The following is a 44,655-nucleotide window of genomic DNA, read 5'->3' on the forward strand; positions in this document are numbered from 1 at the left end:
AGCGCCGGTGCGCTCGCCGGCGCGACGGGTGCGCTAGCGACGGCCGGCAGCGGGCGGGCCGGCGGCGACCACAGCGGCGCCAGCGACTGCGCGCCCAGCCACAGCAGACCGGCCAGGCTGACGGTGGTCAGGCGCAGCCAGGGCGCCAGCAACCCGTAGGCCAGCAGGGCCAGCAGGACGCCGGCCAGCGACCGCCAGTCGAGGAAGCGCCCGCCCAGCTCGAGCAGGTAGGCCGGCGAGAAGTCCAGCAGCGCCTGCAGGCTCTCCAGCACCCGGCCGACCGGCGGCAGCCAGGAGTCGTGGTAGAGCAGCGCCAGCCCTGCCGGCAGCGCCAGCAAGGTGCGCAGCAGCGCCGCCCCGCGCGGCAGCGGCAGCAGCAGCACGGCGGCCAGCAACAGGTTGGGCAGCACCTGGAAGTTGAGCATGCCCTGCCAGAGCAGGACGAACTTGCCGAGGAAATACAGGTTCCATGCCCCCAGCCCCGGCCAGCGCAGCGCCGCCGTGGTCGCGCCGCCGCCGCTCACCGGCGCCCCTCCCCTGCCGGCCGCCGCCGACGCGGCGGATAGGCACGCAGATGGCGCGACGGCAGGAAGCGCAACAGCCGGCCGGCGAGACGGCGCAGCAGGACGAACGCCAGCAACGCCAGCGGCACGCTCAGCAGGGCGGTGACGCCCAGCAGCTGCCAGAGCTGCTCCGTCCTCATGCCACCGACTCCAGGGCCGGCCGGCCGATGCGCACCGGCGTCAGCCGTGCGGCCGGCGCCGGCGCGCGCTCCGCCGCGAGCAGCGCCGGCAGGAGCTCGGCGTCGTCTGCGCCCGGTGCCATCTCGTCGACACCGGCGAGCAGGCGCCGGGCGGCGAACAGCTCGCGCCACGGCAGGCGGAACAGGTTGCCAAGGGCACGCTCGAGGGCGTCCAGCCGGCAGCCGAAGAGGAACAGCCACAGGTCCCCGCCGCTGGCACAGGCCAGGTCGCCGGCACGGCGCAGACGGCACTGGCCGAGCACCTGGGTCAGGTTCAGGCCTTCGGCCACCCGCAGGTGCAGCAGCAGGTGGCTGACCTCGCCGTGCCGCTCGGCGGCGAGGATGCCGCCGACCAGGGCCTCGAACTCGCGGCGCGGCAGCAGGCCGCGCTGCGCCGGCGGGCGCAGGCGCGCCAGGATCGCCGGCAGATCCTCCGGCAGGGTGCGCGTCCAGCGGTGGCCGTGCAGGCTGTCCAGCAGGGTGAGGAAGCGCGACAGGCTGGTGCCGCACGGCACGATCAGGCTGGCACCGCAGGCCAGCAGCAGTTGCTCGTCCAGATAGCGCAGGCAGGGCGCCATCTCGCGCACCACCAGGCGCAGTTCCCGGCCGCGGCGCCGCCGCAGGTGGTGGAGGTGCTCGGCCAGCGCCCCGACGCGGGCATTGTCGTCGAGGCTGAAGATCACGCAGGCGGCCGTAGCGCCCTCGGCGGCTGCCAGCAGCGCCGCATCGTCGTCGAACAGCCGCCAGTGCGCGGACAGCGGCGGCGCGCCTTCGAGCACCGCCCGGCGGGCCAGGTGACGGTACTGGTCGCTGGCCGCCGCCGGCACACCGGCAGCATCCGCCGCCGGCCGGGCGACGAAGCCGTCCGGCCGGCGCGCGAGCGGCATCTCGCCGGCGCCCTGGACGCCGAGCGCGTTGCGCCAGTAGTGCAGCTGGTAATGCGGGGCGCCGCGACTGTGCAGCAGCTGCGCCAGCCCGGCCAGCGGCTCGCTGCAGCCCTGCAGCCGCTCGCACAGCATCGGCGCGCCGGCGTGGCTGAGCACCAGCAGGGTGCAGCCGTGCTCGGCCAGCCAGGCATGCTGGGCGGCGCACCAGGCCTCCAGGCGGCCGGCGTCGAAGGAATCCCAGATGCTCGCCGGCGCCAGCAGCAGGATCGCCATGCCGCGCGGCGCCCGCAGGCGGCGCAGCTCGCGGCCGAGCACGCGCAGGACGCCGGCGGCGTCCTCCTCGGCGAAGGCATAGGGCCACAGCGTGCCGGGGCCGCGGTCGGCGGCCAGCCCGTCGAGCACGCCGTCCGGCGAGTCGCCGCAGACCACCAGGATCGCCTGTGCCTCGTCGGCCATCCCGGCCAGAACCTGGCGGGCGAGCAGCACGGAATCCTCCGCCCGCTCCCCCGCCAGCCAGTAAAGCGCTCCCTGCCGCATCTGCATCCATTCGTCCCGCAGACCCGGAACAGCCAGGGACATCATGCCCACTGCCGCAACCCCCTCACGAAACTCCCTGCACCGACTCCGGCGGTGCGCCCTCGCCTGCTCGCGACGGGCACCGCCAAGTCCGCCAAACCAGCGCAACTCGATGAAAATGTGAAACGGCGCATCTCGCGCACGAACGACCGTCGTGCGCTGCGCATGACTGCAAGGCCTGCGCCGCCTGCCTAACGCCCGGCAGACGCCACTTTATTGACGATTTTTATGCGAAAAGCATCACGCTAACACCGGCATTAAATCGCAATTTGTTTGCTCGATCCAGACGATGTCGAAAAAATGACGACCAGTCCCTTGCAATGCCGCAAACACCCTCACCAGCGCAGGGGCCGCCATCGGCGGCGCCCCCTGCGCGGCCGCGCGCCATGGTTATAATCCATCCCTTTGCGGCCGCCCGTCGGCCACCTTCTCCCGCAGTCGCAGGAAGTCATATGGACAGCATCAACGCCCGCATCGCCGAGGAACTCGGCGTCCGCCCGCAGCAGGTCGCCGCCGCCGTGGCGCTGCTCGACGAAGGCTCGACCGTGCCCTTCATCGCCCGCTACCGCAAGGAGGTGACCGGCAGCCTCGACGACACCCAGCTGCGCACCCTGGAAGAGCGTCTGCGCTACCTGCGCGAGCTGGAGGAGCGGCGCACGGCGATCCTCGCCAGCATCGAGGAACAGGGCAAGCTGACGCCCGAACTGGCCCGCGAGATCAGGCTGGCCGACACCAAGACCCGCCTGGAAGACCTCTACCTGCCCTACAAGCAGAAGCGCCGCACCAAGGGCCAGATCGCCCTGGAGGCCGGCCTCGGCGAGCTGGCCGACGCGCTGTTCGGCAATCCGGAACTGAATCCCGAGGCGGAAGCCGCGCGCTTCGTCGACGCAGAGAAAGGCTTCGCCGACGTCAAGGCGGTGCTCGACGGCGCCAAGTACATCCTCATGGAGCGCTTCGCCGAGGACGCCAGCCTGCTCGACAAGCTGCGCTCCTTCCTCAAGGACAACGCCACCCTGAGCGCGCGCCTGGTCGCCGGCAAGGAGCAGGAAGGCGCCAAGTTCAGCGACTACTTCGAGCACGACGAGCCGCTCAAGGGCGTGCCGTCGCACCGCGCGCTGGCGATCTTCCGCGGCCGCAACGAGGGCGTGCTGAGCGCCAGCCTCAAGGTCGGCGAAGAGCTGTCGGGCGTCGCTACGTCGGGCACCATCCATCCCTGCGAGCTGATGATCGCCGAGCGCTTCGGACTCGAGCAGCGTGGCCGCACCGCCGACCGCTGGCTGGCCGAGGTGGTGCGCTGGACCTGGAAGGTCAAGCTGTACACCCACCTGGAGACCGACCTGCTCGGCGAGCTGCGCGAGGCCGCGGAGAGCGAGGCGATCAACGTGTTCGCCCGCAACCTGCACGACCTGCTGCTGGCCGCCCCGGCCGGTCCGCGCAGCGTGCTGGCGCTGGACCCCGGCCTGCGCACCGGCTGCAAGGTGGCGGTGGTCGACGCCACCGGCAAGCTGCTGGACACCGCCACCGTCTACCCGCACGCGCCGAAGAACGACTGGAACGGCACCCTCGCCGTGCTCGCCCGCCTGTGCGCCAAGCACCAGGTCGAGCTGATCGCCATCGGCAACGGCACCGCCAGCCGCGAGACCGACAAGCTGGCCGCCGACCTGATCAGGCAACTGCCCGCACTCAGGCTGACCAAGATCATGGTTTCCGAGGCCGGCGCCTCGGTGTACTCGGCCTCCGAACTGGCCGCCCGCGAATTCCCGGAACTCGACGTGTCGCTGCGCGGCGCGGTGTCCATCGCCCGCCGCCTGCAGGATCCGCTGGCCGAGCTGGTGAAGATCGAGCCCAAGGCCATCGGCGTCGGCCAGTACCAGCACGACGTCTCCCAGCTCAAGCTGGCCCGCTCGCTGGACGCGGTGGTCGAGGACTGCGTGAACGCCGTCGGCGTCGACGTCAACACCGCCTCCGCCGCCCTGCTGGCGCGCATCTCCGGCCTCAACGCCACCCTGGCCGGCAACATCGTGCAGTTCCGCGACGCCAACGGCGCGTTCAAGTCGCGCGCCGAGCTGAAGAAGGTGCCGCGCCTGGGCGACAAGACCTTCGAGCTGGCCGCCGGCTTCCTGCGCGTGATGAACGGCGACAACCCGCTGGACGCCTCGGCGGTGCACCCGGAGACCTACCCGCTGGTCAGGCGCATCGCCGAGGCCACCGGCCGCGACATCCGCTCGCTGATCGGCGACTCTGCGTTCCTCAAGCGCCTCGACCCGGCGAAATTCACCGACGAGAGCTTCGGCCTGCCGACGGTCACCGACATCCTCAAGGAGCTGGACAAGCCCGGCCGCGACCCGCGTCCGGAGTTCAGGACCGCCGAGTTCCAGGAAGGCGTCGAGAGCCTCAAGGACCTGGTGCCGGGCATGGTGCTGGAAGGCGTGGTGACCAACGTCACCAACTTCGGCGCCTTCGTCGACATCGGCGTGCACCAGGACGGCCTGGTGCACATCAGCGCGCTGTCGGAGAAGTTCGTCAAGGATCCCTACGAGGTGGTGAAGGCCGGCGACATCGTCAAGGTCAAGGTCATGGAGGTGGACATCCCGCGCAACCGCGTCGGCCTGTCCATGCGCATGTCCGACACCCCCGGCGAGAAGGTCGAGGGCGCACGCGGCGGCAACCGCGGCAACGCACCGCGCAGCGAGCGCCATTCCAGGCAGGACAAGCCGGCCCCGAGCAACCCCGGCATGGCCGCGCTGTTCGCCAACGCCAAGCAGATCAAGAAGCGCTGAGATGACCGACGTCCGCGAAGTGACCACCAGCGCCTTCAGCCACCTGCTCGGCTGCGAGCCCGTGCGCATCGACGGCGGCGAGGCCGAGGTGCGTCTGCCGCTGAAGTCCGAGCTGCGCAACCGCGCCGGCAAGCTGCACGGCGGGGCGATCTTCAGCCTGGTCGACATCGCCATGGGCCTGGCCTGCTCCAGCGCCCACGGCTTCGAGCGCAAGAGCGTCACGGTCGAGTGCAAGATCAACTACATGCGCGCCATCGACGACGGCGAGGTGCTGTGCAGCGCGAAGGTGATACACCATGGCAGCCGCACCCTGGTGGTGGACGCCGAGGTGCGCCAGGGCGAGGCGCTGGTCGCCCGCGCCCAGGGCACCTTCATGCTGGTCTAAGCTGCTCCCGCAGGGTGGGAAACGGCCGCGGGCCTTTCCCGCCGCCTGCACGGTAACGGTGGAAAAGCGCGGCGCGAGTTTCCACCCTGCGGGCTGCGCCGGCCGCACGACAGGCTCCTGCCCCCTTGAGACTGCCGTCCGTCGCCCCCATAGTGCGGCATATTTGCCAACAGGAATCCGACTTTTGAGCGACCTACTTTCCCGCCGCCTGGCCCTGCTCGCGAGCGCCGATAAGCTCGACCTGCTGCGCCACTGCCGGCACGGCCTGGAGAAGGAGAGCCTGCGCGTCGACCCCGCCGGCCACCTGGCACTGACCCCGCACCCCGCCGCGCTGGGCGCGGCGCTGACCCACGAGCAGATCACCACCGACTACTCCGAGGCGCTGCTGGAATTCATCACCGCCGCCTGGGAAGACCCGGCGCGCACCCTCGACGAGCTAGACGCCATCCACCGCTTCGCCTACGCGCGGATGGGCGCGGAGCAGCTGTGGACCCACTCGATGCCCTGCCACCTGCCGGACGAGGCGAGCATCCCCATCGCCGAATACGGCGCGAGCCACATCGGTCGCCTCAAGCACGTCTACCGCAAGGGCCTGGCGGTGCGCTACGGCAAGGCCATGCAGTGCATCGCCGGCATCCACTACAACTTCTCGCTGCCCGAGGCGCTGTGGCCGCTGCTGCAGGAGGCGGAGGGCGACACCAGCACGGCGCAGGACGGGCAGTCAGCACGCTACATCGCGCTGATCCGCAACTTCCGCCGCTACAGCTGGCTGCTGATGTACCTGTTCGGCGCCTCGCCGGCAGTCGACGCCGGCTTCCTCGCGGGCCGCGAGCACGGCCTGGAGACGCTCGGCGAGGGCACCCTGTACCTGCCTTGGGCCACCAGCCTGCGCATGAGCGACCTTGGCTACCAGAACAACGCCCAGGCCAGCCTGCGCCCCTGCTACAACGACCTCGACAGCTATCTGGCCAGCCTGCGCCAGGCGGTATCGACGCCATATCCGCCCTACGAGGCCATCGGCCTGCACGACCAGGACGGCGAATGGCTGCAGCTCAACACCAACGTGCTGCAGATCGAGAACGAGTACTACTCGAGCATCCGCCCCAAGCGCGTGGTCAACCGCGGCGAGCGGCCGATCCAGGCGCTTGCCGCGCGCGGCGTGCAGTACGTCGAGGTGCGCTGCCTGGACATCGACCCCTTCCTGCCGCTGGGCATCGACCTGCCCACCGCGCGCTTCCTCGACGCCTTCCTGCTGTTCTGCGCCCTGGAGGACAGCCCGCTGCTGTCCGGCGACGAGTGCCGCGCCTGCACCGGCAACTTCGCCCTGACCGTCAAGCAGGGTCGCAAGCCCGGCCTGCAGCTCAGCCGCCGCGGCCAGGAGATCGCCCTCAAGGACTGGGGCCTCGAACTGCTGGAGCGCATCGCCGCCTGCGCCGAGCTGCTCGACGCCGCCCATGGCGACGACCTGCACCGCCAGGCACTGGCCAGCCAGCGCGCCAAGCTGGAGGACGCCCGCCTGACCCCGTCGGCGCGGGTGCTGCAGAGCCTGCGCGAGGACCGGCTGAGCTTCCACGCCTTCGCCCTGCGCCAGTCCGAGCGCCACGCCGCCTGGTTCCGCGGCCGGCCGCTGGACGCCGCGCAACTGACCGTCTTCGAACAGTCCGCCAGCGCCTCGCTGGCCGCCCAGGCCGAACTGGAAGCCGGGCAGCAGGGCAGCTTCGAAGAGTTCGTCGAGCGTTACATGGCGGCGATCGAGCCGACCCGCTAGCCCCCGTCGCCCCGCCGTCCGGCGGGGCCACTCCCCTGCCCTCCCCCCCCCCCGCTCCGCCGGCAATCCGCCGCCGGAAGCACACGCCTGTCCGCCTGTCCGGCACGCCCGTCGAGCGCGTGGCGGCGGCAATCTGCCGCCGCCACCACAAGAACGCCTGTTTTTCGTCGCAACTCATGCGCAAAAAAGAAATATCCAGCATATCGCCAAAATAATGGCGATATGCTATCATTTACATATAACTAAAAACATGCGTGTCGCTGTCGCCTTGCCCCTTGCGATCCGCACGAGGATATTCACGGATAGAAAATGCCCCGCAGCCAGAGCAACCCCCTCGACGCGCCCCGCGCCTCCGTCAGCATCGCCACGACCGACAACCTCACCGACTTCTACCTGCTCGCCCAGGTGATCGAATCCGGCGGCTTCTCCGCCGCCGCCAAGCGGACCGGGATCAGCAAGTCGCGCCTGAGCCGGCGCATCATCGAACTCGAGCGGCGCCTGGGCAGCCAGCTGCTGCTGCGCAGCACCCGCACGCTCACCGTGACCCCGGCCGGCGAAGAAGTCTTCCAGCACATCCAGGACATGCTCCGCGCCGCCCGGGCCGCCGAAAGCAGCATCCAGCAGTTCCTCGAGGAGCCCTGCGGGCTGGTGCGCATCTGCACCCCCCCTCTGGTGGAGGAGCTGCTGGCCGAGCCGCTCGCCCGCTTCGCCATGCTCCACCCCCGGGTACGCATCGCCCTCAGCCCGGGCGACGGCGTGCGGGAGCTGCTCAGCCAGCGCGTCGACCTGGCCTTCAACCTCGGCGCAGTGCCCGGCGACAGCCTCGAGCTGGTGCTGCACCCCCTCGCCCAGTTGCGTCTGGTCTGCGTGGCCAGCCCCGCCCTGCTGGAGGAACTGGGCCAGCCGCAGAGCCCCGAACAGGTCGACCAGAGCCGTTTCCTCAGCCTCGGCCTGCCCCATGCGCCGGAAGCCTGGCAGTTGCGCGACGCCACGGAAGCCGGCGGCAATCCGAGCTACGTGTCGCACAGCCTGACGGCGCTGCGCAGCGCCGCCCGGGCCGGCCTCGGCCTCGCCCAGCTGCCGCTGTACGCCTGCCTCGACGATCTGCACGAGGGCCGGCTGCAGCTCGCCCTGGAGCACTTCGAACCCGCCCCCTGCCCGATCCAGGCCATGACGCCGCCCGCCCGGATGGTGCCCCAGGCGGTGCGCGCGCTGATCCAGTTCCTACGCGAACAGCTGCCCCACTGCCAGGCGCGCGGCATCCTCGCTCCGTAGCCGGCCTGAGGGGCGGCCGCTCACATCCCCTCCACCCGCACCCGGTACTCGACCCGTCCCTCGGCGCCCGACGGCAGGGCGCCGCCGAGACGCCAGACCACCGCACCGACGCCGCCCTCGGCAGGCGCCTCGCTGGTCGTGCAGCTGGCGATGCCGGCCGGCAGCGGCAGGCGGCACGCCGCGCTGCCGCCGACGTAGACGGTATAGGCCGGGGTGGCGTCGCGGATCTCCACATCGCTGACGCTGTCGGCGCCGGCATTGCGATAGGTCAGCGTATAGGTCAGCACGTCCCCGGCCATCGCCGTGCCCCGGTCGACCGCCTTGAGCAGGACCAGCGCCTCGCGCTCGCTGGCCGTGACCAGGTCCTGCACGCTGCGTGCGCTGCTGCGCAGGGGCTGGTCCGCCGCGTCGGCATAACTCATCTCGGCACGCAAGGCGGCCCGCCACTGGGCGTTGATCGGCGCTCCCGAGGGCACCAGCACGCGCAGCAGCAGGCAGTGGCGCTGCCCCGCGCTCACCGCCAGCGCGGCGCCCAGCACCGCCTCGCCGGCGTCGAGGCTGCCGTTGCAGTTGGCATCGCCGAACAGCCGGGTATCCCAGCCGGGAATGTCCGGATTCGGCAGCGGGTCGGCCACGGCGAATCGCACGCTGCCACGGCTGGGCGCGGTGAAGGTGTGCGGCAGGTACAGCGTGCTGCCCGGCGCGGAGGAGCGCACCTGGTCCGGCGCCAGGACCGGCTCGCGCACGTCGCCGAAGTCCACGCCCTGGTAGCTGCCGCCCGCCGGGGTGAAGCGCAGACGGTCGTCGAACGGCGAGGGATTGTCCGGTGCCGCGATGTTGCCGGCGCTTTCGCTGATGGAGAGAAAACCGGCCGGGGTGTCGGCGACCACTTCGAGATCGCCGCCAGTCGCCGGCAGGATGAAGCGGTAGAAGCCATCCGCCGCGGTCCGGGTCTCGGCGAGCTGCGTGGCCCCGGCATCGAGCAGACGCACGCTGACGCCGGCCAGGCCGCTCTCGGCGCCATCCGGGATGCCGTTGTGGGCGATGCCGCCTCCCGCGCCGTTGTCCTCGAACACCCGCCCCTCGAGCAGGTTGCCGCCACGCCGCAGGCCGAAGTCCTGCCCGCTCGCAGCGCCGGCCACGACCAGGTCGAGACGGCCGGAGACCGGGGCGACGAACTGGAAGCCGGCCGGGCTGGCCACGCTCGCCGACAGCTCGGCATCGGTCACCAGCAGCCGGTAGGGGCCGACCGGAACCCCGGCGAAGGCATAGGTGCCGGCCCCCGCGTTCACCTGCAGCGACTCGACGACCTCCCCGGTATCGCGGACCAGGCTGACCCACAGTGGCGCGCCGGCCGCCCAGTCCTCGCCGCCGTCGCGCACGCCGTTGCCCTGCAGGTCCTCGTAGACCTGGCCGGAAATCGCATGGCCCGGCTCGGTGGCGATCACCACCGTGGAAGTGTTGTTGGCCAGCGCCGGGTCGGCGGCATCGGCCGCCCGCGACACCGTGGCGGTGTTGGACAGCGTCGCCCCGGCCGCCGCAGACAGCGTGCCGCGGATGCGGAACACCGCCCGGGCGCCGGCACGCAGGCTGACCAGCGCGTCCAGGTTGCCCGTGCCGCTGGCCGTGGCGCATGCCGATACCTGATCCGCCGGCAGCAGCCCCGGCTCGACGATCTCGCAACTCCAGCGCAGCCCCGACAGGGTGGCGGCGAAACTGTCCTGCACCCGCGCATCGCGGGCGAAGGTGTCGCTGCTCAGGTTGTCCACGGTGAGGGTGTAGGCCACCGCACCGCCGCGCCCCACCGGGGCGAAATCGGCGGTCTTGACGATGCGCAGGTCGGCGGTGCGCACGGTCACCTCGGAAGACACCGCCGGCTGGTCGGAGGGCACGTAGGTCCAGGCATCCAGCCCCTTTTCGTTGCCCCAGGTGCCGCTGTAGCTCATCGCCGGCGAACTGCTGCTGGACAGCCCCTCCAGGTTGGTCAGCGGCACCGGCTGCCCGCTGCCGGCCACCAGCGAATGGTCCCAGTACAGCAGGTCGTCGGGCCACTGGCTGGCGGACGGCCCGTTCAGGCGGCGCACGGTGAGCCGCTGGCTGCGCTCGACGTCGAAGAACGGGAAGTGGATCTCGCCACCGAACAGGGTGGCGGTGAAGTTGTAGGACAGCGTGCCGCTGGTGTAGATCGGGTTGCCGGCGCCGTCGAGGCCATCCCACACCAGGCTGCCCTCGCCGGGCGGGGCGACGCCGGTCAGCACCCGGTCGACGTTGACGCCGTTGGCGCTCAGCGGAATGACGATGCGCACCGACAGGGTCTCGCTGGCCGAGTTGGTGTAGTAGAAGGTGCCGCCGCCGCCGCTGACCCCGGCCGCCTGGCCGCTGGTGCCGTCCTTGCCGACGAAGCGCACGTCCTCGACCTGCGGCGGCAGGATCGGCAGCGCCAGACGCAGCCAGTCGTCGCCGCCGGCCCAGTAGCTGGCCTCGCTCGGCAGGTCCGCCGCCGGCGGGTTGAAGAACGTCTTGTGGGTGACGTTGATCCCGGAGTCGGACTGGTCGGGACGGTGGAAGCTGTAGCCGGCCTGCAGGACGCCAGAGGAAGTGGCCAGCGACTTGAACACCGGATTGCCGGTCGAGGACGACAGGAAGCCGCGATTGTTGGCGAAGAAGATGTAGCCGAAGGGATCGACCACCTGCTGCTGGCTGAACAGGTAGCCCTCGTTGTTCAGCACGTAGACGTTCAGGTAGACGTAGTTGTTGCCGTTGCCGCCGGAGTTCAGCGGCAGGTAGTCGGCCCATACCCGCCCGCTCAGCGGCGTGTTGCTGCTGGCACTCTGGAATACCGTCACGTCCCAGGCGGCGATCAGGCTGCCAGTGCTCGGCTGGCTCCAGATGGCGTTCGCCAAGAGCCCAGTGGGGGGGTTGGTCGCAGCGCCGTCGGGACCGAGGAACTCCACGCGCCAGATGCCGGTTTCCCCCGCCGGAACCGTCACGTAGCAGGGCGCGAAGCCGGCGGAGTTGCCGCCGCCGGGATAGCGTGGCCCGTTCACCTCCTCGGTACGGTTGGCGATACGTCCCGGCCCCGTGCCGATGCAGTTCCCTGACGTGCCGCTCGGTGTGGTGTAGCGGATGCCACCGGTGCTGCCCAGGCCGTGGGCGCTCGAGCCGAGGGCGATCACCTCGCCGGCCTGGGCATACACCTCGATGGAGTTCCTGCGCGGAATACCGGCAAAGGTCGTCAGTCCCGAGGTGTTGTATTCCAGCCAGGCGCGCAGCCCCGAGGCCCCGCTCGGGTGCAGGTTGCGACTGCCCTCGGCCCAGGCCAGCGTCCCCACGGCCAGCAGCAGCAGGCCCAGCAGCATCCGGTTCATCGCTCACTCCAGCCAGCGCAGGTTGTTTTCGTCGAACTTGAAGCGCAGGCGCAGATAGGGCCCCTGCTGCGTGTAGTCGACATCCTCGAAATCCCGGTCGTGGTAGCCGGCGAAGTTGTAGCCGCCCGACACCCACAGGTTCTTCGCCAGCAGGTAGCCGACCTCGGCGCCGTAGCCGTACTGGGTGCTGCCCGGATCGAACAGACGGCTGACGTTGAAGCCCAGGTCCCAGCGCTCGGAGAGGTCGTACAGCACTCGCCCGGACAGCAGGTGGCCGGTGAAGCGGTTGTCGACGTCGCCATTGTCGTCGTTCACCTGCTTGAAGGCATAGCGGCCGGACAGGACCCACTGGCGGTGCGGCTGGTAGTTGACGTGGCTGGACAGCACGTGGGCGTGGCGGCGCTCGTCCTCCTGCTCGTCGCGGTCGTAGCGCGACTCGTAGCGCCCCAGCCAGTTCCAGCGGTTGACCTCGGTCTGCCGCCAGGCCAGACCGAGACGCAGGCGGTTGCGCAGCAGGTCCCCGGAGTCGTCGGTCAGCCGCTCGACCAGCGACACGGTGTTCTTGCCGAGGAAGCTCCAGTCGCTCGACAGCCGGCGCACATAGCTGACCGTGTGCAGCAGGCTGTTCTCGGTGTCGCTCTCGCGCCATTCCAGGCGGGTGCCGCCCTTCCACAGCGGGTTGGCCGTGTAGTGCAGGCCGAGGGCGATGGCACTGTTCTCCTGGGACAGGCCGTCGAGCGGGTGCACCCGCTCGAACTGGGTGGTCAGGCGCAGGCCCGGCTGCAGCGCCCAGCCGTTGCGCAGGCCCATGGCCGCCTGGGCCGAGGGGCCGTCGATGGCGTCGCGCACCCGGTATTCGCTGAACACGTTGCCGTCCTCGCGGTAGTCGTGGTCGAGGCCGAACACCGTGGTGTTCTGCTGCTCGCTCAGCTCGGACAGGCCGAAGGCGCCGCTCAGGCTGGAGATCAGTTCATGGCGGGCATACAGGCGGCCGCGCTGGCTGATCTGGTAGTCGCCGCCGATGCCGAACATGCGGTTGGCGGAGGCGGACAGGTCCTGCTCGTACTCGCTGTAGACGTTGGCGCGCGGCAGGAAGTCGGGATTCCAGCCGAGCTTGCCGTAGGCCGAGGTGACGTCCCGCGCACCGGTGGCCAGGCTCTCGCCGAGGGGCGCGGCCTCGTCCTCGCGGGTGTAGCGCAGGCCGGTGGCCAGGGTGACGCGCGGCGTCAGCGCATACTCGGTGCCGCCGTAGAGGCCCTGGCGGCGCCCGCCGGTGTCGAGGCTCTCGGTGTGCAGCGCCTCGGCGTTCAGGCGCAGCTGCTCGGTCACCCGCACCGCCGCGTTGACGCCCAGCTCGCGGCGCCCGGAGCTCAGCGCCGCGTTGGGGTTGTTGAAGGTCTCGTCGCTCTGCGCGGCGAACACCCGCCCCTCGACGTCGCGACCGGTGCGCAGCCATTCGGCGCGCCAGGCGTTGCCGGCGCTCCCCAGGTCCTCCTCGGAGCGGGCGGCCTCCAGGGTCAGGCTGTGGTCCTCGGCCAGGGTCACGGTGGCGTTGAGGCCGAACAGCGAGTAGCCCTCCACCGGATCGTCGTTGCGCACCACCGAACCGCCGACCTCGAGGAACTCGGTGAGCCGGTAGCGGCCATCGGCGCCGTAGACCCAGAACGTCTCGCCGCCGCTGTCCACCTCCCAGGTGATGCGGATGAACACCGGGTTGAGGTTGGCGTCGACGCTGGCCACCGGCCGGCTGAACATGATCGAGCCGGCCAGCTCGTCGACGGTGTAGTCGACGAAGCGGGTCAGCGTGCGGCTTTCCAGGACCACCGAGGGCTGGTTGCGGTCGCGCACGAGGATCTCGATCTGCTCGCTGTTGCGCAGGAAGCCCGAGCCGGGCAGGCGGTAGGGCCCGGAGATGCCCTGGGCACGGAACTCGTTGACCTGCTGGCGGCTGCTGTCATGGCTGGCGAACAGGTTGACCACCACGCGGTCGGTCTCGATGTGCTGCTGCACGCCGGTGAGACTGCGGCTGTAGTTGGCCAACTGGCGGGCCGGCTGCGGATCGGCGGCGGTGTTGAAGTCGCCGTACAGCAGGTAGGAACGGCCCTTGTCGATGCGCACGTACAGCGGGCTGGTCGACTGCGCGTCGAAGCCCTTGATCGAACTGTCGCCGTAGACCGGATAGAAGCTCTCCGGCTCGATATCGCGGAACAGGCGGTCGCGGGTGTCCTTGTCGGAGTCGTAGGCCAGGGTCAGCAGGTAGTCGCCCTTGACCTTGCCCTTGAGGAACATCGAGCCGCGCGCGCCCACGCGGCTGTCGCCACCGCCCCCGCTGAGGCGGCGGATGTCCTGCTCGAAGGTGTCCTCGGGGCTGACCGCGGCCATGGCATCGGCCGACAGGCGATTGATGCCGACCGCCCCCTCGATCACCCCGGTGGCGACCAGCGGCCGCAGGTAGGGAGTGAAGGCCAGCCGCTCCTCGGCCTCGAGCACCCCGCTGCTGACGCGGACCCGGGCGCTGCCGGGATCGGCCGGCGGAATCAGGTCGAACAGCGCCTCGCCGCCCTGCACCAGGGTCTGCACGCCCTCCTGCAGCGGATCGAGGTCCTCCGCGTCCCAGCGCCCGGCGCTGCTCTCCAGGGTGATCAGGGTGCGCGCGGTCACCGGCACGTCGTCGGCATCGCGCAGGCGCACCATCACCGGAATCGGCGTCTGGCCGTCGGCGACCCCGCCCGACGGCGGCAGCACCAGCAGGAGCTTGCCGGCGCGACCCGGCGCGATCAGGGTGATCTCGGTGGACTCGCGCAGGTTGCCGAAGGCGTCCAGCGCCTCGGCGCGCAGCCGGTTGCTGCCCGGCTTCAACTTGACGCCGATGTACTCCCAGGCCAGCAGCTGGCGACTGGGCATGCGCGCCCGCTGGCCGACCCGGCTGCTCGGCACTTCCTCGCCGTTGACCAGCAGGCGGAAGAAGGCGCCATCGCGGCCGACGAGGCGCACCGACAGGTCGGTGCCCGGCAGGGTGTCGCCGTCCGTCAGGTCCAGGAAGCCGAAGCGGTTGTCGCTGCGCTTGAGCAGCAGGCTCTCCAGGCTGACGCTGAGCGAGCGGCTGACCGGCGCCTCGCTCAGGCGTGCCGGTCGCGCGCGCTCCGCCCCGTAGGCCGCCAGCGGCGTCTCGGCGACTATCCGGCCACCGGCATCGAGCACGCCGCTGGCCGGGCGCGCGCGCAGGTCGTAGTTCGGCGCCGCCTCGGTGCGCAGGTGCGCGGTCAGCGCTTCCTCCTCGCTGCGCGCCGGCGGCGTCTCGCCGACGCTGCGCCGCCGTTCGATCTCCTCGCGGAGCGGCGCCGCGCAGGAGTCCGTGGCGAAGTCGGCGCGGTGCAGCTCGCCGTTTCGCAGGTCGACGAAGCGGCTCTGCGCATCGCCGGCCTGCCGGTTGGCGATGGTCTCCATCTCGGCGCCCGCCGGCAGGGTGATGGGGTCGAGCTTGAGGCTGTGGGTCCGCGGCGACACGCCGTAGAAGCTGTACTTGCCCTCGCTGTCGGTAATCACGAAGCTGCCGTCGTCGAGGTACAGGCGCACGCCGGGGATCCCCGGCTCGCCGGAATCCTGCACCCGGTTGCGGTCGCAGTCGGCGTACACCTTGCCGAGGATGAAGGCGTCGTCGGCGAACACGCCCTTCTCGATCTGCACGGCAAAGCGCGCCAGGTTGGAGGAGACGTCGCCGCTGTGCGCCTGGGCCTGGTTGATGCCGTCGCCGGCGGTGGCGCCGCTGCCGACGCGGACCGTGTAGTCCAGCTGCAGGCTCCTGCCGCTGGCCAGGCTGCCGACCCGGAACACCAGGCGGCGCCCCGGCAGGCGCGCCGGATCGACCGTCAGCTCGCGATCCTGGCGGGTACTGCCGGGCAGATAGGTGAAGCCCGCCGGCAGGCGATCCTCGATGACCAGGTCGTCCAGCACCCGGCCGGTGTTGTTGCTCAGGCGCAGGGTGTAGCGCAGCGTCTCGCCGATCTCGACGCTGTTGCGTGCCCCCTGCTTCTGCAGGGCCAGGCCGGACAGCGTGCCGGGGTCGAGGGGAACGTCGAGGAGCACCGCGGCATCGACGCGGAAGCGCCCGCCGAACGAGCCGTCGCCGATGCGCCGGCCCGCCGGCTGCTGCGCCGCCGGCACCTGCGAGGGGAAGCGGTAGCCGTTGGGCGGGGTGACTTCCAGCCGGTAGTCGCCGGCCGCCACCAGGGGGAACTCGTAGCGGCCGTCGGGGCCGGTCACCACGCTGCTCGGCGCCGGCTGGGCATTGAAGTCGAACACCGTGGCCGGCCGCTCGCCGGCCGCGCCGATCTCAATCAGGCGCACCGTGGCCCCGGCCAGCGGCGCGCCGCTCTGCGAGTCGAACACCACGCCGGCCGGGTCGATCAGCACGGCCGCCACCAGCGTCTGCCCGGCGCAGCTCAGGGTGGCGGTCACCGTGTCGCTGGAGGCGACCTGCACGGTGCCGTCGCTGCTGACCTGGCGATTCTGCGGCCAGGGCGCGGTCGGTACGCTGCTCAGCACGAAGATGCCGGTATTGGGACCGGTCTCGGTGATCGTCAGGGTTTCCAGGTCGCCGGACAGCGCCGTGCTGAGGTTCAGCGGCCAGCTCTCGATGCTGGCGGCGCCGAGGTTGCAGGCGGCAGCCTCGGCCCGCAGGTTGAGCGGCAGGCCGCTGCTGCTCAGGGTGACCTTGTCGACCAGCCGCGGGTCGCGGTAATCCAGGGCGCCGGGCTGGACCGGCAGACTGACCCGGGCCGGATTCGACTCGACGCGCTGCTCCTGCGCGCCGACCAGGCCTTCCACCGTCGCCGTGTTGACGACGGTCCCGCTGGCCGCGGCGCCCAGGCGCAGGTCGAACTCCAGTTCGGCCTGGCTCAGCGCCGCCGGAGCGGGGAAGCCGAAGGCGATGGCGTCGATGCGCCCGCGCTCGGCCGGCGCCTGGCTCTGGTACTCGTCGCGCGGCATGCCGGCCAGGTGGTACAGCGCCTGGGCGCCGCCGCCGGCCACGAAGGCGACGAACTCGGTGTTGGTCGGCAGCGGATCGCGGACCAGCAGCAGCTCCTGCAGGGCGCCATCCACCAGCACCGGCTTCGGCCGCCAGCCGTCGCCGCTGTTCAGCGCCAGGCGATAACGCAGCGTCGCGCCGGGGATCGCGGTCTGCGGGGTGACTTCCTTGTCCAGGCGCGGGGCGACCGTGGAGTCGATGGTGACGCTGTCGTCGACCTGCGCCGAAGCCCCAGCCGCGCCATGCGCCGACAGCTGCAGGAGTGCCTGGCGGCCGTAGGCGAGCGCGGCGGGCACGCGGGCGGTGAGGAGCAGGTAGAGGCGCTGGCCCGCGGCCAGCGTCAGGCTGCTGCCCGGCGGCAGCGACGGCTCGCCGGCGTCGGCCAGGCCATTGCCGTTGAGGTCCTGGGTCAGTGCCAGCTCGTTGAGGTCGAAACCGTCGCCACTGCGGTTGGCGAACTGCAGGGTCAGCGTCGTGGCGACGTTGCCCGTGTTGATCAGGGTGTGGGCGAGCGCGACGCTCGCACCGGCGGAACTCCGTACCGCCAGGTCGGGCAGCAGGGCGATGCTCTCCACCGCCGCCACCTCGGTCTCCACGGTGTTGGAGCGCAGGCGCACCAGGCTGCCGTCCGTCTGCCGGTATTCGGCCTGCGCCTGGTTGCTGATCAGGCTGCCCGCCGACGGGGTGGTGCCGGCCCAGGCAGCGACGGCCAGACCGAGCAGCAGCAGGCCGCACAGGATCCCGCGCAGGATGCGGCGGGTGCCATGGGCGAGCGCGACTGCGGGCATGTCGGCGGAAGTCAGCATGGAGGGGCGCGGAAACTCGTGGACGGATTGCCGGAGTCGGCCCCGGGGAAGCCCCCGGCGCCGGATTGTTCGCAAGGGCCGGGCCCGGCGGGCAGCGCCCGCCGGGCCCGGCACCGGGGCTTACTGGTCGATCTTCACGCGGAAGGTCAGGACCGCGGAGCTGCCGGAAGCCACGCTGGTGAAGTTCGCCACCACCTGGCCGCTGGCGCCGTTGGCCGGAGCACTGTTGACGTTGCCGGCCGGCACGGTGACGGCGCTGTTGCCGACGTAGCTGGTGAAGGTCGGCGTGGTGTCGGAGATGCTCGCCGCGCTGATCGGCTGGGTGCCGAGGTTGCGCAGGGTGACCTCGTAGATCAGGCAGGCGCCCGGCCTGGCGTCCAGGCGGCCGGTGGCGGTGAAGCTGCCGTCGGCGGTGCCGTCGCAGGTCGCATCCAGCGCCTGGCGCTTGATGACCTGCACGTCGCCGGACACCACGATGGAGGTGTCGGTGGCCTGGTTGTTGGTGGCGTCCGCGTCGCCGACGGCGGAAACACCGACCGAGGTGGTGTTGGCCGCGCCGTTGTTGGCGCCGGACGGCGCGAACACCTGGATCAGCAGCGGTACCTGGGCTCCGGGCGCCAGGGTGGCGCCCAGCGCCGGATTGGCCGCCAGGATGTCGTCGACGTTGTCGACACGCACATCGCCGGCACCGATGGCGCCGTTGCCGTCCAGGTCGTACCAGATCAGCGAACTCCACAGCGCAGCGGAATCGCTGTTGCTCAGGGCCGCAGCGCTGACGCCGACGTTGCCGTTGTTGTTCAGGGTGTGGGAGTAGACCACCTGGCCGCCGGCGAACACCTGCGAGGTGTTGTTCGGCGTCACCGACAGGTCGACCACCTGGTCGACGGTCACCGCGTCGTGCTTGACGTCCAGCGCGCCGCTGGTCGGCGACAGCGCACGGAAGAACAGGCTGGTGGTGCCCGGCGTCGCGCCGGCCGGCACGGCCACCTCGGCGGTGATCCGCAGGCTGGCGCCGGCGGCGATGGTGCCGGTGTTGCTGATCACCGCGCCGGTGGCCGCGTTGCGGAAGGTCACGCTCCAGCCGGCCGGCAGGCTCAGCGCGGCGAAGGTGTTGTTGGTGCTGGCCGCCAGGTTGTAGCTGTCGAGCACCGCGCTGTTGTTGTTGACGAACAGGGTGAAGGCCGTGGTCTGGCCCGGCTTCACCGAGTTGGTGGTCACCGCCGCAGCTTCACCGGTCGGCTGCACGCCGGCACCCGGGGCGCCGGCGCCGGCGCTGTCGTTGGTCAGGTCGACCGAGTTGGCGGTGATGGCCAGCAGGCGGTCGGTCACGCTGTCCTTCACGCTCGGGTTGACCTGCGAGGTGGCGGTCTTGGTCACGTCGAACGGACCGCTGCCGGCAGCGCTGTTGGGCAGGATCACGCGCAGGTGCACGTGGAAGCTCGCCCCCGGCGCCAGCGGGCCGCTGTCCGGGATGCCGTTGCCGTTGCTGTCGGTCAGCGGAGTGCCGTCGGCGCCGCGCAGCTGGAAGCTGGTGCCGGCCGGGAAGCTGACGTTGCTGTAGGTGATGTCGAAGGTATCGACGCCGTTGCCCTGGTTGACCACGACGTTGTCGAAGGTCAGGGTCGACCCCTGCGGCACGGCGGCGCTGCTGACCACGTCGTTCTGGTTGCCGTCGGAATCGCTGCTCGAGGACTCGTCGGAAAGCTTGACGGCGGCACTCTGGGTCACGGTGAAGTTGGAGATGTTGGTCTCGTCGCTGACGGTGGTGGCGCCGTTGCCGTATGCGACCGTGGCCTTGTTCGGCACCAGGCCCGGGGCGGTGGCCGCCTTGATGCGCGCCTTGAAACGCACCCAGCCGGACTGGCCCGGGGCGACGCTGGCGATCACCGCCGCGACGCTCTGCCCGCTCACCTCGTAGGCGATGCCGGCCGGATCGGCGCTGTTGTCGTCGGTCAGCGCGGTGCCGGTCCCGCTGACGCTCCAGCGACCGGTGCCGGCCACGTACTCGTAGCGGTTGTCCAGCAGGTCGGTGAGGGTCAGGTCGGTGGCGGCACGGGTACCGTTGTTGGTATAGGTCAGGGTGACTTCGACCTCGCTGCCCACCGGACCGGACTGCAGGCTCAGCGCCTTGGTCACCGGCACCACGGCCACGTCGCCGGAAACGGTCACGGTGTCGGTGTTGGTGTCGGTCACGCTGCCGGTGTACTGGCTGGTGGCGGTGAGGGTCAGCTGGCTGGCCTGGGCAGCCAGGGCGCCGGCCGGCACCTGGGCGGCGATCACGACGTTGTAGCTGCCGCCCGCCGGCAGGGTCGGGGTCACGGCGAGCGCATCGAAGTTGTCCGGCACGCCGTCGCCGTCGGCATCGGCATAGACGGTGATGCTGCCGAAGGCGAAGCCGCCGCCGGCCACCTGGGCCGCGACCAGATCGTAGATGTCGTTGCCGTTACCGGTGTTGGTGACGGTGTGCGGCAGGTAGATGGTCGAGCTGGGCGCCGCGACCTTGTTCTGGTCGGACTCGACGTCCACGCCGGCCACCTGCAGGATGTTGGTTTCGACCAGGTTGGAGGTGGTGGTGCGGGCATTGCCGCCCACGTCCACGTAGCTGGCGGTGGCCTGGTTGCCGATGATCGAGCCGGCCGGCGGTGCGGCGGCGAAGGCCTGCGCCGACAGCAGCGCACTCACCGCCAGGGTCAGCACGACGATCAGGGCGAGCCAGATCCTCTTCTGCCACTCCATCGATCGAATGGTGCCGGCATTCCCGCCGACACCTCCTGGTATTGTTTCTGTCATGGAACACTCTCCTTGATTGCAGGCGCAGAACGCCCTTGGCTCTACTGGGCTGGGAAGTCGCGACGAGCGCAGGGATGGACAGCCTGCCGGGCAGGCCGCCGGAAACCGGTCGACGGGGTCGGATGCGTGGAAAGCGCGCGCAGGCCGGCCGCCATGCCCCGGTGCGGGGGCGCGGCCTGGCTATGGGCGGGCGATCGGCGGGCGGTCAGGGCGTGCCGGGCTTCTCCGGCTCGGCGACCTGGACGCGATAGGAATAGGTCTGCGGCTTGCCCTTCTCGAGGGGCTGTCCGGCAGTCCACTGCACGTGGGAGTAGTGTTCGGGCGGCACCACTTCCTCGCCCTTGCCGTCCGCAGCCTTGCGCTTGAGCGGAGCGGCCTGCCAGGTGACGCCACCGTCGTGGCTGAAGCGCAGGCGTGCGCGCACGTCGCTGCGGGCACTGTCCGCCACGTAGCGGGTGCCGGCGGGCACCGGGCCCTTGACCTTCAGCTGGGAGACCGGGGTGCTTTCGCTGTTCTTGTAGGTGAGGCGGTATTCGATGACTTCGCCGGGACGCGCCGACCTGGCTTCCTCGAAGGTCTCGCGTCCATCCTGATCCTCGATGACCCGCAGGGCCTCCATGAAGCTGTCAACCTCGGCCAGGGCGGGAGCAGCCGGTACTACAGCCACCAGCAGGGGCAGCAACATCCTGAACACAGTCATCGAAGCATCCTCGGCGAAACGCGATCCGTCAAAAAATCACGACCATGTGATTCGGCAATGGCTTCCAGCACTCCGTTTCGTCAAAAACATGGCCTGCTCGTCAAGGATAAGGACGACCATTTCACACAACAAGATAAAACATCAGGAAACACCATCCCGAAATCGGGACAGTCCGCGCGCCGGGACACCGGTCCCGGCGGCGACGGGCGCTACAGCGGCTTCTCGAACACCTTCGACTGCCTCTGGAAGTTGTACAGCGAAGCGCGCGCCGGCGGCAGGCGGTCGACGCTGCACGGCTTGAAGCCGCGCTCCTGGAACCAGTGGGCGGTGCGGGTGGTGAGCACGAACAGGGTCTTCAGGCCCTGGGCGCGGGCGCGCTGCTCGATGCGTTCGAGCAGCTGGTCACCGCGCCCGCCCTGGCGGTATTCGGGGTGCACGGCCAGGCAGGCCAGCTCACCCCAGTCGGAGTCCGGCACCGGATAGAGCGCGGCGCAGGCGATGATCAGGCCGTCGCGCTCGACGATGCTGAACTGGCCGATCTCGCGCTCCAGCACCTCGCGCGAGCGGCGCACCAGGATGCCCTGCTCCTCCAGCGGGCGGATCAGCTCGAGCAGGCCGCCGACGTCGTCGATGCCCGCCTCGCGCAGCTGCTCGAACTGCTCCTGGGCCACTAGGGTGCCGGCGCCGTCGCGGGTGAACAGCTCGTTGAGCAGCGCGCCGTCCTCGGCGTAGCTGACGATGTGGCTGCGCCGCACGCCGCCGCGGCAGGCCTGGGCAGCGGCGTCGAGCAACTCGCCCTGGTAGTCGCTGCCGAGGCGCGCCAGGTGCGGCGGCACCTGCTGCGGGCGCAGCTCGCGGACCAACTGGCCGGCCTCGTCGAGCAGGCCGCGGGCGGCGCCGAACAGGATCAGCTTCTCGGCCTGCAGGTCGATGGCCGCGCTCATCGCCACGTCCTCGCAGGCCAGGTTGAAGATCTCGCCGGTCGGCGAGTAGCCCAGCGACGACAAGAGGACGATGCGCCGCTCGTCGAGCAGGCGCTCGATGCCCTTGCGGTCGATGCGTCGCACCAGGCCGGTGTGCTGGTAGTCGACGCCGTCGACCACGCCGATCGGCCGCGCGGTGACCAGGTTGCCGCCGGCCACGCGCAGGCGCGCGCCCTGCATCGGCGAGGCGGCCATGTCCATCGACAGGCGCGCCTCGATGCCCAGGCGCAGGCCGCCGACCGCTTCGACCACGCATTCCAGGGTAGGCCCGTCGGTGACCCGCAGGCCGTGGTGGTAGCGCGGCGCCAGGCCGCGGGCGGCGAGGCGCGCCTCGATCTGCGGACGCGAGCCGTGGACCAGCACCAGGCGCACGCCGAGGCTGTGCAGCAGCACCAGGTCGTGGACGATGTTGGCGAAGTTGGGGTGCTCGACCCCCTCGCCCGGCAGCATGACCACGAAGGTGCGGTCGCGGTGGGCGTTGATGTAGGGGGTGGCGTGGCGCAGCCAGTTGACGTAGTCGTGCATGAAGAACCTGCCTGTGGGTACTGGGGGTGCCGATGCTCCGGCGCAGGCACCCGGCCCGGACGCTAGGCGTCCCCGGCCATGAAAAAGCGGACGCCGAGCGTCCCGGGCGACGCACCCACGCGGGAGCGTGGGTGCGATCGGATCAAGTTCGCGCCGGCGGCGTCGGTTGGGCGTCGAGGCAATAATGCCCGATCAGCTGGCGCAGCAGCTCGACGGTCGGCGCGATGCGCGCCAGGTCGAGGTACTCGTCCGGCTGGTGGGCGCAGGCGATGTCGCCGGGGCCGAGGACGATGGTCTCGCAACCGAGCTGCTGCAGGTAGGGCGCCTCGGTACCGAAGGCCACCGCCTCGGCCGCCTGGCCGGTGAGGCGCTCGGCCAGGCGCACCAGCTCGCTGTCCGCCGCCTGCTCGAACGGCGGCACGCCGGGGAAGATCGGCCCGTAGTCGATGCGCACGCCGCGCTGCTCGGCCAGCGGCTGCAGCTTGGCGCGGATCGCCGCGCGCAGCTGCTCGGGGTCCATGCCCGGCAGCGGGCGCAGGTCGAACTCCAGGGCACACTGGCCGCAGATGCGGTTGGGATTGTCGCCGCCGTGGATGCAGCCCAGATTGAGGGTCGGCTGCGGCACGTTGAACAGCGGGTTGCTGAACTCCTTCTGCCACTGGCCGCGCAGGGCGAGCAGCTCGCCGATCGCCGCGTGCATGGCCTCCAGCGCACTGCGCCCGAGCGTCGGGTCGGAGGAATGGCCGCTCTGCCCATGGATGTCGATGCGCTCCATCATCACCCCCTTGTGCAGGCGGATCGGCTTGAGGCCAGTCGGCTCGCCGATCACCGCGGCGCGGCCCAGCGGGCGGCCGGCCTCGGCCAGGGCGCGCGCGCCGCTCATCGAGCTTTCCTCGTCGCAGGTGGCGAGGATCAGCAGCGGCTGGCGGAACGGCCGGTCGAGCAGCGGCTTGACCGCCTCGATGATCAGCGGGAAGAAGCCCTTCATGTCGCACACGCCCAGGCCATACCAGCGGTCGTCGGCCTCGCGCAGGGCCAGCGGGTCGCTCCGCCACAGCGCGGCGTCGAAGGGTACGGTGTCGCTGTGCCCGGCCAGCACCAGGCCGCCGGGACCGGAGCCGTAGGTCGCCAGCAGGTTGGCCTTGCCGGGGGCGATGTCCTGGATCTCGCAGGCGAAGCCGAGGTCGGTCAGCCAGCCGGCCAGGCGCTCGATCAGCGGGCGGTTGGGCTGGTCGAGGCTGGGCTGGGTGCAGCTCACCGTCGGCAGGGCGATCAGCTCGGCGAACTGCTGCTTGAGGCTGGGAAGGGGCATGGCGGCACTCCGGAAACAGTGCCTTGCATGATAGGCCGCGCGGGCCGAGGGGGAAACCGCCGCGCCCGCACGGGCAGGCGCGGCGGCCGGATCAGGCGAAGATCGCCTGGAGGATCTCGAAGAACAGGATCGCCAGGATGGCGCCGGCCGGCAGGGTGATGATCCACGACATGAAGATCCGCCCGATCACGCCGAGGTTCAGCGCGCCGATGCCGCGGGCCAGGCCGATGCCCAGCACGGCGCCGACCAGGGTGTGGGTGGTGGACACCGGCAGGCCGATGGCCGAGGCGCCGACCACGGTGGAGGCGGTGGCCAGCTCGGCGGCGAAGCCGCGGCTGGGGGTCAGTTCGGTGATCTCCTTGCCGATGGTGGCGATCACCTTGTAGCCGTAGGTGGCCAGACCGATGACGATGCCGACGGCACCGAGCAGCAGCACCCAGCCCGGCACCGCCGACTTGGCGCCGACCGCCATGTCGCCACCGGACTGGATCACGCCGACGATCCCGGCCAGCGGACCGACTGCGTTGGCCACATCGTTGGCGCCGTGGGCGAAGGCCATCGAGCAGGCGGTGAACACCATCAGCACGGCGAACACCTTCTCCACGCTGGCGTAGTGGAAGCCCTTGTCCGCCTCGGCATCCACCTGGATGCGGGAGAGGATGGCCATGCCGAGCAGCATCACCAGCACGCCGATGCCCAGCGCCAGCAGGAGGCCCTGGCCACTGGAAAGGTGCAGGCCGACGTGCTTGAGGCCCTTGGTCACGGTCATCAGCGCGACCATGAAACCGGTGAGGAACATGTAGAACGGCACGAAGCGCTTGGCGTTGCGGAACGGCTCGTCGGTGTCGATGATCAGCTTCTGCACGCTGACGAACAGGCCGAAGGCGACCAGGCCGGAGAGGAACGGAGTGACCACCCAGCTGGCGACGATCGGGCCGATGGCGCCCCACTGCACCGCGTCCATCGACACGCCGACCGCGGCGAAGCCGATCACCGCGCCGACGATGGAGTGGGTGGTGGACACCGGCCAGCCCTTGGCGGTGGCCACCAGCAGCCAGGTGCCGGCCGCCAGCAGCGCCGACATCATGCCCAGCACCATCAGGTCGGGGGAGATGGCCTCGGCATCGACGATGCCGTTCTTGATGGTCTCGGTCACCTCGCCGCCGGCGAGGTAGGCACCGCAGAACTCGAAGACCATGGCGATCAGGATCGCCTGCTTGATGGTCAGCGCGCGCGAGCCGACCGAGGTGCCCATGGCGTTGGCCACGTCGTTGGCGCCGACGCCCCAGGCCATGAAGAAGCCGAAGGCGCAGGCGAGTACGAGGAGTACGAAGCCGTAATCCGCAATAAGAGACATAGGAGGTTTCTCGTTGATCCCAGACAGAACACCGGCGCATCAGCGCGCCAGCAGTTGCTCCAGACGGTTGCCGACCCGCTCGGCGCGGTCGGCCACGTCACCGATCCATTCGATGATCTGGTAGAGGAACATCACGTCGACCGGCGGCAGGTCCTTCTCCAGCTTGAACAGGCCGCGGCGCACCTCGACCTGCAGGCGGTCGGTGTCGTGCTCGATGACCTCGATCTCCTCGACCATCTTCTCCACGAGGGTCGCCTCGCGGCCGGCGAAGCCGGTCTCGAGCAGCTCGTCCAGCTCGTTCATCGCCTTCAGCGCCTGGGCGCTGGCATCGACGGTGCGCTGCACGTAGGCCAGCATCAAGGGCTGCAACGGACCGGGAATGGTCATCTGGCGGCCCAGCATCAGGCCGGCGATGTCCTTGGCGCGGTTGGCCACCTTGTCCTGCACGCTGAGCAGCTCCAGCAGATCCGAGCGCGGCACCGGCAGGAACAGGCTCTTGGGCAGGTGGATGCGCACGCTCTTCTTGAGCTTGTCGGCTTCCTGCTCGAGGCGCGACATCTCCTGCTGGATCTGCTCGACCCGCGGCCAGTCCTCGGCGACGACGGCCTGGAAGAATGGCAGGAGATTCGCAGCGCACTCGTGCGCCTTGGCGATGTGCTGTTGCATCGGCCCGATGGGGGAGCGCCCGAACAGACTGACGAAGGGATTGATCGGCATGGGTGAGACCCTGTTGGAAAGAATCCTGATTATAAAGCTTTCGTGACATCCCGCTCAGCCGACGGCAAAACTCCCCTGCACGCAAGCGTATGCAGGTGTTTCGCCGCCTCCGGGCAGAAGGCCATACGGTCCGCACGGCCTTCTGGCATAATCGCGCCCCCAACAAAACCGCAAGAAAACCTTCATGTTCGATCTCTTCAGCGGACTGGATGCCTGGGTCGTGGTCAGCCTGATCCTCGCCCTCTTATTCGTCCTCAGCTTCGAGTTCATCAACGGTTTCCATGACACCGCCAATGCGGTAGCCACGGTGATCTACACCAACGCGATGCCGCCGCATCTGGCGGTGATCTTCTCGGGCATCTTCAACTTCCTCGGCGTGCTGCTCGGCGGCGTCGGCGTCGCCTACGCCATCGTCCACCTGCTGCCGGTGGAGCTGCTGATCAACGTCGACACCGGCAGCGGCCTGGTGATGGTGTTCGCCCTGCTCACCGCGGCCATCGCCTGGAACCTCGGCACCTGGTACTTCGGCATCCCGGCTTCCAGCTCGCACACCCTGATCGGCTCGATCCTCGGCGTCGGCCTGGCCAACGCCATGCTCACCGACATCCCGCTGGGTGACGGGGTGAACTGGCAGAAGGCCATCGACATCGGCATGTCGCTGATCTTCTCGCCGCTGGCCGGCTTCAGCATCGCCGCCCTGCTGCTGCTGCTGCTGCGCAAGCGCTTCCCGGTCAACAAGATGCACGACACCCCGCACATCCGCTCGCAGCACAAGGGCAAGAAGCATCCGCCGTTCTGGAACCGCCTGGTGCTGATCCTCTCGGCCATGGGCATGAGCTTCGTGCACGGTTCCAACGACGGTCAGAAGGGCATCGGCCTGATCATGCTGGTGCTGATCGGCATCGTCCCGGCCAAGTTCGTTCTCGACCAGGGCAGCACCACCTACCAGATCGAGCGCACCCGCGACGCCGCCATCCACCTGCAGCAGTTCTACGACCGCAACCACACGCAACTGCAGGACTACCTGGCCCTCGGCAAGAACCGCACCACCGAGCTACCCAAGCACTTCCGCTGCGATCCCAAGCTCACCGAGCCGACCATCGCCGCCCTGCTGCACGACTTCGAAGGCATCACCAACTACCAGGACATGCCGGCCGAGAACCGCATCCAGGTGCGCCGCTACCTGCTGTGCCTGGACGACACGGCGAAGAAGGTCGGCAAGCTCGAGGGCCTGTCCAAGGCCGAGAAGACCGACCTCGAGAAGCTGCGCAAGGACCTCACCGCCACCACCGAGTATGCGCCCTTCTGGGTGATCCTCGCCGTGGCCCTGGCGCTGGGCATCGGCACCATGATCGGCTGGAAGCGCGTGGTGCGCACCGTCGGCGAGAAGATCGGCAAGCAGGGCATGACCTACGCCCAGGGCATGTGCGCCCAGGTCACCGCCGTGTTCGCCATCGGCATGGCCAACGTCTACAGCCTGCCGGTGTCGACCACCCACATCCTCTCCTCCGGCGTGGCCGGCACCATGGTCGCCAACCGCAGCGGCCTGCAGGGCGGCACCATCCGCACCATCCTGATGGCCTGGGTGCTGACCCTGCCGGCGTCGATGGCACTGAGCGCCGCCTTCTTCTGGGTGGGCAGCAAGCTGTTCGTCTGAGCGATAATGCCGTGGTGATCTCGAGAGGGGGCTTCGGCCCCCTTTCCCTTTATGGCCGCCCGATGCGGCTCAACCACCTGTGAGTCGATGATGGTCAAGGAAACCGAAATCAAGCTGCGCGCCAGTCGCGCCACCCTCGCCGCCCTGCGCGAGCACCCGCTGCTGAAGAAGCGCAACAAGAGCGGCTGGCAGCACGCCGAGCTGTTCAACCAGTACTTCGACACCCCCGAGCGCGACCTGGCCCGCGCCCGCGTCGCCCTGCGCCTGCGCCGCGACGGCGAGCAGCACATCCAGACCCTGAAGAGCCGCGGCCAGAGCGTCGCCGGGCTGTCCGAGCGCAACGAGTGGGACTGGTACCTGGACAAGGCCAGGCTGGACCTGAAGAAGCTGACCGACGAGTGCTGGCCGGCCGAGCTGGCCGGGCTGGACAAGAAGAGCCTCAAGCCGATCTTCACCACCGACTTCGTCCGCGACCGGGCCGAGATCGCCTGGGGCCGCGGCAAGGCCAAGGTGGTGATCGAGGCTGCGCTGGATCTGGGCAAGGTGATCGCCGGCAAGCAGGAAGAGGAAATCTGCGAGCTGGAGCTGGAGCTGCGCGAGGGCGAGCCCGCCGCGCTGCTGGAGCTGGCCGCCGAACTGGCCGCCACCCTGCCGCTGATGCCCTGCGACATCAGCAAGGCCGAGCGCGGCTACCGGCTGTTCGACCCGGCCTGCTACAGCGTCAGCCTGCCGGAGCCGGCGCTCGACGCGGCCATGACGCTGGACGACGCCTTCGCCGCGCTGGCCTGGCAACTGCTGGGCAACAGCCAGCGACTGGCCGAGCAGTACCGCTTCAACGGCCACTGGAAGCTGCTGGAGCAGTGGCTGCAGCAGCTCATCGACCTGCGCGCCCTGCTCGGCAGCCTCGGCCAGGCCGCGCCGCGCGCCAGCTCGCGCGAGCTGCGCGAAGCGCTGGATGCCCTGCTCGAGGACTGGCGCCCGCACGTGCAGGCCGGCCAGGACGACGACGCCGTGCGCCAGGCCGCTCCCGAGCAGTTCGCCGAGGAACTCGGGCAGACGCGCTGGGGGCTGTTCTCGCTGCAGGCCTCGCGCTGGCTGCTCAGCCGCGCCTGGACCGAGCAGCGCAACGAGCGCGGCCAGCGTGCCGGCGCCGCCGCCTTCGGCCGCTGGCTGGCCCGCCAGCTGGGCGAGGAGATCGCCGCCCTGCCGCTGGAGCGCTACCAGCGCCAGCCCTACGACCTGGCCGAACAGTTGCCGCGCCTGGAGCGCATGGCCGCCTGGCTGCGTCCGGCCCGCGGCGTGCTGGACATCCCCGAGGCCGACCGCCTGTACGGCGAGCTGCACAAGCTGGTCGAGCTGGCCAACCGCCCGGCCGACGAGGAAGTGCTGCAGGCGCGCGCCGCGCAGGTGCAGACCGTGTGGATGCTCAGGGGCTGGAAGGCCCTGAAGTAAGGCGCCGACACCCGTAGGGTGCGCCGCGCGCACCACCCACCGTGCGCGGGTGCGCAGGGCGCCCTACGGCAAGGTCGATCACCCGAAACATGATCCACCCCGGCGACAGCCCTGGCGTTTCCCGGCATGCTGGCGCCCTGCTCCAGCTGCCCGCCCGAGGAATCCGATGACCGCCATGACCACGCCCGTCCAGGACCGCTGGCTCGACCTCAACGACCTGCTGCGCGAACTGATCCAGCGGGGGCGCATCGACCAGGCGGAGGCCGAGCAGTGCCTGGCCATCCGCCGCAGCAGCCTCAACACCCAGCAGCACCCGCTGGAGTTCCTCGCCGCCCAGCAGCTCGACGACCGCGCCCGACCGGGACGCAAGCTCGACCTGGAGAGTCTGACCCAATGGCTGGCCGAGTACGCCGGGCAGCCCTACCTGCGCATCGACCCGCTGAAGATCGACGTCGCCGCGGTCACCCCGCTGATGTCGCACGCCTTCGCCCAGCGCCACCGGATCCTCGCCGTGGCGGTGGACAGCGAGAGCGTGACCATCGCCAGCGCCCAGCCGTTCGTCACCAGCTGGGAGGCCAACCTCACCCACGTGCTCAAGCGCAGCATCCGCCGCGTGGTGGCCAACCCGGCGGACCTGCAGCGCTTCACCCAGGAGTTCTACCGCCTGGCGCGCTCGGTCAGCGGCGCCTCGGCCTCCGAGCAGAAGATCAGCGGGGTCGGCAACTTCGAGCAGCTGCTCAATCTGGGCGCGGCGGACGGCGAGCCGGACGCCAACGACGCGCACATCGTCACCATCGTCGACTGGCTGTTCCAGTACGCCTTCCAGCAGCGCGCCAGCGACATCCACATCGAGCCGCGCCGCGAGCAGGGCACCGTGCGCTTTCGCATCGACGGCGTGCTGCACAACGTCTACCAGTTCCCGCCGCAGGTGATCATGGCCATCGTCAGCCGCCTGAAGAGCCTCGGGCGGATGAACGTGGCGGAGAAGCGCAAGCCGCAGGACGGCCGGGTGAAGACCAAGTCCCCCGACGGCGGCGAGATCGAGCTGCGCCTCTCCACCCTGCCCACCGCCTTCGGCGAGAAGCTGGTGATGCGCATCTTCGACCCCGAGGTGCTGCTCAAGGGCTTCGACAAGCTCGGCTTCTCCGCCGACGACCTGCGCCGCTGGCAGAGCATGACCGCGCAGCCCAACGGCATCATCCTGGTCACCGGGCCGACCGGCTCGGGCAAGACCACCACCCTGTACACCACCCTCAAGCAGCTGGCGACCGAGGAGGTGAACGTCTGCACCATCGAGGACCCGATCGAGATGATCGAGCCGGCGTTCAACCAGATGCAGGTGCAGCACAACATCGAGCTGACCTTCGCCAGCGGCGTGCGCGCGCTGATGCGCCAGGACCCGGACATCATCATGGTCGGCGAGATCCGCGACCTGGAGACCGCCGAGATGGCCATCCAGGCGGCGCTGACCGGCCATCTGGTGCTGTCCACCCTGCACACCAACGACGCGCCCAGCGCGATCAGCCGCCTGCTCGAGCTGGGCGTGCCGCACTACCTGCTCAAGGCCACCATCCTCGGCGTGATGGCCCAGCGCCTGGTACGCACCCTGTGCCCGCACTGCAAGGCGCCGCACACGCTCGACGCCGCCGACTGGCAGGAGCTGACCCGGCCGTGGAGCGCGCCACTGCCGGGCGGCGCCATGCGCGCGGTGGGCTGCAACGAATGCCGCGACACCGGCTACCGCGGCCGCGCCGGGGTCTACGAGATCATGCTGATGAGCGACGGCCTGAGGCAGCAGATCCACGCCGACACCGACCTCGCCGCGCTGCGCCGCCAGGCGTTCAAGGAGGGCATGCGCAGCCTGCGCCTGTCCGGCGCGCAGAAGGTCGCCAGCGGGCAGACCACCGTCGAGGAAGTGCTGCGGGTCACGCCGCAGAGCGATCAGCGGTAGGTCGGGTTAGCCGCAACGCGGCGTAACCCGACGTGCCGGCCGACAGGCCGGCCATCGGACCCGGGTGATGGGGATGCCTGCGGCATCCATGTCGGGTTACGGCCGGAGGCCTGACCCGACCTACGCCTACGCGGAATTACTGCTTGAGCGCGGCGAGGATCACCGCGACGCCGGCCTGGGCGCACTGCTCGTCCTGCGCCGCGGTGGCGCCGGACACGCCGATGGCGCCGACCACCACCCCGTCGACCTTCACCGGCACGCCGCCGCCGAACATGGCCAGGCGCGGACGCTGCAGCAGGCCGTCGCGCACGCTGGGCGGCATGCTGGCCAGGCGCTCTTCCCAGGCGCTGGTGGCCAGGCCGAAGCCGGCGGCGGTCCAGGCCTTGTCATGGGCGATATCGCGGCTCGGCGCCGGCGCGCCGTCCATGTGCGCCAGGTTGAGCAGCTGGCCGCTGGCGTCGACGATCGACAGGCTGACCCGCACGCCCAGGCGGCGCGCCTCGGCGAGCGCGGCGGGCATGGCCAGCAGGGCCAGGTCGAGGGACAGGGACGGTTGGTTGCGCAGCATCGGACACCTCGGATTCGGCTTGTTGTTGTCGGGAGTCGGTATAGCGTCAGGCGCTCTTGCGCCCGTTGGGCGCGCCGGGCTCGATCCTCGCCAGTTCCTGGAGCAGGCGCATCAGGGTCTGGAAGTTCTCCGGGCCGAACTGGCGCTGGATTTCCTTGTACTGGCGGGCCATCTCGCCGCTCATTTCCTCGAACAGCGCGCTGCCCTTGGGGGTCAGGCTGACGCACAGGCGGCGCTGGTCGTTGACCGGCTTCCAGCGGCGCACCAGGCCGTCGCGCTCCAGGCGCACCAGCACGCCGGTCATGCTCGGACGCAGGATGCAGGCCATCTCCGCCAGCTGGTGGCTTTCCAGTTCGCCGTGCGGGTACTGGCTGAGGATGCGGATCACCCGCCACTGCTGTTCGGTGAGGTCATGCTGGTTGAGCAGCGGGCGGAAGAAGCTCATCGCCGCTTCGCGCGCCTGCAGCAGGGCCAGGGTCAGGGACGGATCTTGTTTGGGCATGGCGGCCATGATGTTCCTACAAAAACGACACGACGCCGCTCCATCCGGAGCGGCGCCATGTTTTACCACAGAAGGCGAACGGGCTCTCAGTTACCGATGCCCAGGCACATGTACTTCATCTCGACATAGTCGTCGATGCCGTACTTGGAGCCTTCGCGACCGGTGCCGGACTCCTTGATGCCGCCGAACGGGGCGATCTCGGTGGAGATGATACCCTCGTTGACGCCGACCATGCCGTACTCCAGCGCCTCGCTGACCCGCCAGGCGCGGCCCAGGTCGCGGGTGTAGACGTAGGAGGCCAGGCCGAACTCGGTGTCGTTGGCCATGGCGATGGCTTCGGCTTCGGTCTTGAAGCGGAAGATCGGCGCCAGCGGGCCGAAGGTCTCGTCGCGCGCCACCAGCATCGCCGGGGTCACCTCGCCGAGCACGGTCGGCTCGAAGAAGCTGCCGCCCAGTGCGTGCGGCTTGCCGCCGGCCAGCACCTTGGCGCCCTTGGCAACGGCGTCGGCGATGTGCTCCTCGACCTTGGCCACCGCCTTGGCGTTGATCAGCGGGCCCTGCTCGGCGCCGGCCTCGTGGGCCGGGGCGACCTTGAGCGCGTTGACCGCGGCCACCAGACGCTTGGCGAACTCGTCGTACACGCCGTCCTGCACCAGGATGCGGTTGGTGCACACGCAGGTCTGGCCGCTGTTGCGGTACTTGGAGGCCATGGCGCCGGCCACCGCGGCGTCCAGATCGGCGTCGTCGAAGACGATGAACGGCGCGTTGCCGCCCAGCTCCATGCTGACCTTCTTCATGGTGTCGGCGCACTGCGCCATCAGCATCTTGCCGATGCCGGTGGAGCCGGTGAACGACAGCTTGCGCACGCTCGGGTTGCGGGTCAGCTCGCCGCCGATGGCGCGGGCGTTGCCGGTGACCACGTTGACCACGCCGGCCGGGATGCCGGCACGGCTGGCCAGTTCGGCCAGGGCCAGCGCCGACAGCGGGGTTTCCGAGGCCGGCTTGATGACGATGGTGCAGCCGGCGGCCAGCGCCGGGCCGGCCTTGCGGGTGATCATCGCGTTGGGGAAGTTCCACGGGGTGATCGCGGCGACCACGCCGATCGGCTGCTTGATCACCACCAGGCGGCGGCCCTGCTTGTCGTGGGGGATCACGTCTCCGTAGATGCGCTTGGCTTCCTCGGCGAACCATTCGATGAAGCTGGCGCCGTAGGCGATCTCGCCGCGGCTCTCGGTCAGCGGCTTGCCCTGTTCCCAGCTGAGCAGGCGGGCCAGGTCTTCCTGGTTGGCCATCATCAGCTCGAACCACTTGCGCAGCAGCGCCGAGCGCTCCTTGGCGGTCTTGGCGCGCCAGGCCGGCAGGGCGGCTTCGGCGGCGGCGATGGCGCGCTCGGTTTCCACGGCGCCCACGGAGGCGACGTTGCAGATCGGCGACAGGTCGGCCGGGTTGGTCACCGCGAAGGTGGCGCCGTCGTCGGCGTCGACCCACTCCCCGCCAATGAAGGCCTGGGTGCGCAGCAGGGTGCTATCGGTCAGTTGCATGGCGAATCTCTCGAAAGGAAGTCAGTAGACGCTGCTGCCGGGCGCGGCCGGCGCCGGTGCAGTACCCTTGAAGTTGGCGGCCAGGGCCTTGAGCGAGCGCATCAAGAGGCTGGTGTCGACGCCCACGGCGACGAAGGCGCAGCCCAGCTCCAGATAGCGGCGGGCCAGCTTCTCGTCGGCGCTGAGGATGCCGGCGGCCTTGCCGGCGGCGCGGATGCGCGCGATGGCACCCTCGATGGCCGCCTGCACCTCCGGATGGCCCGGGTTGCCGCGGTGGCCCATGGCCGCCGACAGGTCGGCCGGACCGATGAACACGCCGTCGACGCCCTCGACCGCGGCGATGGCGTCGAGGTTCTCCAGGCCCTTGAGGCTTTCCACCTGGACCAGCAGGCACATCTGCTCGTCGGCCTCGGCCAGGTAGGTGGCGATGTTGTTCCAGCGCGAGGCGCGCGCCAGGGCGGCGCCGACGCCGCGGATGCCCTTGGGCGGGTAGTGCATGGCGCGCACCAGCTCGGCAGCCTGCTCGGCCGACTCGACCATCGGCACCAGCAGGGTCTGCGCGCCGATGTCGAGCAGCTGCTTGATGACCACCGAATCGCCGATCGGCGGACGGATCACCGCCTGGCTCGGATACGGGGCCACCGCCTGCAGCTGGCCGAGCAGGCCGCGCAGGTCATTGGGCGCGTGCTCGCCGTCGAGCAGCAGCCAGTCGAAACCGGCGTTGGCCGCCAGCTCCGCGCAGTACGGATCGGCCAGGCCGACCCACAGGCCGATCTGCTGTTCGGCGCTCAGGCGCTGCTTGAAGGTGTTGACGGGCATCTGCATGACGGGTTCCTCAGACGAAGCGGCAGGAGATGGAACCCAGCATGTCATAGTCGACATGGAAGGTGTCGCCGGCCTTGGCCGCCACCGGGCGGGTGAACGAGCCGCCGAGGATGATCTGCCCCGGCTCCAGGCTCACGCCGTAGGGCGCCAACTTGTTGGCCAGCCAGGCCACGCCCTTGGCCGGGTGGTTGAGCACCGCGGCGGACACGCCGGACTCCTCGATCACGCCGTTGCGGTAGAGGATCGCCGGCACGCGGCGCAGGTCGACGTCGTGCGGACGGATGGCGCGGCCACCGAGGACGATGCCGGCGTTGGCGGCGTTGTCGGAGATGGTGTCGAACACCTTGCGGGTGATGCCGGTCTCCGGATCGACGTTGTGGATGCGCGCGTCGATGATCTCCAGCGCCGGGATCACGTACTCGGTGGCGTCCAGCACGTCGAAGATGGTGCAGTTCGGGCCGCTCAGCGGCTTGCCGAGGATGAACGCCAGCTCGACCTCGACGCGCGGCACGATGAAGCGGCTCATCGGGATGTCGGAGCCTTCCTCGAACTGCATGTCGTCGAGCAGCACGCCGTGGTCCGGCTCGGTGATGTTGGAGGACACCTGCATGGCGCGCGAGGTCAGGCCGATCTTGTGGCCGATCATCTTGCGGCCGCCGGCGATCTTCTTCTCGACCCAGGCGCGCTGGATGGCGTAGGCGTCGGCGATGGTCATGTCCGGGTTCTCCAGGGAGAACTGGCGGATCTGCTCGCCGGTACGCTCGGCGGTGTCGAGGCGCTCGGCAGCTTGCTGGATCAGTTGGGCGTCAAACATGAAGACCTCGGAACTCTCGATTCTTGGAGCTTTCAATTCTTGGTGAACAGCGGGTGCAGGGTGCTGTGCTTGGCGTCATAGACCTGCGCGCTGCTTTCGTCGATCTGCAGGGTCACGCCGATCGGGCGCTGGGCCAGCAGGCCGTCGAGGCGCGCGCGCAGCACCGCCAGCAGGCTGTCGCCGACCTGCTGGTGCACCGCCGCGCTGCGGCCGCAGCCCATGCGCAGGTTGGCGTAGAAGAAGCCGTAGTCGCCCTTGCCGTCGGCGATCGCCGCGTGCGCCGCCGGGTAGGCCAGCACGCGGGTGCCGCCGGTGGGGAACACCTGGCGGCCGTTCTCGTCGCGCTGTTCGAGCATGCAGTCGGCCAGCTCGCGGCACAGGGAACCGACGTCGACGTCGCGTTCGAGGTCGGGGCTGTAGTAGAGGACCAGATGGGGCATGGCAGCGCTCCTTACAGGCGGCTGGCGGCGATGAAGTCGGGGTTGGAGGCCTGCGCCGCCGGGATGGTCGAGCCGTCCTGCGGGGTGACCGGGAACACGGCGTTGATCTGGCCGGTGCCGGAGGCGGCGAAGTAGGGGGTGATCACTTCGGCCTTGGCGTCGTACTTGCTCCAGCCCAGCGCGCCGAGCAGCATCGCGGTGTCGTGCATGAAGCCTTCGCCGTGACCCTTGACCGCGTACTCCGGCAGCATGGCGCAGAAGGTTTCCCAGTCGCCCTCTTCCCACATCTGGATGACGCGGTGGTCGAGGGTCTCGAGGAACGGGCTCCAGATCTTGGTGGCGAACTCCGGCGCCTGGCCGTTCTGGGCGAAGCGGTGCGACAGCGAGCCGCTGGCGAGGAAGGCCACGGTGCCGTCGTAGTGCTCTTCCACGGCCTTGCGCATGGCCCAGCCCAGGCGGGCGCTGTCGGCCAGATAGTGGGAGGTGCACAGCGCCGAAACCGAGACCACCTTGAAGTGCTGGTCGGCGTTCATGTAGCGCATCGGCACCAGGGTGCCGTACTCCGGCGCCAGGGTGGTGGCGTCGTGGGCCATGGTCTCCACGCCCAGGCGGTTGGCCTCGGCGGCCAGCAGGCGGCCCAGCTCCGGGTTGCCCGGGAACTCGTACTCCATGTTGCTGATGAAGTGCGGCAGCTCGTTGCTGGTGTACAGGCCCTTGAAGTGCGGACCGCAGTTGATGTGGTAGTTGGCGTTGACCAGCCAGTGGGTGTCGAACACCACGATGGTGTCCACGTTCAGCTCGCGGCAGCGGCGGGCGATCTCGATGTGGCCGTCGATGGCCGCCTTGCGGAAGCCCTGGCGCGGGCCGGGCAGCTCGGACAGGTACATGGAGGGAACGTGGGTGATCTTGGCAGCCAGAGCAAGTTTGCCCATGACGATTCTCCTTGCGGCCTCATGCGCGCGGCGCACGCGGCGATGATTCGGGGGGTGCATGGCCGAAAACGGGCAGTCCCCGAGGGGAGCTGCCCGTTCCGACGCGGGCGACCGTCAGACGGTCGCTAGTGGCTGCCTCAGACGCCCCAGCGCGGGATGTGGTGGCTGCCCATGGAGATGCACACGTTCTTGATCTCGGCGAACACCTCGAAGCTGTACTCGCCGCCTTCGCGACCGGTGCCCGAGGCCTTCACGCCGCCGAACGGCTGACGCAGGTCGCGCACGTTCTGGCTGTTGATGAACACCATGCCGGCCTCGATGCCGCGGGCCAGACGGTGGGCCTTGCCGATGTCCTGGGTCCAGATGTAGGAGGCCAGGCCGTACTCGACGTCGTTGGCCAGGCGCAGCGCCTCGGCCTCGTCCTTGAACTTGAGCAGGCAGACCACCGGGCCGAAGATCTCTTCCTGGGCGATGCGCATGCGGTTGTCGACGTCGGCGAACACGGTCGGCTGGATGAAGTTGCCCTTGGCCAGGTGGGCCGGCAGGTTAGCCGGACGCTCCAGGCCACCGGCGACCAGGTTGGCGCCCTCTTCCATGCCGATCTTGATGTAGCCGGTCACCTTGTCGTAGTGCGCCTTGGTGATCATCGAGCCGACCTGGGTCTTCGGATCCTGCGGATCGCCGACGATCAGGCGCTTGGCGCGGGCGGCGAACTCGGCGACGAACTTGTCGTAGACGGTTTCCTGGATGAAGATCCGCGAGCCTGCGGTGCAGCGCTCGCCGTTCAGCGAGAAGATGGTGAACAGCGCGGCGTCGAGGGCGCGATCCAGATCGGCGTCGTCGAAGATCAGCACCGGCGACTTGCCGCCCAGTTCCATGGAGTACTTCTTCAGGCCGGCGGTTTCCATGATCTTCTTGCCGGTGGCGGTGCCGCCGGTGAAGGAGATGGCGCGCACGTCGTTGTGGCGGACCAGGGCGTCGCCGGCGGTGGCGCCGTAGCCCTGCACCACGTTGAGCACGCCGGCCGGGATGCCGGCTTCCAGGGCCAGGCGGCCCAGCTCGTTGGCGGTCAGCGGCGACAGCTCGGACATCTTCAGCACCGCGGTGTTGCCCAGCGCCAGGCACGGCGCGGTCTTCCAGGTGGCGGTCATGAACGGCACGTTCCACGGCGACACCAGGCCACACACGCCGACCGGCTGGTACAGGGTGTAGTTGAGCATCTGGTCGTCCACCGGGTAGGTGTGACCGTTCATGTTGGTGCAGACCTCGGCGAAGAACTCGAAGTTGTGCGAGGCGCGCGGGATCAGCACGTTCTTGGTCTGGTGGATCGGCAGACCGGTGTCCAGGGTCTCCAGCTCGGCCAGCTTCGGCACGTTCTGGTCGATCAGCTCACCCAGCTTGCGCATCAGGCGGGCGCGTTCCTTGGCCGGGGTGTTGGCCCACTTCGGGAAGGCTTCCTTGGCCGCGGCCACGGCCTGGGCGATTTCCTCGGCGCCGCCGCTGGCCACTTCGCAGATCACTTCGCCGGTAGCCGGGTTCAGGTTCTCGAAGACTTCTTTGCTCTCGACCTCACGGCCGTTGATCCAATGCTTGATCATTGCTTAACCCTCACTTGGCTACTGCGGCATTCTTGGCAGCGAAGAAATCGGCTTCGCTGACGATGGTGTTGACGAGGCGACCGACGCCCTCCACTTCCACGACCACTTCGTCGCCCGGGACCACGTCGGCCAGGCCTTCCGGAGTGCCGGTGGCGATCATGTCGCCCGGCTGCAGGGTCATGAACGCGGACAGGTATTCGATCAGGAACGGGATGTCGAAGATCATGTCCGCGGTGGTGCCTTCCTGGCGCAGCTCGCCGTTGATCCAGGTGCGCAGCTTGAGGTTCTGCGGGTCGGCGATCTGGCTGCGGTCGATGATGTACGGGCCGACCGGGGTGGTGCAGTCGCGGTTCTTCACCCGCAGGTTCGGCCGGTAGTAGTTCTCCAGGTAGTCGCGGATGGCGTAGTCGTTGCAGACGGTGTAGCCGGCGACGTAGTCCAGGGCGTCCTCGCGCTTGACGTTGCGCGCGGTCTTGCCGATCACCGCCACCAGCTCGCACTCGTAGTGCATGTAGGCGACGTTGTCCGGACGCCAGGTGATCTGGCGGTGGCCGGTGTAGGTGTTCGGCGCCTTGATGAACACCAGCGGCTCGGTCGGCGCCTTGAACGCCAGCTCGGCGGCGTGGTCGGCGTAGTTCAGACCGAGGGCGAACATGCTGCCGGTGGCCGGCGGCAGCCACTCGACCTGGTCTTCGGCCAGCAGGGTGCCATCGGCCAGACGGACGGCGTTGTCGTCTTCGACGGCGACGTTGTGGACTTCGCCCTGGTAACGGATGCGTGCGTGTTTCATGTTCCGGCTCCTTATTCCGCGACCACGGTGTTGCTGAGGCGACCAACGCCGGCGATTTCGACTTCGACCTTGTCGCCGACGGCGATGTCGACGCGACCTTCCGGCACGCCGGTGATGATCAGGTCACCCGGCTCGAAGGTCATGAACTGGCTGAGGAAGCTGATCAGCTCGGGGATCGAGCGCACGAAGTTGGCGGTGCTGTTCTGCTGGCGGACTTCGCCGTTGACCAGCAGCCTGATCTCCAGGGCGTGCGGATCGGCGATGTCGGCGGCATCGACCACCACCGGGCCGACCGGGCAGAAGGTGTCGCGGCACTTGGCCTTGACCGCCGGGCGGTAGAAGCTGACTTCCGGCAGGGTGACTTCGTTGACCGCGGTGTAGCCGCCGACGTAGTCCATGGCCTCGGCCTCGGAGACGCGGCTGGCGCGCTTGCCGATCACCACGCCCAGCGCAGGTCCCGCCTGGATGGCGTCGACGCCGGCCGGGAAGACGATGTTGCCTTCGTGGCCGACCACGGTGTTCGGGGTCTTGATGTACAGCACCGGGGTCTTCGGCGGAGTCTTGTACGGATCCTGGTTGAACTCGGCAATCTTGCTGTCCAGCAGGCCCTGGTAGTTCAGCGCGATGCCGAACACGGTGCCGCTGAACGGCGCTTTCCAGGCGTCAGGCTTGACGGCCTGGCCATTCACGGACGGTTGACCATTCTCGTCGACCGTCGCCTCGAGGACCTTGCCGTCCACTTCAATCATCGCTCGGCGCATGCCAGCTCTTCTCCACAGACCAGTTGGATAAACCGGCCCCTGCGGACAGGACCCGGCACTCACCATGACCACCGTCGGGCGACGGCCAGTTAACATGTGAACTTTATAATTAACATGTTAATCGTGGTCAAGACCCTCGGCATCGCCCGGTCACGGCGCGGTATCATGAAAAACAGCCCAGAACAGGCGGGAGGCCGCGGATCATGCGGGAAAACGAGCCCATTCCGAACATCAACATCGGCCAGGTCTACGACCAAAGATATGCCGACGAGGACGTGCACTACGAGGCCCTCGGCAAGCTGGCCGACTTCTTCGGCCGCAACATGCCGGTGCACCGCCACGACCGCTTCTTCCAGGTCCACTACGTGACCAGCGGCGCGGCGCGGGTCTATCTCGACGACCGGCAGTACAGCGAGAGCGCCCCGCTGTTCTTCCTCACCCCGCCGACCATCCCGCATGCCTTCGTCACTCATCCGGATAGTGAAGGCCATGTTCTGACCGTGCGCCAGCAGCTGGTCTGGCCGCTGCTCGAGGCGCATCTGAGCCAGTCGGGCGAGCCGCGTCTGGTGTCGCCGACCTGCGTGGCACTCGGCTCGCTGGACGCCAGCTACGCCGGCGAGATCGAGCGCCTCGACCGCCTGTTCGCCATGCTCGCCGAGGAGTTCGCCCAGCACCGGGTGGCGCGCCAGGCCAGCCTGCACGCGCTGACCCAGCTGATCTTCATCACCCTGCTGCGCCTGGCCGCCGAGCCGGTGAAGAACCAGCACGTGCGCCACGACAACCTGCAGATTTTCCACCGCTTCAACGCGCTGATCGAGGACCACTATCGCAAGCACTGGCCGCTGTCGCGCTACGCCGAGGCGATGGGCGTCACCGAGGCGCGCCTCAACGACATCTGCCGGCGCATCGCCGACCTGCCGTCCAAGCGCCTGGTGCACGAGCGGCTGATGCAGGAAGCGCGGCGCCTGCTGCTGTTCACCGCCAGCTCGGTCAACGAGATCGGCTACCAGCTCGGCTTCAAGGACCCGGCCTACTTCACCCGCTTCTTCAGTCGCGAGGCGGGCATGACGCCCAGCGAATACCGCAGCCGCGAGGGCGAACGCGAGGAGGCAGGCGCCGGAAACGAAAAGGCCCGCCGGTGAGGGCGGGCCTTTCGGACTACCGGCTGCGGGTTAGAGCAGCGGCAGGGTGTAGCTGACGATCACGCGGTTTTCGTCGACGTCGCGACCGATAGCCCCGGCCACGTCACTGGCGCGGAAGGTGGTGTTGCGCAGATGGAAGCGCAGCCCCTTCAGAGTGCCGTCCTGCAGGGTGTAGACCAGATCGGTGTCGCGCTCCCACTGCTTGCCGTTGTTGCTGGCGGCAGTTTCGATGTCGTCGGCGTTGACGTAGCGAGCCATCAAGGCCAGACCCGGAATGCCAACCGAGGCGAAGTCGTAGTCGTAACGGACCTGCCAGGCGTCGGTTTCCTGGAGAGTGAAGATCCAGTAGGTGACCAGGTTGATGCTGTACGGATCGGAACCCTGAATGATCGGGAAAGCACCGTCACCTTTCAGCTTCTGGTAGCCGGCGCCGAACTTGTGCGCACCGACGCCCAGGGTGAACATGCCCTGGTACATGTCGTTGTCGATGATACCCAGAGCCTGGTCGCCCTGATCCTTCGAGCCGAAGTAGCGCAGATCGGAGGTCAGGCTCATACCTTCGCCCAGCGGCAGCTTGTGCACCAGGCCACCGAAGTGCTGCTTGTAGGCGTTGTCGTAGTCGCCGTAGTAGTAGCTGGCGGTCAGTTGCGGGTTGAAGACGTAGCTGCCACCGGCGAAGTCGAAGTTATCGATATTGGAGGCGAACTCCTCGTTGTTGCTGGAGTCACGCAGGTTGTACTCGGTCAGACGACCGACATTCAGGGTCAGGCCGTCGATCTCCTGGGAGGTCAGCATGCCGCCGGTGTAGCTACCCGGCAGCAGACGGGTATTGTTGTACTGCACCACCGGCAGGACCGGCTGCAGGGTACCCACGCGCAGAACCGACTTGGAGAGACGCGCTTTTGCGGTCAGGCCCAGCTCGCTGTACTCGTCGTCCGGCACGCCATCGGCACCCACTGGCAGCATGTTGCCGGCAGTACGGCTTTTGCCGGAGTCCAGCTTGACGCCCAGCATGCCGATGGCGTCAACGCCCACGCCGACCGCGCCTTCGGTGAAGCCGGATTCGAACTTGGCGATGAAGCCCTGACCCCAGGTTTCCCCGTAGGACGGATTCACCACAGCGGTGTTCGAACGGAAATCACGGTTCAGATACATGTTGCGCAGCTCGAGGCTCGCCTTGCTGTCTTCGACCAGAGCAGCCTGGGATACGGCAGGGACGGCCATGGCGGCAGCGAGGATGCCAAGGGCCAGTTTCGAGCGCTGAGAGGTCCTGATCATTGTTTTTTTGTCTCCACGGGGACTTATTCGATCAATCGAAGTTTCGTCCGCCAGGCTGGCAGCTTCCTGGCGAACCGGACGCGCCTTTTACCATCCGATTAAGATGTTAACAACCAAATTCTCGATCGGCGATGGGCGACACCCTAACGAACTTCCGCTTCTAAAAACCGCGAAATAACCGTCAAGTCAAGCATGAACGGAATTTTCACAACAACAATCCCCCCCTCCCCCCTCCTTTCGGATGGCTTGACGCTCCACCCCGGCTGTCACACGATTGCAGCGTTAACTTGTTAACGAAACGCGCCCGCGAACGCTCACCACGTGGCCCCGGCCATGCCATCCACCTCCCTGGCGGAGGCAGCAACCGCGGGCGCCGCAGATGAAACGACTGTTCGTGCCTCGCGGAGAGGCGCATGCCAGCAGGCTCGGCTACGCTTTCCCGGGCCTGCGGGGCATGCACGCGCGGCACCGGCACTTCACCTGAGCCACCCGTCACCCAGAGCCCGTAAGCGTCCGTCGAATGCCCAGCAGATTTTTGATGCAATCATTCGATTAACATGTTACTAATCTGGGGACAACAAAAACACGGGAGTATCCCATGAGAACCTTGAAACTCGTTGCCCTCGCTGCCGCCATCGGCGCCGCCTCTGCTGCCCAGGCCGCCGACAGCTACACCCTGAAGGTCGGCCACTTCCTGCCGTCCACCTCCAACGCCCAGGTCAACATCATCGAGCCGTGGTGCGAACAGCTGCGCCAGGAGTCCAATGACCGCCTGAAGTGCCAGCTGTACCCGTCGATGCAGCTGGGCGGCACCCCCGCCAAGCTGGCCGACATGGCGCGCAACGGCGTGGCCGACATTGTCTGGACCGCCCCGGCCTACTCCGCCGGCAAGTTCCCGCGCGTCGAGGTTCTCGAACTGCCGTTCATGCTGCCCTACGGCGGCAAGGCCGGTAACGACATCATCTGGAAGTTCTACGAGCAGTACGCCAAGGACGACTTCAAGGGCTACAAGGTGCTCTCCGTGTTCGGCGACGGCGGCATGGACCTGCACACTCGCGGCAAGGCGGTGAAGACCCTCGAGGACCTCAAGGGCCTGAAACTGCGCGCCTCCAGCCGCACCGCGGCCAAGACCGTGGAAGCCCTCGGCGCCACTCCGGTGAGCATGCCGCCGGCGCAGATGACCGAAGCCATCTCCAAGGGCGTGGTCGACGGCGCCCTGGCCTCCTGGGAAGTGGTTCCGGCCACCAAGCTCGACGAAGTTACCGAGTTCCACAGCGTCGCACCGGAAGGCCAGCACGCCATCGGCTACACCGTGCTGACCATGCTGATGAACCAGAAGAAGTTCGACAGCCTGCCCAAGGACCTGCAGGAAATCATCGACCGCAACAGCGGCCCGGCGCTGAACGACCGCTTCGCCACCGCCTGGGACAAGGCGATGGATGCCGCCCGCAACGCCGCTCCGGCCGAAAGCCGCGTGGCCATCGACGCAGACGCCTACAAGGCCATGCAGGACGCCGCTGCCGGCGTCGCCGATGTCTGGGCCAAGGATGCAAGCGAGAACGGAATCGACGGCAAGGCGCTCGTGGAAGGCGCACGCAACCTGTCCTCCGCTACTCGGTAATACACAAAATGAATGAGTCGCTGTCCTTCGAGAGCGGCCTGACCGCAGAACACGGCGTCTTCCGCCGTGTTCTGCATTACGTCGCCCAGGGCTTCGCCCTGGCCGGCGGTCTGGTCCTGCTGCTGCTCATCAACATGTCGCTGATATCGATCATCGGCCGCAAGCTGTTCAACACGCCGATCCGCGGCGACATCGAGCTGATGGAAATCGGCGCCTCCATCGCCATCGCCGCCTTCCTGCCGCTGTGCGAGCTGCGTGGTACCCACATCAAGGTCGACGCCTTCACCATGAAGGCTTCCCCGCTGGTGCAGCGCACCCTGGACGGCTTCGCCCACCTGCTGTGCCTGGTCGCCGCGCTGATCCTGGCCTGGCGCACCGGCCTGCAGATGTTCGACAACATGGAGTACGGCGACGTCTCCACCCTGCTGTCGATCCCGCTGTGGATCCCGCTGATGTGCATCGTGCCCAGCCTTGTCCTGCTGGCGCTGTGCTCGCTGGCCCGCATCATCGACATGTTCCGTGGAGGTCGCGCATGAGCGGTCTGAGTCTCGGCCTGATTGCCCTGGCCATCACCCTCACCCTGCTGGCCCTGCGCGTGCACATCGGCATCACCATGCTGATCGGCGGTGCCGCCTGCTTCCTCGCGGTCAACGACGGCGACCTGTCCTCGCTGCTGTTCACCCTCAACAACCTGGCCTACTCGCGCCTGTCCAACTACGACCTGGCGGTGATTCCGCTGTTCGTGCTGATGGGCCAGTTCGCCACCCACGGCGGCCTGTCGCG

The 44,655-nt window shown here is 68.9% G+C and carries 33 protein-coding genes; 11 read left to right on the forward strand and 22 right to left on the reverse strand.

What is annotated here, in order from left to right; translation table 11 throughout:
* The 3 genes from bcsG to bcsE form a co-directional block, all read right to left on the reverse strand.
* Positions 1-524: cellulose biosynthesis protein BcsG (bcsG, locus tag E5198_RS09720; RefSeq protein ID WP_256659022.1), on the reverse strand; the 524-nt coding region annotated here is incomplete at its 3' end.
* On the reverse strand, positions 521-703 hold the full coding sequence (locus E5198_RS09725; protein WP_136489800.1) for a cellulose biosynthesis protein BcsF: 183 nt from the start codon (positions 701-703) through the stop codon (positions 521-523). The genes bcsG and E5198_RS09725, both read right to left, overlap by 4 nt.
* Positions 700-2,211 (reverse strand): cellulose biosynthesis protein BcsE, encoded by a 1,512-nt coding sequence (bcsE, locus tag E5198_RS09730; protein WP_305956050.1) that lies wholly within the window; start codon positions 2,209-2,211, stop codon positions 700-702. The genes E5198_RS09725 and bcsE overlap by 4 nt, the downstream gene beginning before the upstream one ends.
* Positions 2,212-2,657: 446 nt before the next feature.
* Between bcsE and E5198_RS09735 the strand changes: the two genes are divergently transcribed.
* The 4 genes from E5198_RS09735 (at position 2,658) to E5198_RS09750 (ending at position 8,413) form a co-directional block, all read left to right on the forward strand.
* Entirely contained in the window at positions 2,658-4,985 is a 2,328-nt protein-coding gene (locus E5198_RS09735; RefSeq protein ID WP_136489802.1) for a Tex family protein, read from the forward strand.
* Between the two features lies 1 nt (position 4,986).
* Complete coding sequence (locus tag E5198_RS09740) at positions 4,987-5,370, forward strand: PaaI family thioesterase (protein ID WP_136489803.1); 384 nt, start codon at positions 4,987-4,989, stop codon at positions 5,368-5,370.
* A gap of 184 nt (positions 5,371-5,554) precedes the next feature.
* Positions 5,555-7,138, forward strand: coding sequence for a glutamate--cysteine ligase (gene gshA / locus E5198_RS09745; RefSeq protein WP_136489804.1), 1,584 nt, complete (start codon positions 5,555-5,557; stop codon positions 7,136-7,138).
* A gap of 309 nt (positions 7,139-7,447) precedes the next feature.
* Positions 7,448-8,413 (forward strand): LysR substrate-binding domain-containing protein, encoded by a 966-nt coding sequence (locus E5198_RS09750; RefSeq protein WP_136489805.1) that lies wholly within the window; start codon positions 7,448-7,450, stop codon positions 8,411-8,413.
* Positions 8,414-8,433: 20 nt separating this feature from the next.
* Here the strand turns inward: E5198_RS09750 and E5198_RS09755 are convergent, their stop codons facing one another.
* From E5198_RS09755 to E5198_RS09790, 8 genes are all read right to left on the reverse strand, one after another.
* The gene (locus E5198_RS09755) at positions 8,434-11,781 is read right to left on the reverse strand and encodes an SdrD B-like domain-containing protein (RefSeq protein WP_136489806.1); all 3,348 of its coding nucleotides are present in this window, start codon (positions 11,779-11,781) and stop codon (positions 8,434-8,436) included.
* A 3-nt stretch (positions 11,782-11,784) separates the two neighbouring features.
* Complete coding sequence (locus tag E5198_RS09760; protein WP_136489807.1) at positions 11,785-17,616, reverse strand: SdrD B-like domain-containing protein; 5,832 nt, start codon at positions 17,614-17,616, stop codon at positions 11,785-11,787.
* A gap of 120 nt (positions 17,617-17,736) precedes the next feature.
* Entirely contained in the window at positions 17,737-20,406 is a 2,670-nt protein-coding gene (locus E5198_RS09765) for a DUF11 domain-containing protein (RefSeq protein ID WP_136489808.1), read from the reverse strand.
* Between the two features lie 205 nt (positions 20,407-20,611).
* Positions 20,612-21,106: a DUF11 domain-containing protein gene (locus E5198_RS09770; protein WP_136489809.1), complete on the reverse strand. Its 495-nt coding sequence runs from the start codon at positions 21,104-21,106 to the stop codon at positions 20,612-20,614.
* Between the two features lie 209 nt (positions 21,107-21,315).
* Positions 21,316-22,614 (reverse strand): amino-acid N-acetyltransferase, encoded by a 1,299-nt coding sequence (gene argA, locus E5198_RS09775; protein WP_136489810.1) that lies wholly within the window; start codon positions 22,612-22,614, stop codon positions 21,316-21,318.
* A gap of 142 nt (positions 22,615-22,756) precedes the next feature.
* Complete coding sequence (gene argE / locus E5198_RS09780) at positions 22,757-23,926, reverse strand: acetylornithine deacetylase (protein WP_136489811.1); 1,170 nt, start codon at positions 23,924-23,926, stop codon at positions 22,757-22,759.
* Between the two features lie 91 nt (positions 23,927-24,017).
* A complete protein-coding gene (locus E5198_RS09785) occupies positions 24,018-25,283 on the reverse strand; it encodes an inorganic phosphate transporter (protein ID WP_136489812.1) in 1,266 nt (421 codons plus the stop codon).
* 39 nt (positions 25,284-25,322) lie between these two features.
* Positions 25,323-26,000 (reverse strand): TIGR00153 family protein, encoded by a 678-nt coding sequence (locus E5198_RS09790; RefSeq protein WP_136489813.1) that lies wholly within the window; start codon positions 25,998-26,000, stop codon positions 25,323-25,325.
* 184 nt (positions 26,001-26,184) lie between these two features.
* Between E5198_RS09790 and E5198_RS09795 the strand changes: the two genes are divergently transcribed.
* From E5198_RS09795 to E5198_RS09805, 3 genes are all read left to right on the forward strand, one after another.
* Positions 26,185-27,657, forward strand: a complete 1,473-nt coding sequence (locus tag E5198_RS09795; RefSeq protein WP_136489814.1) for an inorganic phosphate transporter — start codon at positions 26,185-26,187, stop codon at positions 27,655-27,657.
* 90 nt (positions 27,658-27,747) lie between these two features.
* Entirely contained in the window at positions 27,748-29,109 is a 1,362-nt protein-coding gene (locus tag E5198_RS09800) for an inorganic triphosphatase (RefSeq protein ID WP_136489815.1), read from the forward strand.
* A 175-nt stretch (positions 29,110-29,284) separates the two neighbouring features.
* Positions 29,285-31,060 carry a GspE/PulE family protein gene (locus tag E5198_RS09805; RefSeq protein ID WP_372239876.1) on the forward strand — a complete coding sequence of 592 codons (1,776 nt, stop codon included), beginning with the start codon at positions 29,285-29,287 and terminating at the stop codon, positions 31,058-31,060.
* Between the two features lie 136 nt (positions 31,061-31,196).
* Here E5198_RS09805 and E5198_RS09810 read toward each other — a convergent pair whose 3' ends face one another.
* The 10 genes from E5198_RS09810 to E5198_RS09855 all read right to left on the reverse strand — a co-directional run bounded on the left by E5198_RS09810 (position 31,197) and on the right by E5198_RS09855 (position 39,831).
* Entirely contained in the window at positions 31,197-31,628 is a 432-nt protein-coding gene (locus tag E5198_RS09810) for a heme-binding protein (RefSeq protein ID WP_136489817.1), read from the reverse strand.
* Positions 31,629-31,674: 46 nt separating this feature from the next.
* Positions 31,675-32,130 (reverse strand): homoprotocatechuate degradation operon regulator HpaR, encoded by a 456-nt coding sequence (gene hpaR, locus E5198_RS09815; RefSeq protein WP_136489818.1) that lies wholly within the window; start codon positions 32,128-32,130, stop codon positions 31,675-31,677.
* Positions 32,131-32,216: 86 nt separating this feature from the next.
* Positions 32,217-33,671, reverse strand: a complete 1,455-nt coding sequence (gabD, locus tag E5198_RS09820; RefSeq protein WP_136489819.1) for an NADP-dependent succinate-semialdehyde dehydrogenase — start codon at positions 33,669-33,671, stop codon at positions 32,217-32,219.
* 21 nt (positions 33,672-33,692) lie between these two features.
* Positions 33,693-34,496: a 4-hydroxy-2-oxoheptanedioate aldolase gene (gene hpaI / locus E5198_RS09825; RefSeq protein ID WP_136489820.1), complete on the reverse strand. Its 804-nt coding sequence runs from the start codon at positions 34,494-34,496 to the stop codon at positions 33,693-33,695.
* 10 nt (positions 34,497-34,506) lie between these two features.
* Positions 34,507-35,310 carry a 2-oxo-hept-4-ene-1,7-dioate hydratase gene (gene hpaH / locus E5198_RS09830; protein ID WP_090349862.1) on the reverse strand — a complete coding sequence of 268 codons (804 nt, stop codon included), beginning with the start codon at positions 35,308-35,310 and terminating at the stop codon, positions 34,507-34,509.
* Positions 35,311-35,342: 32 nt separating this feature from the next.
* Positions 35,343-35,750 carry a 5-carboxymethyl-2-hydroxymuconate Delta-isomerase gene (locus E5198_RS09835; RefSeq protein WP_136489821.1) on the reverse strand — a complete coding sequence of 136 codons (408 nt, stop codon included), beginning with the start codon at positions 35,748-35,750 and terminating at the stop codon, positions 35,343-35,345.
* Between the two features lie 11 nt (positions 35,751-35,761).
* Positions 35,762-36,682 (reverse strand): 3,4-dihydroxyphenylacetate 2,3-dioxygenase, encoded by a 921-nt coding sequence (gene hpaD, locus E5198_RS09840; RefSeq protein WP_136489822.1) that lies wholly within the window; start codon positions 36,680-36,682, stop codon positions 35,762-35,764.
* 137 nt (positions 36,683-36,819) lie between these two features.
* Positions 36,820-38,280, reverse strand: coding sequence for a 5-carboxymethyl-2-hydroxymuconate semialdehyde dehydrogenase (hpaE, locus tag E5198_RS09845; RefSeq protein ID WP_136489823.1), 1,461 nt, complete (start codon positions 38,278-38,280; stop codon positions 36,820-36,822).
* Positions 38,281-38,290: 10 nt separating this feature from the next.
* On the reverse strand, positions 38,291-39,070 hold the full coding sequence (locus tag E5198_RS09850) for a fumarylacetoacetate hydrolase family protein (RefSeq protein WP_136489824.1): 780 nt from the start codon (positions 39,068-39,070) through the stop codon (positions 38,291-38,293).
* A gap of 11 nt (positions 39,071-39,081) precedes the next feature.
* Positions 39,082-39,831, reverse strand: a complete 750-nt coding sequence (locus E5198_RS09855) for a fumarylacetoacetate hydrolase family protein (protein ID WP_136489825.1) — start codon at positions 39,829-39,831, stop codon at positions 39,082-39,084.
* A gap of 203 nt (positions 39,832-40,034) precedes the next feature.
* Here E5198_RS09855 and hpaA point away from each other — a divergent pair, with 203 nt between their 5' ends.
* Positions 40,035-40,973 (forward strand): 4-hydroxyphenylacetate catabolism regulatory protein HpaA, encoded by a 939-nt coding sequence (gene hpaA, locus E5198_RS09860; protein WP_136489826.1) that lies wholly within the window; start codon positions 40,035-40,037, stop codon positions 40,971-40,973.
* Between the two features lie 30 nt (positions 40,974-41,003).
* Here hpaA and E5198_RS09865 read toward each other — a convergent pair whose 3' ends face one another.
* Positions 41,004-42,251 carry an OprD family porin gene (locus tag E5198_RS09865; RefSeq protein WP_136489827.1) on the reverse strand — a complete coding sequence of 416 codons (1,248 nt, stop codon included), beginning with the start codon at positions 42,249-42,251 and terminating at the stop codon, positions 41,004-41,006.
* Positions 42,252-42,849: 598 nt separating this feature from the next.
* Between E5198_RS09865 and E5198_RS09870 the strand changes: the two genes are divergently transcribed.
* The 3 genes from E5198_RS09870 to E5198_RS09880 all read left to right on the forward strand — a co-directional run.
* Positions 42,850-43,872, forward strand: coding sequence for a TRAP transporter substrate-binding protein (locus tag E5198_RS09870; protein ID WP_136489828.1), 1,023 nt, complete (start codon positions 42,850-42,852; stop codon positions 43,870-43,872).
* A gap of 8 nt (positions 43,873-43,880) precedes the next feature.
* Positions 43,881-44,408: a TRAP transporter small permease gene (locus E5198_RS09875; protein WP_136489829.1), complete on the forward strand. Its 528-nt coding sequence runs from the start codon at positions 43,881-43,883 to the stop codon at positions 44,406-44,408.
* Positions 44,405-44,655, forward strand: a 251-nt coding sequence (locus E5198_RS09880; protein ID WP_136489830.1) for a TRAP transporter large permease subunit, incomplete at its 3' end; no start/stop codon positions are given. The genes E5198_RS09875 and E5198_RS09880, both read left to right, overlap by 4 nt.

The sequence above is a fragment of the Pseudomonas sp. A-1 genome (genome assembly GCF_004801855.1).
In the GTDB taxonomy this organism is placed as follows: domain Bacteria; phylum Pseudomonadota; class Gammaproteobacteria; order Pseudomonadales; family Pseudomonadaceae; genus Geopseudomonas.

Excerpts from the sequence above, each read along its gene's own strand:
- E5198_RS09725 (WP_136489800.1), bottom strand. The coding sequence starts at position 703 with ATGAGGACGGAGCAGCTCTGGCAGCTGCTGGGCGTCACCGCCCTGCTG.
- bcsE (WP_305956050.1), bottom strand. The coding sequence starts at position 2,211 with ATGATGTCCCTGGCTGTTCCGGGTCTGCGGGACGAATGGATGCAGATG.
- E5198_RS09735 (WP_136489802.1), top strand. The coding sequence starts at position 2,658 with ATGGACAGCATCAACGCCCGCATCGCCGAGGAACTCGGCGTCCGCCCG.
- E5198_RS09740 (WP_136489803.1), top strand. The coding sequence starts at position 4,987 with ATGACCGACGTCCGCGAAGTGACCACCAGCGCCTTCAGCCACCTGCTC.
- E5198_RS09750 (WP_136489805.1), top strand. The coding sequence starts at position 7,448 with ATGCCCCGCAGCCAGAGCAACCCCCTCGACGCGCCCCGCGCCTCCGTC.
- E5198_RS09755 (WP_136489806.1), bottom strand. The coding sequence starts at position 11,781 with ATGAACCGGATGCTGCTGGGCCTGCTGCTGCTGGCCGTGGGGACGCTG.
- E5198_RS09760 (WP_136489807.1), bottom strand. The coding sequence starts at position 17,616 with ATGCTGACTTCCGCCGACATGCCCGCAGTCGCGCTCGCCCATGGCACC.
- E5198_RS09765 (WP_136489808.1), bottom strand. The coding sequence starts at position 20,406 with ATGACAGAAACAATACCAGGAGGTGTCGGCGGGAATGCCGGCACCATT.
- E5198_RS09770 (WP_136489809.1), bottom strand. The coding sequence starts at position 21,106 with ATGACTGTGTTCAGGATGTTGCTGCCCCTGCTGGTGGCTGTAGTACCG.
- argA (WP_136489810.1), bottom strand. The coding sequence starts at position 22,614 with ATGCACGACTACGTCAACTGGCTGCGCCACGCCACCCCCTACATCAAC.
- argE (WP_136489811.1), bottom strand. The coding sequence starts at position 23,926 with ATGCCCCTTCCCAGCCTCAAGCAGCAGTTCGCCGAGCTGATCGCCCTG.
- E5198_RS09785 (WP_136489812.1), bottom strand. The coding sequence starts at position 25,283 with ATGTCTCTTATTGCGGATTACGGCTTCGTACTCCTCGTACTCGCCTGC.
- E5198_RS09790 (WP_136489813.1), bottom strand. The coding sequence starts at position 26,000 with ATGCCGATCAATCCCTTCGTCAGTCTGTTCGGGCGCTCCCCCATCGGG.
- E5198_RS09795 (WP_136489814.1), top strand. The coding sequence starts at position 26,185 with ATGTTCGATCTCTTCAGCGGACTGGATGCCTGGGTCGTGGTCAGCCTG.
- E5198_RS09800 (WP_136489815.1), top strand. The coding sequence starts at position 27,748 with ATGGTCAAGGAAACCGAAATCAAGCTGCGCGCCAGTCGCGCCACCCTC.
- E5198_RS09805 (WP_372239876.1), top strand. The coding sequence starts at position 29,285 with ATGACCACGCCCGTCCAGGACCGCTGGCTCGACCTCAACGACCTGCTG.
- E5198_RS09810 (WP_136489817.1), bottom strand. The coding sequence starts at position 31,628 with ATGCTGCGCAACCAACCGTCCCTGTCCCTCGACCTGGCCCTGCTGGCC.
- hpaR (WP_136489818.1), bottom strand. The coding sequence starts at position 32,130 with ATGCCCAAACAAGATCCGTCCCTGACCCTGGCCCTGCTGCAGGCGCGC.
- gabD (WP_136489819.1), bottom strand. The coding sequence starts at position 33,671 with ATGCAACTGACCGATAGCACCCTGCTGCGCACCCAGGCCTTCATTGGC.
- hpaI (WP_136489820.1), bottom strand. The coding sequence starts at position 34,496 with ATGCAGATGCCCGTCAACACCTTCAAGCAGCGCCTGAGCGCCGAACAG.
- hpaH (WP_090349862.1), bottom strand. The coding sequence starts at position 35,310 with ATGTTTGACGCCCAACTGATCCAGCAAGCTGCCGAGCGCCTCGACACC.
- E5198_RS09835 (WP_136489821.1), bottom strand. The coding sequence starts at position 35,750 with ATGCCCCATCTGGTCCTCTACTACAGCCCCGACCTCGAACGCGACGTC.
- hpaD (WP_136489822.1), bottom strand. The coding sequence starts at position 36,682 with ATGGGCAAACTTGCTCTGGCTGCCAAGATCACCCACGTTCCCTCCATG.
- hpaE (WP_136489823.1), bottom strand. The coding sequence starts at position 38,280 with ATGATCAAGCATTGGATCAACGGCCGTGAGGTCGAGAGCAAAGAAGTC.
- E5198_RS09850 (WP_136489824.1), bottom strand. The coding sequence starts at position 39,070 with ATGAAACACGCACGCATCCGTTACCAGGGCGAAGTCCACAACGTCGCC.
- E5198_RS09855 (WP_136489825.1), bottom strand. The coding sequence starts at position 39,831 with ATGCGCCGAGCGATGATTGAAGTGGACGGCAAGGTCCTCGAGGCGACG.
- hpaA (WP_136489826.1), top strand. The coding sequence starts at position 40,035 with ATGCGGGAAAACGAGCCCATTCCGAACATCAACATCGGCCAGGTCTAC.
- E5198_RS09865 (WP_136489827.1), bottom strand. The coding sequence starts at position 42,251 with ATGATCAGGACCTCTCAGCGCTCGAAACTGGCCCTTGGCATCCTCGCT.
- E5198_RS09870 (WP_136489828.1), top strand. The coding sequence starts at position 42,850 with ATGAGAACCTTGAAACTCGTTGCCCTCGCTGCCGCCATCGGCGCCGCC.
- E5198_RS09875 (WP_136489829.1), top strand. The coding sequence starts at position 43,881 with ATGAATGAGTCGCTGTCCTTCGAGAGCGGCCTGACCGCAGAACACGGC.